Source organism: Sphaerisporangium rufum (assembly GCF_016863395.1).
GTDB lineage: Bacteria > Actinomycetota > Actinomycetes > Streptosporangiales > Streptosporangiaceae > Sphaerisporangium > Sphaerisporangium rufum.
This window is the reverse complement of sequence record NZ_BOOU01000048.1, coordinates 55,090-112,760: the sequence shown is the minus strand read 5'-3', so window position 1 is coordinate 112,760 and position 57,671 is coordinate 55,090. Positions and strand designations below refer to the sequence as shown.

Annotated in this window: 49 protein-coding genes (2 of these 49 only partly in view); 27 read left to right on the top strand and 22 right to left on the bottom strand. The window is 73.3% G+C overall.

Features of this window, described 5'->3' with window-relative positions; all coding sequences use genetic code 11:
* Positions 1–634: the start of a helix-turn-helix domain-containing protein gene (locus Sru01_RS17255; protein WP_203986212.1), read on the bottom strand. Its footprint begins 839 nt before the window's first position; 634 of the gene's 1,473 nt are visible here — the first part of the coding sequence; it begins with the start codon at positions 632–634; its stop codon lies off the left edge, out of view.
* 245 nt (positions 635–879) lie between these two features.
* Between Sru01_RS17255 and Sru01_RS17250 the strand changes: the two genes are divergently transcribed.
* From Sru01_RS17250 to Sru01_RS17240, 3 genes are all read left to right on the top strand, one after another.
* Positions 880–1,179: a hypothetical protein gene (locus tag Sru01_RS17250; protein ID WP_203986209.1), complete on the top strand. Its 300-nt coding sequence runs from the start codon at positions 880–882 to the stop codon at positions 1,177–1,179.
* 242 nt (positions 1,180–1,421) lie between these two features.
* A complete protein-coding gene (locus Sru01_RS17245) occupies positions 1,422–3,191 on the top strand; it encodes a glycoside hydrolase family 43 protein (protein WP_203986207.1) in 1,770 nt (589 codons plus the stop codon).
* A gap of 52 nt (positions 3,192–3,243) precedes the next feature.
* Positions 3,244–4,308 (top strand): hypothetical protein, encoded by a 1,065-nt coding sequence (locus tag Sru01_RS17240; RefSeq protein ID WP_203986197.1) that lies wholly within the window; start codon positions 3,244–3,246, stop codon positions 4,306–4,308.
* A gap of 13 nt (positions 4,309–4,321) precedes the next feature.
* On the opposite strand, the gene Sru01_RS17235 is transcribed toward Sru01_RS17240, so the two are convergent.
* A complete protein-coding gene (locus Sru01_RS17235; RefSeq protein ID WP_203986194.1) occupies positions 4,322–5,602 on the bottom strand; it encodes a phenylacetate--CoA ligase family protein in 1,281 nt (426 codons plus the stop codon).
* On the bottom strand, positions 5,587–6,840 hold the full coding sequence (locus Sru01_RS17230) for a hypothetical protein (RefSeq protein WP_203986191.1): 1,254 nt from the start codon (positions 6,838–6,840) through the stop codon (positions 5,587–5,589). Before Sru01_RS17230 ends, Sru01_RS17235 begins: the two co-directional genes overlap by 16 nt.
* Positions 6,841–6,920: 80 nt before the next feature.
* Between Sru01_RS17230 and Sru01_RS17225 the strand changes: the two genes are divergently transcribed.
* Positions 6,921–7,970: a GNAT family N-acetyltransferase gene (locus Sru01_RS17225; protein ID WP_203986188.1), complete on the top strand. Its 1,050-nt coding sequence runs from the start codon at positions 6,921–6,923 to the stop codon at positions 7,968–7,970.
* Here the strand turns inward: Sru01_RS17225 and Sru01_RS17220 are convergent.
* Genes Sru01_RS17220 through Sru01_RS17210 form a run of 3 tightly spaced genes read right to left on the bottom strand, consistent with a single transcriptional unit; the run spans position 7,956 to position 11,427 of the window.
* Positions 7,956–9,254 (bottom strand): phenylacetate--CoA ligase family protein, encoded by a 1,299-nt coding sequence (locus Sru01_RS17220; protein ID WP_203986186.1) that lies wholly within the window; start codon positions 9,252–9,254, stop codon positions 7,956–7,958. The genes Sru01_RS17225 and Sru01_RS17220 overlap by 15 nt on opposite strands.
* Complete coding sequence (locus tag Sru01_RS17215) at positions 9,251–10,462, bottom strand: ATP-grasp domain-containing protein (protein WP_203986183.1); 1,212 nt, start codon at positions 10,460–10,462, stop codon at positions 9,251–9,253. Before Sru01_RS17215 ends, Sru01_RS17220 begins: the two co-directional genes overlap by 4 nt.
* Positions 10,459–11,427 carry a glycosyltransferase family 2 protein gene (locus Sru01_RS17210; RefSeq protein WP_203986180.1) on the bottom strand — a complete coding sequence of 323 codons (969 nt, stop codon included), beginning with the start codon at positions 11,425–11,427 and terminating at the stop codon, positions 10,459–10,461. The genes Sru01_RS17215 and Sru01_RS17210 overlap by 4 nt, the downstream gene beginning before the upstream one ends.
* Before the next feature lie 136 nt (positions 11,428–11,563).
* On the opposite strand from Sru01_RS17210, the gene Sru01_RS17205 reads away from it, so the two are divergent.
* From Sru01_RS17205 to Sru01_RS17190, 4 genes are all read left to right on the top strand, one after another.
* On the top strand, positions 11,564–13,357 hold the full coding sequence (locus tag Sru01_RS17205; RefSeq protein WP_203986177.1) for a carbamoyltransferase family protein: 1,794 nt from the start codon (positions 11,564–11,566) through the stop codon (positions 13,355–13,357).
* Positions 13,354–14,013 carry a hypothetical protein gene (locus Sru01_RS17200; protein ID WP_203986174.1) on the top strand — a complete coding sequence of 220 codons (660 nt, stop codon included), beginning with the start codon at positions 13,354–13,356 and terminating at the stop codon, positions 14,011–14,013. Before Sru01_RS17205 ends, Sru01_RS17200 begins: the two co-directional genes overlap by 4 nt.
* Positions 14,010–15,149: a UDP-galactopyranose mutase gene (gene glf, locus Sru01_RS17195; RefSeq protein WP_203986170.1), complete on the top strand. Its 1,140-nt coding sequence runs from the start codon at positions 14,010–14,012 to the stop codon at positions 15,147–15,149. The genes Sru01_RS17200 and glf overlap by 4 nt, the downstream gene beginning before the upstream one ends.
* Before the next feature lie 134 nt (positions 15,150–15,283).
* On the top strand, positions 15,284–16,555 hold the full coding sequence (locus Sru01_RS17190; RefSeq protein ID WP_203986153.1) for a hypothetical protein: 1,272 nt from the start codon (positions 15,284–15,286) through the stop codon (positions 16,553–16,555).
* 179 nt (positions 16,556–16,734) lie between these two features.
* Here the strand turns inward: Sru01_RS17190 and Sru01_RS17185 are convergent, their stop codons facing one another.
* The 3 genes from Sru01_RS17185 to Sru01_RS17175 all read right to left on the bottom strand — a co-directional run bounded on the left by Sru01_RS17185 (position 16,735) and on the right by Sru01_RS17175 (position 20,743).
* Entirely contained in the window at positions 16,735–18,252 is a 1,518-nt protein-coding gene (locus Sru01_RS17185) for a beta-propeller fold lactonase family protein (RefSeq protein ID WP_203986125.1), read from the bottom strand.
* A gap of 361 nt (positions 18,253–18,613) precedes the next feature.
* A complete protein-coding gene (locus Sru01_RS17180; RefSeq protein WP_203986122.1) occupies positions 18,614–19,210 on the bottom strand; it encodes a hypothetical protein in 597 nt (198 codons plus the stop codon).
* A gap of 114 nt (positions 19,211–19,324) precedes the next feature.
* Positions 19,325–20,743: an ATP-binding protein gene (locus Sru01_RS17175; protein WP_203986119.1), complete on the bottom strand. Its 1,419-nt coding sequence runs from the start codon at positions 20,741–20,743 to the stop codon at positions 19,325–19,327.
* A gap of 244 nt (positions 20,744–20,987) precedes the next feature.
* On the opposite strand from Sru01_RS17175, the gene Sru01_RS17170 reads away from it, so the two are divergent.
* Positions 20,988–21,545, top strand: a complete 558-nt coding sequence (locus Sru01_RS17170) for a Pycsar system effector family protein (protein ID WP_203986116.1) — start codon at positions 20,988–20,990, stop codon at positions 21,543–21,545.
* Positions 21,546–21,877: 332 nt separating this feature from the next.
* On the opposite strand, the gene Sru01_RS17165 is transcribed toward Sru01_RS17170, so the two are convergent.
* Positions 21,878–23,068 (bottom strand): glycosyltransferase family 4 protein, encoded by a 1,191-nt coding sequence (locus Sru01_RS17165; protein ID WP_239137501.1) that lies wholly within the window; start codon positions 23,066–23,068, stop codon positions 21,878–21,880.
* A gap of 161 nt (positions 23,069–23,229) precedes the next feature.
* Between Sru01_RS17165 and Sru01_RS36245 the strand changes: the two genes are divergently transcribed.
* The 3 genes from Sru01_RS36245 (at position 23,230) to Sru01_RS17150 (ending at position 28,794) form a co-directional block, all read left to right on the top strand.
* A complete protein-coding gene (locus Sru01_RS36245; protein WP_275412180.1) occupies positions 23,230–24,051 on the top strand; it encodes a PIG-L deacetylase family protein in 822 nt (273 codons plus the stop codon).
* A 70-nt stretch (positions 24,052–24,121) separates the two neighbouring features.
* On the top strand, positions 24,122–25,183 hold the full coding sequence (locus Sru01_RS17155; protein WP_203986110.1) for a lysylphosphatidylglycerol synthase domain-containing protein: 1,062 nt from the start codon (positions 24,122–24,124) through the stop codon (positions 25,181–25,183).
* 245 nt (positions 25,184–25,428) lie between these two features.
* The gene (locus Sru01_RS17150) at positions 25,429–28,794 is read left to right on the top strand and encodes an ATP-binding protein (protein WP_203986095.1); all 3,366 of its coding nucleotides are present in this window, start codon (positions 25,429–25,431) and stop codon (positions 28,792–28,794) included.
* A 14-nt stretch (positions 28,795–28,808) separates the two neighbouring features.
* Here Sru01_RS17150 and Sru01_RS17145 read toward each other — a convergent pair whose 3' ends face one another.
* Positions 28,809–29,348, bottom strand: a complete 540-nt coding sequence (locus tag Sru01_RS17145; RefSeq protein ID WP_203986091.1) for a hypothetical protein — start codon at positions 29,346–29,348, stop codon at positions 28,809–28,811.
* Positions 29,349–29,670: 322 nt separating this feature from the next.
* Here Sru01_RS17145 and Sru01_RS17140 point away from each other — a divergent pair, with 322 nt between their 5' ends.
* On the top strand, positions 29,671–30,336 hold the full coding sequence (locus Sru01_RS17140) for a lytic polysaccharide monooxygenase auxiliary activity family 9 protein (RefSeq protein ID WP_203986088.1): 666 nt from the start codon (positions 29,671–29,673) through the stop codon (positions 30,334–30,336).
* 202 nt (positions 30,337–30,538) lie between these two features.
* A complete protein-coding gene (locus Sru01_RS17135; RefSeq protein WP_203986085.1) occupies positions 30,539–31,474 on the top strand; it encodes a D-alanyl-D-alanine carboxypeptidase family protein in 936 nt (311 codons plus the stop codon).
* A 184-nt stretch (positions 31,475–31,658) separates the two neighbouring features.
* On the opposite strand, the gene Sru01_RS17130 is transcribed toward Sru01_RS17135, so the two are convergent.
* The 3 genes from Sru01_RS17130 to Sru01_RS17120 all read right to left on the bottom strand — a co-directional run bounded on the left by Sru01_RS17130 (position 31,659) and on the right by Sru01_RS17120 (position 34,086).
* Entirely contained in the window at positions 31,659–32,186 is a 528-nt protein-coding gene (locus tag Sru01_RS17130; protein ID WP_239137500.1) for a PIN domain-containing protein, read from the bottom strand.
* Positions 32,187–32,203: 17 nt separating this feature from the next.
* The gene (locus Sru01_RS17125; RefSeq protein WP_203986081.1) at positions 32,204–33,325 is read right to left on the bottom strand and encodes an XRE family transcriptional regulator; all 1,122 of its coding nucleotides are present in this window, start codon (positions 33,323–33,325) and stop codon (positions 32,204–32,206) included.
* A gap of 137 nt (positions 33,326–33,462) precedes the next feature.
* Positions 33,463–34,086 carry a maleylpyruvate isomerase family mycothiol-dependent enzyme gene (locus tag Sru01_RS17120; RefSeq protein WP_203986077.1) on the bottom strand — a complete coding sequence of 208 codons (624 nt, stop codon included), beginning with the start codon at positions 34,084–34,086 and terminating at the stop codon, positions 33,463–33,465.
* A 133-nt stretch (positions 34,087–34,219) separates the two neighbouring features.
* On the opposite strand from Sru01_RS17120, the gene Sru01_RS17115 reads away from it, so the two are divergent.
* Both Sru01_RS17115 and Sru01_RS17110 read left to right on the top strand, forming a co-directional pair.
* Positions 34,220–35,221 (top strand): sigma-70 family RNA polymerase sigma factor, encoded by a 1,002-nt coding sequence (locus tag Sru01_RS17115; protein ID WP_203986074.1) that lies wholly within the window; start codon positions 34,220–34,222, stop codon positions 35,219–35,221.
* 58 nt (positions 35,222–35,279) lie between these two features.
* Positions 35,280–35,654: a VOC family protein gene (locus tag Sru01_RS17110; RefSeq protein WP_203986071.1), complete on the top strand. Its 375-nt coding sequence runs from the start codon at positions 35,280–35,282 to the stop codon at positions 35,652–35,654.
* A gap of 202 nt (positions 35,655–35,856) precedes the next feature.
* Here Sru01_RS17110 and Sru01_RS17105 read toward each other — a convergent pair whose 3' ends face one another.
* Together Sru01_RS17105 and Sru01_RS17100 are read right to left on the bottom strand one after the other, a co-directional pair.
* Positions 35,857–36,687, bottom strand: a complete 831-nt coding sequence (locus tag Sru01_RS17105; RefSeq protein WP_203986059.1) for a TrmH family RNA methyltransferase — start codon at positions 36,685–36,687, stop codon at positions 35,857–35,859.
* The gene (locus Sru01_RS17100; RefSeq protein WP_203986056.1) at positions 36,680–37,636 is read right to left on the bottom strand and encodes a DUF4184 family protein; all 957 of its coding nucleotides are present in this window, start codon (positions 37,634–37,636) and stop codon (positions 36,680–36,682) included. The genes Sru01_RS17105 and Sru01_RS17100 overlap by 8 nt, the downstream gene beginning before the upstream one ends.
* A 350-nt stretch (positions 37,637–37,986) precedes the next feature.
* Here Sru01_RS17100 and Sru01_RS17095 point away from each other — a divergent pair, with 350 nt between their 5' ends.
* The 11 genes from Sru01_RS17095 (at position 37,987) to Sru01_RS17045 (ending at position 52,691) form a co-directional block, all read left to right on the top strand.
* Positions 37,987–38,628: a cation diffusion facilitator family transporter gene (locus Sru01_RS17095; RefSeq protein ID WP_203986053.1), complete on the top strand. Its 642-nt coding sequence runs from the start codon at positions 37,987–37,989 to the stop codon at positions 38,626–38,628.
* A 255-nt stretch (positions 38,629–38,883) separates the two neighbouring features.
* Positions 38,884–40,674, top strand: a complete 1,791-nt coding sequence (locus Sru01_RS17090) for a substrate-binding and VWA domain-containing protein (RefSeq protein ID WP_203986035.1) — start codon at positions 38,884–38,886, stop codon at positions 40,672–40,674.
* A gap of 295 nt (positions 40,675–40,969) precedes the next feature.
* Positions 40,970–42,673, top strand: coding sequence for an RNA polymerase sigma factor (locus Sru01_RS17085; protein ID WP_203986032.1), 1,704 nt, complete (start codon positions 40,970–40,972; stop codon positions 42,671–42,673).
* Positions 42,674–42,939: 266 nt separating this feature from the next.
* Positions 42,940–43,308, top strand: a complete 369-nt coding sequence (locus Sru01_RS17080) for a hypothetical protein (protein ID WP_203986029.1) — start codon at positions 42,940–42,942, stop codon at positions 43,306–43,308.
* Between the two features lie 2 nt (positions 43,309–43,310).
* Complete coding sequence (locus Sru01_RS17075; protein ID WP_239137499.1) at positions 43,311–44,423, top strand: GNAT family N-acetyltransferase; 1,113 nt, start codon at positions 43,311–43,313, stop codon at positions 44,421–44,423.
* A 153-nt stretch (positions 44,424–44,576) separates the two neighbouring features.
* Positions 44,577–45,425, top strand: a complete 849-nt coding sequence (locus Sru01_RS17070) for a glycosyltransferase family 2 protein (RefSeq protein WP_203986024.1) — start codon at positions 44,577–44,579, stop codon at positions 45,423–45,425.
* A 5-nt stretch (positions 45,426–45,430) separates the two neighbouring features.
* Positions 45,431–46,426: a glycosyltransferase family 2 protein gene (locus Sru01_RS17065; RefSeq protein ID WP_203986021.1), complete on the top strand. Its 996-nt coding sequence runs from the start codon at positions 45,431–45,433 to the stop codon at positions 46,424–46,426.
* A 5-nt stretch (positions 46,427–46,431) separates the two neighbouring features.
* Entirely contained in the window at positions 46,432–47,232 is an 801-nt protein-coding gene (locus Sru01_RS17060) for a polysaccharide deacetylase family protein (protein WP_203986018.1), read from the top strand.
* Between the two features lie 43 nt (positions 47,233–47,275).
* Positions 47,276–48,667 carry a lipopolysaccharide biosynthesis protein gene (locus tag Sru01_RS17055; protein WP_203986015.1) on the top strand — a complete coding sequence of 464 codons (1,392 nt, stop codon included), beginning with the start codon at positions 47,276–47,278 and terminating at the stop codon, positions 48,665–48,667.
* Entirely contained in the window at positions 48,664–51,360 is a 2,697-nt protein-coding gene (locus Sru01_RS17050) for a hypothetical protein (RefSeq protein ID WP_203986001.1), read from the top strand. Before Sru01_RS17055 ends, Sru01_RS17050 begins: the two co-directional genes overlap by 4 nt.
* Positions 51,361–51,641: 281 nt before the next feature.
* Positions 51,642–52,691: a phosphotransferase gene (locus tag Sru01_RS17045; protein ID WP_203985998.1), complete on the top strand. Its 1,050-nt coding sequence runs from the start codon at positions 51,642–51,644 to the stop codon at positions 52,689–52,691.
* Here the strand turns inward: Sru01_RS17045 and Sru01_RS17040 are convergent.
* The 6 genes in view from Sru01_RS17040 to Sru01_RS17015 are tightly spaced (at most 25 nt apart) and all read right to left on the bottom strand, a layout consistent with a single transcriptional unit that may run on beyond the window.
* A complete protein-coding gene (locus Sru01_RS17040) occupies positions 52,679–53,740 on the bottom strand; it encodes a glycosyltransferase (RefSeq protein WP_203985978.1) in 1,062 nt (353 codons plus the stop codon). The genes Sru01_RS17045 and Sru01_RS17040 overlap by 13 nt on opposite strands.
* A complete protein-coding gene (locus Sru01_RS17035; protein ID WP_203985976.1) occupies positions 53,737–54,624 on the bottom strand; it encodes a PIG-L deacetylase family protein in 888 nt (295 codons plus the stop codon). The genes Sru01_RS17040 and Sru01_RS17035 overlap by 4 nt, the downstream gene beginning before the upstream one ends.
* Positions 54,625–54,634: 10 nt before the next feature.
* Positions 54,635–55,375, bottom strand: a complete 741-nt coding sequence (locus Sru01_RS17030) for a glycosyltransferase (RefSeq protein WP_203985973.1) — start codon at positions 55,373–55,375, stop codon at positions 54,635–54,637.
* A gap of 25 nt (positions 55,376–55,400) precedes the next feature.
* Positions 55,401–56,264: a phosphotransferase enzyme family protein gene (locus Sru01_RS17025; RefSeq protein ID WP_203985970.1), complete on the bottom strand. Its 864-nt coding sequence runs from the start codon at positions 56,262–56,264 to the stop codon at positions 55,401–55,403.
* Positions 56,261–57,154 carry a glycosyltransferase family 8 protein gene (locus Sru01_RS17020; protein WP_203985968.1) on the bottom strand — a complete coding sequence of 298 codons (894 nt, stop codon included), beginning with the start codon at positions 57,152–57,154 and terminating at the stop codon, positions 56,261–56,263. Before Sru01_RS17020 ends, Sru01_RS17025 begins: the two co-directional genes overlap by 4 nt.
* A gap of 1 nt (position 57,155) precedes the next feature.
* On the bottom strand, positions 57,156–57,671 hold the 3' portion of the coding sequence (locus Sru01_RS17015; protein ID WP_203985965.1) for a nucleoside/nucleotide kinase family protein. The gene runs 75 nt beyond the window's last position; the window shows 516 of its 591 coding nt (coding positions 76–591); the start codon falls outside the window, past its right edge; its stop codon occupies positions 57,156–57,158.

Here is a 57,671-nt window from a genome sequence, read left to right as displayed (position 1 = left end):
TCTTGATGTACTCGCGCCGGTAGCGCAGCACCTGCTCGTCCAGCCGGTCGAGCTGGTCCTCGGTGACGGTGCCCGCGGCCAGCGTACGGTCGACGCCCTGGCGGGTGCGCTCCACCTCGGCGAGCACCCGGCCGTTCAGCGGCGCCGTGGCGCCGAGCAGCGCGTGGTGGAAGAAGGCCCGGCGCTCGGCCTCCTCGCCGGACCCGCCGGCCGGGCGGGGGCCCGGGGCGGGGTCGGCGTCGGTGACCGGCTGGGCGGCGACCACCACGACGGCCGGGCCGTCACCGTCGCCGGTGTAGTCGGCGGCCAGGCCGAGCCGGACGGCGTTGGCGGCGTACAGCCGGGCGATCTGGTCGATGGTCTGCGGCCGGGGCCGGGCCCGGTTGTTCTCCCAGGCGTTGAGCAGGTCGATGCTGGCACGCGGGAGGCCGAGCGCGTGCGTCTCGCACAGCCGCTCCAGCTCCTCCACCGCCTGCCGGGCGGACCAGCCACGGGCCAGGCGGTGCGCCTTGAGCAGGCTGACGCCGCAGCAGCCGTGGATGGCCTGCGCGGTCTGCCAGAGGCTCCACTGCCGGGACGCGGCCTGCTCGCGCCAGCGCCGCGCGCATGCCGGGGAATGCTCGCCACGGGCCATAGTCGCCCCCCCGCCACTGGGTGTGTCCGGCCTTTACGGATGTTTCCCAGATGTTAACCAGCCGGCACCTACCGACCGCCAGTGTTATGAGACTGAGGCCGGGACATCCGCGTGCTTTCCACGTAAACCCCAGACCGTTTCAGCGGTATTCCACTTATCCGTGGATTTGCTCCGATTGTCGAGCCGACCCGTGCGGGGTGAGTCTGTTCCCCACCCGGTCACCGATGTCCCCGCTGGAGACCACGATGAAGACGGCACCATCCGACGTCCCGACGGCCGAGGCCGTCGACCATCTGGAGCGTCTCGCCGCCCAGCTCGAAGCGCACGCCTTCCAGGTCCGCCTGACCGCGCGCACCGGCCTTTATCCCCGGCTGCGCGTGATCAACCCGATGGCGCCGTCCATCACCGAGGACGTGCTGGCCTCCCACGAGAGGGACGGCGAGTGGTGGTTCTGGCTCTCCTGGGCGGGCCGCATCGGCCACGCCTCCGACATCGTCACCGCGGCCGAGCGCATCGCCAGCGTCCTGCACGTCATCCGCCGCTGACCCTCGGCCACCGGCCGCCCGCGGTCCGCGTCCATTTCCGGACGCGGGCCGCGGGCGTTTCCGGACACTGGCCGCCGTTTCCGGTCCGACCGGCCCGGTTTCGGGCCGGCCCGCGCGCCGTCCGGCTCCGGTACTCGCCGGCCGCTGATCCGGCACCGGCTGTTTACAACGTTGTATGCAACGTTGTACAAAGGCACGAGGCGAGGACGGGACCGGGCCGCGCGCGGCCGGAGCGGAGGAACATGCCCATCAGCAAGCCGCGGCGGACGATCGCGGTGCTCGCCGGGGCGGCCTGCCTGCTCGCCGCCTCCCCCGCCACCACGCCGCCGGACGCGGGCGGCACGCCGGGCCGGGCGCCCGGCACCTACACCAACCCGGTGAGCCGGTCGTTCGCCGACACCTACGCCGACCCCGCCGTCATCCGCGGCGACGACGGCTGGTGGTACGCCTACGGCACCAGCGATCCGCTGCGCGAGGGCGAGAAGAAACCGCACCTGCTGCCGGTCTCCCGCTCGCGCAACCTCACCGATTGGACCTACGTCGGGGACGCCTTCACCGCCGCGACCCTGCCGAAGTGGGCCGACACCGCCGCGGACGCCGCCCTGTGGGCGCCGGACATCCGCAAGGTGGGCGGCGAGTACCGCCTGTACTACGTGGTCACCCAGACCACCGTGACCCCCGAGCGCAACGACAGCGCGATCGGCGTGGCCACCGCGCCGAGCCCGGCCGGACCGTGGACCGACTCCGGCGCGCCGGTGGTCGGCCCGCGGCGCGGCGGCGGCCCGGACGACTTCAAGTGGACGTTCGACCCGGCGCACGCGGTGGACACCGACGGCACGCAGTACCTGGTCTACGGCTCCTACTACGGCGGCATCCACATCACCCGGCTGGACGCCACCGGCCGGCGCGCGGTCGGCGAGCCCAAGATGATCGCCGTCGACAACCGCTTCGAGGGCGGCTACCTGGTCCGCCGCGGCGGCTACTGGTACCTGTTCGCCTCCTCGGCCGACTGCTGCGCCGGGCCGACGACCGGGTACAGCGTCTACGCCGGCCGCTCGCGCGACATCACCGGCCCGTACGTCGACCGGGAGGGTGTGCGGCTGGACGCCTCGCGGGCCGGCGGCACCATCGTCATCGCGCCGAACGGCAACCGCTGGGTGGGCACCGGGCACAACGCCGTCGTCACCGACCAGGCCGGGCAGGACTGGCTGCTCTACCACGCCATCGACCGCGCCGACCCCTACCTGGACGAGCCCTTCGGCATCAACGAGCGGCCGATGCTCATCGACCGGCTGACCTGGACCGGCGGCTGGCCCTCGGTCCGCGGCGGAGCCTGGGCGTCCGACGGGCCGCAGCCCGCCCCGGGCCGCCGGGCCCCGGCGACGGTGGCCGCGCCACCCCGGATCGGGCCGGTGGACCGGTCGCGCAGCGACGAATTCGACGGCTCCGCGCTGCGTCCTGGCTGGACCTGGGTCCGCGAGAAGCAGGGCACGCTGACCGGCGGGGCACTGCGCTGGCCGACGCAGGACGCCGAGCTGAACAAGGAGACCAACACCGCCTCGGTGCTGCTGCGCGAGGTGCCGGACGGCGACTGGACCGCCGAGACGAAGCTGGACATCGACCTCGGCACCGACGACGTGCGCAACTTCCAGCAGGCCGGGCTGATCGCCTACGCCGGCGACGACCTCTACACCAAGCTCGTGCACGCCGCCATCTGGAACACCCGGCAGACCGAGTTCGGCAAGGAGATGCCCTACGCCGGCCGGATCGCCTACGGCGGCACCATCGTCGGCCCGCCCGCCGCGACGACCTGGCTGCGCCTGGTTCACCGGGTGGACCGGCGCGCGGGCGAGCACGAGCTGCGCGCCGCCACCAGCCGCGACGGCCGCACCTGGACCTACGGCGGGGTGTGGACGCTGCCGCTGGACGCCGACCTGAAGGTGGGGCTCATCTCGCTGGGCGGCGCCGGGGCCACCGCCGAGTTCGACTACTTCCGCCTGCACCGCCGCTGACCCCGCCCGGCCACGCCTCCCCCGCCGTATGATCATGGCGGGGGAGGCGGGCATGGCCGGGGAACCGACGGGGTTGTCCATCCGGTGGCACGATCCGCGGGACGCGCGCCCGCCGGCCGGGTGGGAGGAGTTCGTCGCGGCCCGCCGGCTGCCGGACCTGTGGCGGTGGGCGCCGCTGCGGGCGGCCGCCACGGTGTCGCGGCCGGCGGTGCTGGCGGCGACGGTGCGGGACGGCGGCGACCGCGCTGACGGAGGCGGCACGGTGCGCGGCCTGGTCACCGCGCGCTTCCCCGGGCCGCGGGCGGCCGGCCGGGGGACGATCCCGCTGGCCGGCGTGGTGGACGTGGACCACCTGCTGTCCCCGTCCCTGCCCGGGCTGGTGACCGACGAGCCGGCCGCGCACCAGGAGGCGGTGGCGGCGCTGCGGCTCGCCGTGCGGGCGCGGTGGGGGTGGCGGGCCGGCGGCCTGATGTTCCGCCAGGTGGCGGCGGGCGAGCTGCCCGCGGTGACCCGGTGGCCGGCCGTGGTGCGCGAGGGCGGCCCCATCGCCGTCTTCCGCAACACCCACGCCGACTTCGACTCCTACGTCCGTACCCTGGGCCGGACCCGCCGGCAGTGGCTGCTGCGGCGCATGCGCGAGATCGACGCCGACGAGGGCATCACCGTAACCCGGTGCGCACCGGGCGCGGCCGGGCGCGACATCGCCCCGGAGGAGCTGTGCGCGCTGGTCAACCGCACGGTGCACAAGCACCACCACACCCGGCTGCTGCGCAAGCGGCTCACCCGTCCCGAGGTGGCCGGCGCGCTGCTGGCCGGCCCGGAGGCGCGGGTCACCGCCTACCGGGACCGGGCCGGCCGGCTGCTGGCGGCCGGCATGATCACCGGACCGGGCCCGATGCCGGTGTACAACGCCTGGGGCGCGCTGGGGCCGGAGGAGGGCGGCCGCGACGGGCTGTGGTTCTACGACAACATGCTCAAGGTGCGGTGGTGCATCGAAAACGGGTTCGACGGTTTCCTCAGCGGGATGGGCACCATCCCGGCCAAGCGGTCGCTGCGCTACGAGATGCGCCGCCAGTGGGCGGTACTGCTCCCGCTGCCCCCCTGCCGCCGGGGGTGACCGGCGGGCCGGCTCACCGCCGCCGGACCAGCCTGATCTTGCCGTTGCGCTCCGGCGCGATGGCCTCGGCGGCCCGGACGGTGACGTCGAACCCGGCCGCGGCCGGCAGCACGGCCCGGCGCACCGTCTCCGGCAGCCCGGGACCGGCGTCCGGCGCGGGCACCACCACGATCTCCACCGCGCCGGGCCGTAGCTGGACGATCTGCAGGGCGCGGATGCCGGGCACCGACAGCGCGGGGTAGGCCAGGAAGTCGGCGTGGACCAGGCTCCCGTCCCGGGCCCGCACCCGGTCGTCCGGGCGGCCCTGGACCCGGCGGACGATCGGCGTCCGCAGCACGCCGCAGCCGCAGTCGTCCGGGGTCACCACCACCCGGTCGCCGAGCCGGTAGCGGAGCAGCGGCATCGCCTCGGCCCGCAGCCGGGTCACCAGGATCTCCCCCTCGCCGTCGGCCACCGAGACGGTGCCGTCGTCGTGCTCCACCTCCACCACCACCTCGGCCGAGCGCAGGTGCAGCGCGCCCCGCGGGCAGGACCGCGCGATGGTGTAGGCCTCCACCGAGGCGTACATCTCGTGGCCGGTGGCGCCGAAGTAGCGCAGGACGTGCGCGCGGGCGTCCGGGGTCGCGGTCTCGCCGCCGAAGACGACGGTGTGCGCGTGCGGATACCGGACGCCGCGGCGTTCCAGCTCGCCGACCAGCGCGGCGATCGCGTACGGGAATCCGGCCACGAACGTGGGACGGCCGGCCAGGAACCGGTCGGCCTGCTCGGCCACCGGCAGGCTGGTGTTCACGTGCACGTTGCGGGCCAGGCCGAACCGCTCCAGCCGGTGCCGGCGGAAGGAGCCGACCCGGAAGTACCCGATGCGGTCCAGCGGCCGCAGCCCGGACATCAGCAGGTCGTGCAGGTAGCTGGCCCGCAGGTGGCCGAGGTCGCGCTCGGAGTAGTGCAGGGTGACCGGGACGCCGGTCGACCCGCTGGTGGACGCGGCCCGGGTGGTGTCCGGGCCGAATCCGCGGGCGAGCATCTCGGCGGCGGGGACGGCGTTGAGGGCGGCCCGGTCCAGCACCGGCAACGCCGCCAGGTCCGCGGCGTCGCGCAGCGCCGCGACGGCCGCCGGATCCAGGACCCGTCGGTAGTAGGGCACCCGGGCGTGGGCGTGCCGGACCAGCGACCGCAGCAGCCGCGCCTGGATCTCCGCCATCCGGGGCGGCGCGGCCCGCTCCCTGGCGCGGATCAGCGCCAGGTTGCCCAGCACGGGCAGCACCGGGATCGTCGGCCTCACCTTGCGCGCCATGGCGTCTCCTCCTCCGGATCGCGCGGCCGGGACACGGCCAGCAGCGCGCACTTCACCACCAGGCCCGCGCACAACGCGAGCACCCCGCCGGCCGCGCCGGCCACCGGCACCAGGGCCCAGCCGGCGCCGCCGGTCACCACCAGCTGGACGACCGCGGCCCGGGCGGTGGCCCGCCGGCCCGCGGCGCCCAGGTTCTCCATCAGGTAGCCGGCCGTCGCCGCGGCGGCGAACAGCGCGATCTCCACCACCACGGCGGCCACCCCGAGCACGACGGCCCGCCCCGGCCCGGCCGCCACCGCCAGGACGGCGAGCCCGGCGGTCGCCGCGGCGCCGGCGGCGGCGGCCGGCCGCAGGATCCGGCCGGCCGCCCGGACCGCGCCGCCGCCGCCGGAGTCCTCGATCCAGCCCACCAGCCGGGGCTGCCAGATCCGCAGCAGGTACACCTGCGCGGTGGACACCACCGCCGAGGCGAGCAGCAGCGCGTAGAACAGGCTGGTCGCCACCGGGTCGCCGTGCCGGGCCAGCGCCGCGTACAGCAGCGCGACGCCCGCCGTCCCGGCGACCTCGTCCACCCCGAGCACCAGCGCCGAGCGCAGCGCCATCCGCCGGGCCACCCGCCGGGCCGGCCGCCCGGCGGCGTCCGGCGGTCGCGCCGGCCGCCCGGCGCGCAGGCCGTACAGCAGCACCGCGTCGACCGCCGCCACCACCGCGACCAGCAGCGCCAGCACCTGGTGCACGCCGGCGCCGAGCCAGGCCACCGCCGCCACGGCCGCACCGTAGGCCGCCGCGACGGCCAGGTAGGCCGCGGTGTCCGGCCGGGTCCGCCCGCGGATCCGGTAGAGGGCCACCAGCACGGTGCAGGAGCCGACGCCACAGGCCAGCGCGCAGGCCGCCGCGTACACCGCGGCCGGTCCGGGCGGGCCGGCCGCGGCGATGGCGAGCCAGCCGAGCAGGGCCAGGCCGAACGGCAGCACGGCGAGCCGGGCGAACGACGGCTCCAGGGCGGCGCCGCCGCGCCGCGGCACCAGGGTGAGCGCCGCCTTCTCCGGCCCGCTGGAGGTGAGCGCGAACAGCCAGCCCGCCACGCCGGTCGCGGTGGCGTACTCGGCGAACGTGCCGGCCCCCCACAGGTCCAGCAGCAGGACGCCGCTGCCGTACAGGCCGAGCCGGTAGGCGCCCCGCCCGGCGAACAGCGCCACCACCGCCGGCGCCCGCGGCGCGGCCCGCCCGGCGTTCATCGCGGCCCCCGGCGCGGGGTGCCGGCGCCCGCCCGGCCGACTACCGTGGTGCGCGCGAGATCGGGAGGGCGGGTGGCGAGGTGGCCGAGGAGCTGACCGTCGACTGGCAGGACGCGCGCCGGCCGCGGCCGCCGGACGGCTGGGCGGCGTTCGCCGCCGGACGGGGGCTGCCGGTGCTGTGGAGCTGGGAGCTGGTGCGCCTGGCGGCCACCGGCGCCCGCCCGGCGGTGCTGGCGGGCACGCTGCGGGACGGCGGCGGCGACGGCGGCACGGTGCGCGGCCTGGTCACCGCGCGCTTCCCCGGGCCGCGGGCCGGCGGCCGGGGGACGATCCCGCTGGCCGGCGTGGTGGACGTGGACTGCGTGCTGTCGGCGTCGCTGCCCGGCGTCGTGCTCTCGGACCCGGAGCTGTACCCGGCGGCGGTGGAGGCGGTGCGCCGGGCGGTGCTGCGGGCGCACGGCCGGCGGGCCCGCGCCCTGATGTTCCGCCAGGTGTCCGCCGAACAGCTCCCCGCGGTGACCCGCTGGCCGGCCGTGGTGCGCGAGGGCGGCCCCATCGCCGTCTTCCGCAACACCCACGCCGACTTCGAGTCCTACCTGCGCGGGCTGTCGAAGTCGCGGCGGTGGTCGCTGCGGCAGTGCCTGCGCGAGATCGACGCCGACCCCGACGTCACGGTGTCCTTCCGCGCGCGCGGCGACCGCCCGCACGAGGTGGGCCCCCGCGAGTTCTGCGCCCTGGTGGACCGGACGATGAACAAGCACCACCGCGGCCGGCTGCTGCCCAGGCGGCCGGCCCGGCCGGAGGTGGCCGCCGCGCAGCTCGACCACCCCGAGACCCGGCTGGCGGTGTACCGCGGCGCCGGCGGCCGGCTGCTGGCGGTGTCCATGCTGCTGGGCGCCGGCCGGCTGCCCATCTACAACGCCTGGGGGGCGCTCGGGCCGGCGGAGGGCGGACGCAAGGGGTTGTGGTTCCACGACAACATGCTCAAGGTGCGCTGGTGCATCGAGAACGGGCTGGACGGCTTCGTCAGCGGCCAGGGCACCATCCCCGCCAAGCGGTCCATGGGCTTCGAGACGCACCGCCAGTGGGCCGTGCTGGTGCCGCTGGTGCACGCCTCACGCCGGCTCTGAGCCGCGGTACGCGGACGAAAGGAAGCGGCCCTTGCCGCCGGGTCCGATCTCCACCCGGTGGCAGCGCTCGAAGCGGACGTCCATCGGGGCGCCGACCCGCCCGGTGAGCCGGCGCAGGTAGTCCGCGGCCACCGCGGCGAAGTCGTCCGGGCAGCCGGGGTCGAGCACCAGGTGGACGGTGATCCGGCCGGCGGCGTCCTGCCGGACCATGCTCTCGGCGACCCCGGGGGTGTACCCGGCGGCCCACAGGAACGTCCCGGTATAGACGCGCCGGCCGTCGGGCAGGGTGACCCGGTCGTCGGACCGGCCCTCGGTCAGCCGCATCCGCGCGGTCCGCACCCCGCACGGGCACTCGCCCGCCTCCAGGGCGGCCCGGTCGCCGACCCGGTAGCGGACCAGCGGCATGGCGCGTTCCCGGTAGTGGGTGACCACCACCGAGCCCGGCACGCCGGGCGGCAGCACGGCGCCGTCGTCGTCCACGATCTCCACCCACACGCGGTCCTGGTCGACGTGCATGGCGGCCGCCGGGCACTGCACGGCGATGGTCAGCACCTCGTAGGCGGAGTACTCGTCGTAGACCGGGACGCCGAAGCCCGCGGCCAGCGCGGCCCGGGTGTCGGCGGTGAGCAGCTCGGAGTCGGTCATGATCATGCGCAGCGTGCGGCGCAGCCGCGCCATCTGCTGCGGGGAGGCGGCCCGCAGCAGGGCCCGTAGCATGATCGGATAGCCCATGATCAGCCCGGGCCGGACGTCCAGGACCTGGCGCAGCACGTCGCCGTCGCGCTGGTCGGATCCCACGACCACCCGGGGGAACAGGCCGAGCCGCTGGAACCAGCGGCGGGGGCGCGGGAACGGCTTGATGTGCGCGATGCGCCACCACGGCCGGTATCCCGACCACAGGAACCGGCGGAACACCGTGGCCCCGTGGTACCCGTACGCCGCGACGTCGTGCCGGACCTCCAGGACCTGGCCGGTGGTCCCGCTGGTCCGGTCCACGCGGTAGCCACGCGGCGGAAGGCCGGGCAGGTGGAAGCGGTCGGCCCCGGCGGAAAGGACGGCCCGCTTGTCGATGACCGGCAGCCGGGCCAGGTCGGCGAAGGACTCCACCGGCCGCGCGTAGGCCGGGCCGGCGTAGTAGGGCACCCGGTCGCCGGCGAAGCGCACCATCTCCCGCACGCCGCGCAGCGCCCGGCGTTCGAGCAGTTCGGCCGGGCCGCGCAGCGCGGTCAGCGCGGCGGCGGCGCCGCGCAGCTCGCCCAGGGAGACGGCCAGCCCGAAGCTCATGGCGGCGGCTCCCCCGCCGGCAGGTCCGCCAGCTCCACGCGCAGCAGCCGGTCGGCCTGGTCCAGGACCGCCCGCACGCTCGCCCGGTCCGGGCCGCCGGCCACGACGTAGCCGAGCTTGGCGCCCGCCCGGCTGAGCGGCTCGACGTGGTCGCCCGGGGCGGCGGACAGCACCAGGTCGGCCACGCCGGGCAGCGCGCGGATCTCCCGGGTGCCGCCGAGCCCGGCCAGCCGGCCCTCCCGCCGGGAGCCGAGCACCCGGACGGCCGCGTGCGCGCCGGGTCGCGGTGCCAGCCGCGGACGCTCGCCGATCGCCATCCGGATCTGCGCCTCCACCACGTCGATCCCGGTGACCAGGCCGAGCAGCTCGGGCACCCCGTTGCCGCCGAGCCGGGTGCCGACCTCGATGAGCACGACGTCCCCGTCCGGGGTGACCAGCACGTCGGCGTTCAGGCAGCCGTGGCGGTAGTCCAGCGCCGCGCAGACCAGGTCCAGCATCCGCCGCACCTCGGCGGCCAGCCCCGGCTCGCCGCCGGGCATGGCGTGCCCGGCGGTGACGAAGTGGGGGGGCGGGGTGAGCACCCGCTCGGCCAGTCCCATCAGCGCCACCCGGCCGCCGTCGACCACCGCCTCGGCGGTGTAGTGGTCGCCGGCCAGGTACTCCTCGACGATGACCCGCCCGGCGGCCGACCAGCGCAGCGCGGCCTCGACGGCCGCCGCCACCTCCGCCGCCGCGGCGCAGCCGCTGATCCCCCGGCCGCCGGAGGAGTCGACCGGCTTGACGATCAGCGGCGGGCGCAGCCCGGGCACCGCCGGGGCCACCTCGTCCGGCGGACCGTGGGCGTGCCGCGGGCCGGGCAGGCCGAGCCCGTCGCACAGGTCCCGGAAGAATCCCTTGTCCACCGACGCGCGGACGGCGTCATCGGACAGCCCGCACGGCAGGCCGAGCCGGCGCGCCACGGCGAGCTGCGACGGCAGGTTGACGTCGCTGGCGGGCGACAGCACCCCGACGATGTCGGACCGCCCGGACAGCGCCGCGAGCAGGCCGGGGACGTCGCGCGTGCTGACGTGCAGGAACTCCGAGGCGTGCCGCAGGGCGGGCGCATCGGCGCGCATGTCGGCGCAGGCGGCGCGCAGGCCGAGCCGGGCCGCGGCGCGCAGCGTGCTGATGGCGCCGTCGGCGCCGCCGAGCACCAGCAGCGTGCTCATCCGCATCCTCCCGCCGCGCTCGCCGCGCCGTCCAGGGACGGCGGGTCCAGCGAGTCGCCCGGCCGCACCGGCACGTTGGCGGCCCGGATGAGGAACTGGGGCGGGCGTGGCTGGCCCCGCGCGACGACCATCAGATACCGGCCCATGACGGCGAGCGCGGCCAGGCCGGCGGCGGTCGCGGCGGCGAGCAGCGCGGCGCCGGCCGCCGGCGCCCCGGCCAGGAAGCAGGCGCCCGCCGCCAGCGCGGCGGGCGCGCCCAGCAGGCTGAGGGCGCAGGCCACGGCCAGCGGGCGGTAGGAGAAACCGACGAACAGTTCCATCGCGTGCCGGGCCAGGCCGCGCACGGTGACCTTCGACGATCCGCGCAGCCGCGGCCGGTGCGCGGTCGGCACGGTGGTCCACGCGCTGGTCAGCCGGGGCACGGTGGCCAGGAAGTAGGGGGTGCCGAGCCCGAGGTCGACCACCCGGCGGGCCAGCCCGGCGCGGACCAGGCGGAAGGTGGTGGCGTTCGGCGGGATCTCGATGCCGAGCAGCCGGCGGGCCGCCCAGCCGTGCGCCGCCGATGCGGCCCGGCGCACCCAGGGGTCCTTGCGGTCCACCCGCACGCCGAAGACCGCGTCGTATCCGTCCCGGGCGCGGGCGATGAGCAGCCGCGCCTCGGCGGGCGGGAATTGCAGGTCGGCGTCCAGATGCAGGATCCAGGGATGCCGGGCGTAACGGTATCCAGCGGAGAAGGCGGCTTCCACCCCGAAGTTCCGGGTAAGCGATAAATAGGACACCTCGGAATTCCGGCGGGCCAGGTCTTTTATCCGCGGCAGGGTGTCATCCGTGCTCCCGTCATCGATGAACAGCACTTCAAGACCGTCCTGACCGCCGAGTTCGGTGACGATCTCGCGGTATACGGCGTCGATGTTCTCGGCCTCGTTGAGGCATGGGACGACGACGGTAAGGGCGAAGGGTTCCACCCTGCACACCTCCTGCACGAACCTCCGCCACGATAACCAGAGAAATCCAGGACAGGATAGATCTTGAATTTATGACAGGAAGTATGTCTAATTGCTGCGCAATGTCACGTCCCCACTGAGCGCACCAGGGGATCTCATGTACGTGCTGGGCATCAGCCAGGTCCACGACTCCGCCGCGGCCCTGCTCCACGGGGACACGATCGTGGCGTTCGCCGAGGAGGAGCGGTTCACCCGCGTCAAGCACGACGGCTCCTTCCCCGCCCAGGCCGCCCGGTACTGCCTGGACGCGGCCGGCATCACCCTCGCCGACGTCGACCACGTCGCCTACTACTGGCAGGCCCACCGCGAGATCCGGCACGCGCTGCGGCACTTCGTCCGGCACCTGCCCGCGACCCTGGCCGTGTTCCGCAACGACGGCGGCGACTACGAGCGGGCCAGCGGGCTGCGCGACACCCTGCGCGACGGCCGGCCGCAGGCGCACCCGGACGACTACCACGTCGGCGGGGCCCTGCTGCTCCACCTGAGACGCGCGCTGACCATGAAACGGCTGCTCACCGAGGCCCTCGGCCACACCGGGCCGGCGCGGTTCGAGGTGCACCTGATGGACCACCACCGCGCGCACGCCGCCAGCGCCTACTACCTCTCCCCCTTCGACCGGGCGGCGATCATCACCTGGGACGGCATCGGCAGCGACGGCACCGCCACCTACCTGGCCACCGGCGAGGGCGAGCGCATCCGCGACGTGCGCCGGGTCAAGTTCCCGCACTCGCTCGGCGCGATGTACGCCGGGGTCACCGGCTACCTCGGCTTCAACCCCACCCGGGACGAGGGCAAGGTGATGGGCCTGGCCGCCTACGGGACCCCCCGGTACGCCGACGCGTTCGCCGACCTGGTACGGCTCGGCCCGGACGGCGGCTACGAGCTGGACCTGAGCTGGTTCCGCCACCACGCCACCGGCAAGCACCAGATGTCGCGCCGGTTCCTGGACCGGTTCGGCCCGCCCCGGCTCAAGGAACGGGCGCCGGTCGCCCAGCACTACGCCGACATCGCCTACGCCCTGCAGCACACCCTGGAACGGACCGGCCTGCACGTCGCGCGGTGGCTGCAGGCCGAGACCGGTCACACCCGGCTGGCCACCGCGGGCGGGGTGGCGCTGAACAGCGTCATGAACGGCCGGATCCTGCTGGAGACGCCGTTCGAGGACTTCTTCGCCCAGCCCGCCGCGGCCGACGACGGCTCGGCCCTCGGCGCCGCGCTGCTGCTCGGCGTGGGCGGGCTGGGGCTGCCGCGCCCGCGCGGCGAGTACATCTTCCTCGGCCCGTCCTTCGGCGAGGCGGAGATGGAGCGGGCGCTCGCCGAGGCCGGCGTCGACTACCGGCGGACCGGCGACATCGCCGCCACCACCGCCGCCGCGCTGACCGAGGGCCGGATCGTCGGCTGGTTCCAGGGCCGGATGGAGTGCGGGCCTCGCGCGCTCGGCAACCGGTGCATTCTGGCCGACCCGCGCCGCGCCGATTCCAAGGACCGCCTCAACGAGAAGGTCAAGCACCGCGAGCCGTTCCGCCCGTTCGCCCCGTCCTGCCTGGCGGAGCGGTCCGGCGAGTACTTCGCCAGCGACCATCCCTCACCGGTGATGCTGCTGGTCTTCGACGTGCTCGACCACCAGCGCGAGCGGGTGCCGGCCATCACCCACGCCGACGGCACCGCGCGGGTGCAGACCGTGTCCGAACGCGACAACCCGCTCTACCACGCCCTCATCTCCCGCTTCGCCGAACTGACCGGCGTGCCCATGGTGGTGAACACCTCGTTCAACGACAACGAGGAACCGATCGTCCGCACGCCCGAGGAGGCGGTCCGGTGCTACCTGAAGACGGACATGGACGCGCTGGCGCTCGGCCCGTTCTGGACGGAGAAGGCGGACCGGGGGTGATCCCCGCCGGCCGCCGGCCGGCCCGGTCGCGCGCCTGGTGGTGGACGGTGCCCGCCGTGCTCGGGCTGGTGCTGACCGTCCTCATCATGGTCGTGCTGCCGCCGGACCGCAGCATCGAGAGCCTGCCCGAGGTGCTGTTCAAGCTCAGCCCGCTGCTGCTCGCCGTGGCGGCGGTCGCCGGCTTCCCGCGCCGTCCCGGGCTCGGCGCCGGGCTGCTGGTGCTGGTGTTCGTCGGCTACCTGGGCGCGGTGGACACCCTGGACATCATGCACGTGCTGGACTACTCCCGGGCCGCCGACAAGGACGCCGCCTTCCCCGCCCTGTACCGGTTCACCCTGTTCGCCACCTCCTTCACCGTGCTGGCCGTGCTGTTCGCCTACCGCCTCGGCGGGGCGAGCACCGCCCGGGTGCTCAAGGCGGGCGTGGCCGGCGTGCTGGTCGTGGTGTCCGGCCTGAACGATCTGACGTTCTGGGCGATGTACGACTGGACCGGCGGCCGGCCGCGGGTGCTGGACTGGGCCTCGCACATCGCGGTGTTCGTCGGCGGCCCGCCCACGGCGCCGGTCGCGATCGCCTTCTGCGCCGTCCACCTCGCCCTGGCCGCCGCGGTGCTCGCCCTGCCCGTGCAGCGGTGGCTCGATCGCGTGGCCCGGTGAACGCCGATCTGGTCGTCGTCGGCTCGGGCCTGTTCGGGCTGACGGTGGCCGAGCGGTGCGCGCGCGACCTCGGGCTGCGCGTGCTGGTGCTGGAGCGGCGCGACCACATCGGCGGGAACGCCTACAGCGCGCCGGACCCGGAGACCGGCATCGAGGTCCACGTCTACGGGACGCACCTGTTCCACACCTCCAACGCGCTGGTGTGGGAGTACGCCGGCCGGTTCACCTCGTTCACCCCCTACGAGCACCGGGTCTACACGATCTTCAAGGGCCAGGTGTACCCGATGCCGATCAACCTGGCGACCATCTGCGCCTTCTACGGCCGGGCCCTGTCCCCCGGCCAGGCACGCGATCTGGTCGCCCGGCACGCCGTCCCGGTGGCCGAGCCGCGCAACCTGGAGGAGAAGGCGGTCTCGCTGATCGGCCGGCCGCTGTACGAGGCGCTGATCCAGGGGTACACCGCCAAGCAGTGGCAGACCGACCCCAGGGATCTGCCCGCCGAGATCATCACCCGGCTGCCGGTGCGCTACACCTTCGACGGGCGCTACTTCGACGACACCTACCAGGGCCTGCCGTCCGACGGGTACACCGCCTGGCTGGAGCGCATGGCCGACCACCCGCGCATCGAGGTCCGTGCCGGCACCGACTTCTTCGACGTGCGCGACCGGATCGCCGGCGCCGTCCCGATCGTCTACACCGGCCCGCTGGACCGCTACTTCGGCCACGCCGAGGGCGAGCTGTCCTGGCGCACCCTGGACTTCACCGTGGAGGTGGCGCCGACGCCGGACTACCAGGGCACCGCGGTGATGAACTACGCCGACGCCGACGTGCCGTGGACCCGGGTGCACGAGTTCCGCCACCTGCACCCCGAGCGGCACTGGTATCCGCGAGACAGCACCGTCGTGATGCGCGAGTACTCCCGGCCGGCCGCCCGGGACGACGAGCCGTACTACCCGGTCAACGCGCCGGCCGACCGGGCCCGGCTGCTGCGCTACCGGGAGCTGGCCCGCCGGGAGCCGGGGGTGTTCTTCGGCGGCCGGCTCGGCACCTACGCCTACCTCGACATGCACATGGCCATCGGCGCGGCGCTCAGCATGTACCGCAACCGGCTGCGCCCGCTGTTCGGCCGCCGCTGACCACACCGCCCGCCACACCGCCCACCGGGCCGCCGATCGGGCCGCCGATCGGGCCGCCGATCGGGTCGCTCGCCGGGCCGCCACCCGGCCGGATCGGTGGCGGCCGGGCGGCCTGGGTGCCAGCATGCTCTGCCATGTGGAGAAAGCGCCGGCCGGCGGCGGTGCTCGCCGGCCTGTCCCTGCTGGTGGCGCTGCCGGCGGCGGCCTGCGGCGGGCCGATGTCGCCGGCCGGCCGCCGGCCGGCGGCATCGGCGGCGTCCCCCGGGTCCGCCGGGTCGCCCGGGTCCGCCGGGTCGCCCGCGCCCGGTGCCGCGACGCCGGCCACCGCGCCGGGGACGGCCCCGGTGACGGCGTCGCCCGAGTGGCGCGCGACGGCGGAGGCGCCGCTGGAAGGCCGGGCGGCGTTGCTGGACGTAGCCGCCAGCGGCCCGCGGGACGCCTGGGCGGTCGGCTACCAGGCGAGCGCCGAGGACCGGGAAGGGCTGCCGGCCCTGCAGCACTGGGACGGCACCCGGTGGACCGAGGTCAAGGTGCCCGGCATGTCCGCCGACCACCTGACCGGGGTCAGCACGACCGGCCGGCGTGACGTGTGGATCGTCGGGACCTCCGAGACCGCCTACGCCGGGCACTACGACGGCACCCGCTGGACCTCCTACCGGCCGTTCGGCGTGGCGGAGTACCACCAGATGACCGATGTGGCGGCGGCGGGCCGGCGGGCGTGGTTGGCCGCGCGTAACCAGGAGCAGGGCATCCTGCTGGAGTGGACCGGCTCGGGGTTCCGCCGCGCGCTCGGCGTGGACGGCCACTTCGCCGCGGTCACCGCCCGGGCCGGCCACGTGTGGGCGGCCGGCGCCGACGCCCCGCCGTACTCGGGCGCCCGGAGCCGTCCCATGCTGTGGCACGGCACCGCGGTGGGCGGCCCGCGGATCGTCTCCTGGCAGCGCGCCCGGCTGCCGGACATCCCCGGCGGCACGTTGAGCCGGGTGTGGATGACCGGCCCGTCCGACGTGTGGGCGGTCGGGGAGGTGTCCACCGACCCGAACACCGCCGCGCCGGAGACGCTGGTGCTGCACTGGGACGGCGGATCCTGGCGCCGGGTGGCGGTCCCGGTCCCCCGCGGGCGACTGGACGCGGTGACCGCCTTCGGCCCCGGCGACGTCTGGATCAGTGGCACCGACGCCGCCCACCCCGGGCGTCCGCTGGTCCTGCGGTTCGACGGCCGCGGCTGGACCGCCGCCTACGGCCCGCTGTTCCGCGAGGAGCAGGCCGGCCAGCAGTACCCGGGGTCCGACAAGGTGCGCCACACCGGCATCGCCCGGGTCCCGGGCGCCCCCGCCCGGCTCTGGCTGGTCGGCTCGGTCGGCGAGGGCGATGACGAGGACGACTTCATCCTGCGCCGCGGCTGACCGCGGGCCGCCGGGGCGGCGCGGGCCGGCGCACGGCGCCGCCACGGCCGCCGCAGGACATCGCCCAGGGCGGCGGCCGCGCGGCACACCCTGCTCCGGCGGCCGCGGGACACGCCCGGGACGATGACCGGGGGACGCCCAGGGCGGCGGCCGGCCGCCGGCGGCCCCGGGCCCCCCGGTCAGCGGCGCGCGGGACGGCCCGGCCGGTGCGCCCGCAGGTCGCGGTCGCCGCGGCGCCCGCCGCCGCGGGCGCCGTCACCGAACACCCCGGCGCGGACCTGCACGTCCCGCACCGCGAGCAGCACCCCGTCGTCGTACCCCGCCTTGGCGGTGGCCGCCGCGCGGGCCCGGTCGCCGTGCTCGCGCGGGCCGCGGGCCGCGGCGTCCGCGGCCGGGCAGCCCGGCGGGAAGGCGCGGCGCGGGCACCGGCCGTCCGGGCCGACCTGGCGCACCAGCACCGGCGAGTCGCTCGCGGCGAACCGGTCGGAGCCGACGAAGGCCGCGGCGAAGGTGTGGGTGCCGGCCGACAGGCCGGTCACCGGCAGCTCGGCCCGGCCCCAGGCGTCGACCGGCGCGGTGCCCAGCACGGTGCCGTCCGCGGTGAAGATCACCGTACCCGCGGGGCTCTCGATGCCGCTCAGCGGCCGGACCACGGCGATCAGCACGGCGGGCACCCGCCCGTGGCGCCGGCGGTCGCAGGAGTACCGAAGCCTGGTCATCGTGGGCACGAGCCCGAGCCGCTGCCCGACCTGCACGCCGATCGGGAAGCTGCCCACCCGTGGCCGGGCGAGCACCGCGTTGGTGGCCGTGTTGAGCACCGACACCAGGTTCTGGCCGTAGTTGGTGACGTACAGGCGCGTTCCGTCCGGCCGGACCGCCGTCCAGATGGGCGCGTTCAGCGGGATCGGCGCGAGCGTGGTGTTGGTGACCGCGTCGATCTGCGCCACCTGGAAGCCCTGCAGGTTCGGCACGTACACGCGCCGGCCGTCCGGGGAGACCGAAAGTCCGGCCGGCGCCGAGCCGTCCGGCCCGACGCGGACGGTGGCGACCGGGGTGCCGGCGGGGATGTCGAAGACCGAGACGGTGGCGTCGCTCCAGTTGGCGACGTACAGGCGGGATCCGTTCGGCGACAGCGCCACCGTCCACGGGACGTTCCCGGCCGACAGGGTGCCGCTCACCGTCTCGGTCGCGGTGTTGATGACCGTGACGTGGTTCACGCCCTCCTGGCCGACGTACAGGCGGGCGCCGTCCGGAGTGATGGCGAGCCCCCACGGCAGGGCGCCGACGGCCACCGAACCGGCCACCGCGCCGGTCGCCGGGTCGATCGCGTAGACCCGGTCGCTGTCCCGGCCGGCCACGTACACCCGGTTCCCGTCCGGGCGCACCACGACGCCGTGCGGGGCGGAGCCCGCCGGCAGCGCGATGGTGCCCACGACGGTGTGCGCGACCGTCTCGATCACCGACACGGTGGCGGACCCGGAGTTGGTCACGTAGGCGCGGGTGCCGTCCGGGCTGAAGGCCACCCCCCACGGCCCGTCGCCCACCGCCACCGTCCGGATGACGGTGTTCGTCGCGGTGTCGATCACCGACACGGTGTCGGAGCCGAAGTTGGCCACGTAGGCGAACTCGACCGTCTGCCGCACCCGGGCCGCCGCGGACGCGGGCGGTGCCGCCGGGACGGCGGCGACGAAGGCCACGACGGAAACCAGGACGGAGACCAGGAGCGCGCCCGAGGCGGAGCCGAGGGCGCAAGACCTGACCGAGGAGATGACGGAGAGCGGGGCCGGCACCCGCCGTCCCGGCGGGCCGCCGGGACGCCGCGGCCGACGATCCTCAGCCCTGCCACTCGCGCAACGCCGCATCATGGGGACCTCCCTGGACGATCACTGGATCCCGTTCTACGGCCCCCCGCTCACCCGCCCGGCGCGCGGCACGCGGCCCGGCGGCCACCTCGGCGACAGTTTTGGGGCTTCATCGGGGATCCGGCGGATCGGATCACCATTGGGGGGAATGGCGTTGACCAAGGCGGGTGACACCCCTGCCGTCCGATGACGGGGGTCATGTCCCGTACGTGGAGAGTCCGGCGGTCCGCCGGCCGGATCGCGCGACGCGTCCGGTGCGGCGGCGGTAGTAGGCGACGGTGACCGCGGTGAGCAGCGGCGCCCAAGCCAGCAACGGCAGGTAGCACACCACGGCCAGCCAGAACTCCGGGCCCGACTCGGGGAAGGGCGGGCCGTCCGCCGGGCCGAACGTCGGCTCGAACCGCACCTGGAACACGTAGGCGTTCAACGGCATCCACGCGTACAACCCGTAGATCGCGGTGGCGCCCAGGGCGGCGGGCACCACGGCGGCCGCGGTCGGGATCCGCCGCCCGCCGAGCAGCGGCACCCAGCCGGGCACCACCTCACCCCACGGGCGGACCAGCCCCAAAGTGAGCAGGGCGAACCCTTCGGACACCACGCTGAGCGCCACCATGTACAGGACCGCTTCGAGATCCTGCTGCTGGGTGTGGTACCAGCCGTCCGGGCCGGCGAGCAGCACGCCGAGCCGCCACAGGCTCGAGGGCAGCACGCACAGCGGCACCGCGTGCGCCGCCAGCACCGCCCAGCGCGGCGGAGGCGGCGACCCGGCGGCGGGACGCGACGTTCTCGGCATGGCACACCTTCCTGGAGGAACGGACGACCCCCCACCCTGCGCCCTCCGGCGCCGCCCCTCCTCCCCCGGCGGAGCGGTTCCGCTCCCCCAGCCGGGTGACCGCGCCGCCCCGCCTCACCCACCCCGCGCCGTCAGCAGCTCCGCCGGGCCCCAACTCGCGGCGAGGGGAAGTCCCGCTTCGACGCCGGCCCGGGAGACCGCGACCACCGGCGTGTCGGGCACCCACCCGGGGACGGCGGCCGCCCCCCGGACGAGTTCGTCGTAGTCATGCCGGTCGAAGGGACGCGCGTCGAGCCACTTGATGGAGCCGACGAACTGGATCCGGCCCGCCACCGGCACCCGATCGGCCGCCACCAGATCGATCTCAGGATTGTTCTGCCGGTTCCACCAGCCGCCGACGTGCTCGGCGTCCGGCCAGGCATCGTCCGGCAGCAATCGCTCCAGTCGTTCCCGGACGACCGGTTCCACGGCTCTGCCGCGCCAGGCGCTCCACGATCGCTCGATACGCCGCAGGGCCACGTCAGGACGGCCGCGCTCGCTCTCGGCCACGGCTCGCTGGAGGAACGCGAGCCAGAACCGAAGGTAGGGGTCGGCGACGCGATACCGCTTGTTCTTGTTGTCCGGCAGGGTGGACAGCGGGAGATCGACGCTGACGACCCGCTTGGCCACGAGGTTGGCAAGGATGGGGGCGAGGGTGCCCGAGTGCAACGGTGCGGCTCCGCCGACCCGGCCGGCGATCGTGCTGAATGTCCGTTCGCCAGATCCGACGGCCTCCAGCACCGCTCGAGTGTGGGTCGCTTCCGGGAACTCGCCGAGCAGCGACAGTTCTCCGGCCATCAACAACGGCGAGAGCGGATTACCAAGCCCGGCCCGCAGGAAATCGACCCGGCTCATGCCGGGCGCCCAGGATTGCACGATTTCGGGAAGACCGCCGGTGATGAGCAGCGCGTCGATCGCCTCCGCCGCACCCAGGCCGGTCATCTGAGCGACATCGGGGAGTTCCAGCGGCCGGACCGTCATCCGAGAGGCCCGGCCGAAGAACGGACGGTCGTAGGCCTGCAAGGACTCCATGATCGACAAATCGCTGCCCACCAAGATCAACAGCACTGGGCGAGAGGACAGGTGCCTGTCCCACACCGTCTGAAGCGCTCCCTCGAATCCTCGGTCCTGTTCGATCAGCCAGGGCACTTCGTCGAGAACGACGACACAAGGCGTGCGGTCGCCCGCCGCGACCGCGACCGAACGCAGGGCATGATTCCAGTCACCGGGATCGGTCGCCGTGACCAGTTCACGTTGAGGCATCTCTGAGCAGGTGAGAGCTTCGGCCAGCTCGCGGCGTTCCGCCGCGGGCGGGCGGTTCTTGGTGGCCTGGAAGTAGATGTAGGGCACGCCTGCACGATCACAGAACTCCTGGACGAGCCGCGATTTACCGACCCGGCGGCGCCCCGTCATGATCAGAGCACGACCGCGCGTCGTCCCGGTACCGCGCGTGACGGCGTCCAGCTGCCCGTGGAGCAGTTCGAGGTCGGCCATGCGACCGGCGAATCTCATCCCTGGCCCCCATAGTATGATCGCGTCTTACTAAGAAAAATTCTTAGTAAGACGCGATCATACTATGCTGGTGATCCTTACAGCGCTGCGTTCGTAACCACTCCCGGCCGATCACCCGCTCCAATGCGTCGTTCTTCCTGTACGGGCGGGAGGCGGGCGTGGCATGCTCCCCGCGGGAGCGCGGGGGTGACAGGGCCCCGCGCGGCGGTGTCCCCCGGGAGGGTGCGTGTTCCGTCGTTCAGGTAGAGCACCGGCCGAGCCGGCGGCGGCCCGCCGCGAGGCGGCGGCGCTCGCGCACGCCGTCCGGCTGCTCGCCGAGACCCGCGAAGAGGTCGGCCGGGCGGACGCCAAGGCGCAGGTGCTGCTCGGCGTGGCCGGGGTCGGGCTCGGCGCGGTCGCCGGCGGGCTGATCGCGCAAAGCTGGTCCCCGTTCGCGCTGGCCGACCAGGTCGAGTGGCTGTGGTGGGCGGGGCTCGCCGCCGCGCTGGCCTCGCTGGGCTGCCTGTCCGGCGCCGTCTACCCCCGGCGGGGACGGCCGGGTGGCGGCGCCGCCTCGGCGATCGGCTACTACGGGGACGCGCTGCGGTTCGGCTCGCCGCAGGCGCTGGCCGCCGCGCTCGCCGCTCCGGCCGGGTCCGAGCTGCACCGCGCCTGCGACCAGTTGCTCCGGGTGAGCCACATCGTCGCCCGCAAGTTCCGGCTGATCCGGTGGGGATTCTGGCTGCTGGTGGCGGGGGTCGTCGCCGGCGTGGGCGCCGTCGTACTGGACCGGCTGGCGGGCTGAGCCGGCGCTCGGGCGTCCGCCGGTGAGGGGAGCGCTAGGGGTTCAGCCACCAGAACAAGATCGGAGAAACTGGCACGGTGAGCGTCTGCGGAGCCCGAAGAGTGGGTAAACATCAGGCCAAGAAGGTGACCATGGTCACCCGGCCCGCGGGAGGCGGCGCTGCCCCCGAGGACGAGACCTGACCGCCGACGAGTGACGAGGGAAGTGTGCGCGCGTACCGAAGGAGAAGGCCATGAAACGGATCCTCACCACGCAGCGGCCCCGCCCGCCGCGCCGCCCCAGCCCGCTGGACCTGCGCACCCCTACCGGCCGGGTCCTTCCGTTCTAGTCCTTCAGCCCTTCCGATCCCGCGCCACCCGGACGGCCGGGGCCACCCTGGCCGCGGCCAGCCGGTAGGCCCGGTCGAACCCGTCCAGCACCGCCGGCCAGGCGCACCGGGCCGGCTCGGTGTCCCGGTTGTGCCGGGCGACCCGCTCGCGCAGCGCGCGGTCGGTCGCCAGCCGCGCCACGGCCGCGACCAGCTCGTCGAACGTGCGGCCGAGCAGCCCTTCCTCGCCGGGCCGGACGAAGTCGGCGACGCCGCTCTGCGTGCGCGCCACCACCGGCACCCCGGCCGCGCGCGCCTCCAGCGCCGCGATGCCGAACGACTCGCGAGGCGCCGGCGCCACGAACACGTCGGCCGAGTCCAGCACCTCGCGGATCCGCTCCCGCGAGTAGCGCCCCGGCAGCGACACCCATCCCTCCATCCGGTTGGCGCGCAGGAACCGCTCCATCGCGCCGCGCGCCGGGCCGTCGCCCACCAGCGTGGCGCGCATGCCGATGTGCCGCGGCACCCGCCGACGCGCCGCGAGCAGCAGCCGCAGCAAGCGGACCGGCTGCTTGCGCGGGGCCAGCCGGCCCACCGCCACGATGTGCACCTGCTCGCCCGGCCCCGCTGCCCCGCCCGGCCCCTCCGTCCCGCCCGGTCCCTCCGGCCGCGCCGCCGGCGGCGCACCGGCCACCGGACGCCACGCCGAGACGTCCAGCCCGTTCGACACCACGTCGACCGGCACCCGCTCGCGGGTCACCGCCCGGACCGGCACGGCCGCGGCGTGGCTGACCGCGGTGGCCACCACCCGCCAGCGCGACCACCCGGTCACCGCGTCCAGCACCCGGTACAGCAGGCGCGTCACCGGATCCCACATGCTGTGCACGGTCACCACCACCGGCAGCCCGGCGCGCACCGCGGCACGCACCCCCATCCACGCGAACGGCGAGACCGCCCCGGTGTGCACGTGCACCACGTCCGGGCGCCGCGCGGCCATCAGCCGCAGCAGGTGCCGCCCGCCCCTGGGATGGACCGGCAGGTCGAAGGGCAGCCGCGCGACGATGCGGTGCACCCCGGCGACCCGCCCGCCGGGGGTGGCGGTGGCCACCTCCACCTGGTGGCCGGCCGCGGACTGTGACCGCACCAGATCGGCCACCTGGACCTCGATGCCGCCCAGCCGGGGAAGGTAACAGTCACTGACGTGGAGGATGCGCACCCCGCCAGACTGGCAGAGCCGGTGACCCCGCATCAAACGGGCCCGGGCGGCCGGTCCGGCCGCCCCGCGAGGCGTTCTTGAACCGTTCGGGACGGCTTCTGGGAACGCCTGCATCGGAGGCGCCCGGGACCGGTGCGTCCGGGCCGTGGAATCATGGCGTGGTGGCACGTACCGCGGTGTTCTTCCACGCCCACCCCGACGACGAGGCTCTGCTGACGGCGGGCACCATGGCGATGCTGGCGGCCCAGGGCCACCGGGTCGTGCTGGTCGTGGCGACCGCCGGCGAGCGCGGCCTGGCCGATCTACCGCACGGCGACGAGCTCGCCGAGGCCCGCACCGCCGAGCTGTACGCCTCGGCGGCCGTGCTGGGCGTCGCCCGGGTCGTCATGCTCGGCTACGGCGACTCCGGGCTCGGTGAGGCCGGCACGGCGGGCGACGACCGGCCGGCGGACGCCTTCATCGACGCCGATGTCGAGGAGGCGGCCCAGCGGGTGGCCGCGGTGCTGAAGGAGGAGGCCGCCGACCTGCTGACCAGCTACGACCCGGCCGGCGGGTACGGCCACCCCGACCATGTGCAGGTCCACCGGGTGGGCCGCCGGGCGGCCGAGATCGCGGGCACGCCGATCCTGCTGGAGGCCACGGTCAACCGCGATCCGCTGCTGCGCGCGCTGCGGCTGGCCCGGCGGTTCTACCGGTTTCCGCCCGAGTTCGACGTGCGGTCGTTCGAGCGGGCCTACACCGCCGGCGAGGACATCACCCACCGGGTCGACGTCCGCCGGTTCGCCCGGGCCAAGCGGGCCAGCATGGCGGCGCACGCCACCCAGGCCACCGGCGGCGACGGCGACCGCACCCTGGCCGCGTTCCTGAAGATTCCCCGGCCGCTGTACCGCCAGGTCTTCGGCACCGAGTGGTACGTCCACCGCGACCTGCCCCCCGGCACCCGCCTGCGCCACCCCTTCGACCACCTCCCCGACGAAGCCTGACCCCAATCCCCCGCGCACCCGAACCCCCCAATCGGTAGAGTTCGGACGCCGCAGTTCTAAGGGGGTGGGGATGCGGGGGAAGTGGGCGCAGGTGTGCCTGTCGGTGGCGTCGCTGGCTCTGGCGGTGCTGCTGGTGGTGTTCCTGCCGCAGATCCTGCGCGCCCTCACCGGCGCCGAGGTCGGCTGGGCGGAGATCGGCGCCCGGTTCCGGGCGCTCAGCCCGGGGATGATCCTGCTGATGACCGGGCTGTGGCTGGCCAGCCTGCTGGCGTACACGTTCGTGATGACGGGGGCGCTGCCCGGCCTCGGCCGCCTGCAGGCGCTCACCCTGAACGCGGCGGGCAGCGCGGTGAGCAACCTGCTGCCCTTCGGCGGCGCCGCCGGCGTCGCGCTCACCTTCGGGATGACCAAGGGCTGGGGCTTCGCCACCCGGCCCGTCGTGGTGTACACACTGGTCACCGGCATCTGGAACACGCTCTTCCGGTTCATCCTGCCCGCGGTGGGCCTGATCGCGCTGCTGCTCGCCGGCCGCATTCCCGACGACCGGGTGACCGGGGCGGCCTGGGCCGGGGCGGTGTCCATCCTGGTGCTGGTCGCCGTGGTGGCGGCCGCGCTGTACTGGGAGCGGGCGGCCGATCTGCTCGGCCGCGGCCTGGACCGGCTGCTCGGCCTGCTGCCGCGCCGGATCCGCCGGCCCGAGCACTGGGCGTCGGAGGCGATCCACCGGCTGCGCGCCGACACCGCCGAGATCGTGCACCGGCGGTGGGCGGGCCTGTCCCTCGGCATGATCGCCTTCCTGGTCCTGCAGTGCCTGATCATGGCGGCCTGCGCGGTGGCCACCGGCTGCTATCCGGGGCCGGCCGAGATCGTGGCCGTCTTCGCCGTCAGCCGGGTGCTGACCAGTGCCCTGGTCACCCCGAGCGGTGCCGGGATCATGGAGGGCGGGACGGCCGCGATGCTCATCGCGTTCGGCCAGCCGGCGGGGCCGGCGCTGGCGGCGGCGATCCTGTTCGGCTTCTGGACCTACACCATCGAGATCCCCTGGGGCGGCCTGGCCCTCGGCGCGTGGTCCCTGCTGCGCCGCCGCCCGTCCGGTGAACGCACCTCCCCGGAGGCGGCCTCCCGCTCCTGACCCGCCGGCGCGGACGGTCCCCGCCCGGCGACCTGGCACGTTTCCCGCCGGGGCCGGAGGGCCGGTACCCTCGTGACACCCCTGGTCGAGTCGTGACGCCCGGTACGCGTAGCAGGAAGGCGGGCCTTGGCGAAATCCTGTCGCGGTCGGCGGGCCCGTTCTTGCGAAGGAGCAGCCACCGTGAGGCGAGACAGAGAACCGATCAGGGACGGCGTCCGCCCGTCGCCTCCCCTGCCGGGGTCCTGATGGTGACCTTCCGGGTGCTCGGCCCGGTCGAGGCGTGTGACGGCGACGCCGACCTCGACCTCGGCGGGTTACGGCAGCGCGCGGTGCTCGCCCGGCTGCTCGCCGCCCGCGGGCAGGTCGTCCCGGTCGACACCCTGCTGCACGATCTGTGGACCGACGACGGCGCCCGGGGCGCGCAGTCCGGCCTGCAGGTGTACATCTCCCGGCTGCGCCGGGTGCTGGAGCCGGGGCGGCCGCGCGGCGGCCCGGGGCGGCTGCTGGTCACCGTCGCCTCCGGGTACGCCCTGCGCACCGCGCCCGGCCAGGTGGACGCGCCGCACTTCGAGGCCCTGGTCCGCGCGGCGGGCCGGTACCTGGAGAACGACGACCCCGGCGCGGCGCGCACCGACCTGGACACCGCCCTCGCGCTGTGGCGCGGCACCCCGTACGCGGAGTTCGCCGAGCAGCAGTGGGCCGAGGCCGAGGTGAGCCGGCTGGCCGAGCTGCGGCTGGTGGCCCGGGAGCGGCACGCCGACACCGGGCTGCGCCTCGGGCTGCACGCCGAGACGGTGCCCGACCTGGAGGTGCTCACCGGGGAGCATCCGCTGCGCGAGGAGGGCTGGCGGCTGCTGGCCCTCGGCCTGTACCGCTGCGGCCGGCAGGGCGACGCGCTGGCCGCCCTGCGCCGGGCGCGCACCATGCTGGCCGACGAGCTCGGCATCGACCCCGGCCCGGCGCTGCGCAGGCTGGAGTCGGACATCCTCTCCCAGGACCCGGGCCTGCAGCCGTCCCCGCCGCGCCGGCCGCGGGCCGCGGAGGTGACCGCGACCTGGCCGCCGCGCCCGGAGGGCCGGCCGGGCGACCCGCCGCCGCTGCCGCCGGAGCCGTTCGTCGGCCGGGACGCCGAGCTGGCCCGGCTGACCGGCGCGGCGCCGCGGGCGCTGGCCGGGCGGTTCACCGCGGCGGTGGTCGGCGGCGACCCGGGCGCGGGCAAGACGATGCTGGTCCGCCGGCTCTGCGAGGACCTGGCGACCCAGGGCTGGACCACCGCGGCCGGGGGCTGCCCGGACAGCAGCGCCACCCCGCCCGGCTGGGCCTGGGTCGAGATGCTGCGCACGCTGACCGCCGAGCGGGGGGCCGGCGAGTACGGCCCGCTGCTGGCGCCGCTGCTGGACGACACCGCCCCGGTGCCGGACGACGACCAGGGGTCGGGCGGGTTCCGGCTGCACCGGGCGGTGGGCGGCTACCTGTCCGGCGTCGCCCGGCGGGCCCCCGTCCTGCTGGTGCTGGAGGATCTGCACTGGGCCGACGACCAGACCCTCGCCCTGCTGCGCGCGCTGCCCAGCCTGCTGGCGACCAGCCGGGTGCTGCTGGTGGTGACCTGCCGGGACGGCGAGCTGAACGACGAGCAGTCCGAGGTGCTGGCGGCGCTGGCCCGCCTCGGCCCGGTCCGGGTCGGCCTGGCCGGGCTGGACGACGGCGCGGTCGCCGAGCTGGTCCGGGCGACCTGCGTCCGGGAGGTCGACGAGGACGCGGTGAGCACGATCGTCGAGCGCACCGGGGGCAACCCGTTCTTCGTCCGGGAGACCGTCCGGCTGCTGGAGGCGGAGGCCACCGGTGGGCGGGCCAGCGCCGCCGAGGTGCTGTCGGAGGTGCCGTCCGGCGTGCGCGACGTGCTGCGCCGCCGCATCGCCCGGCTCCCCGCCACCGCGCAGCAGATCCTGCTGCAGGCCGCGGTGATCGGCCGGGACGTGGACATCGACGTGCTCGTCGACGTCTCGGGCGACGAGGACGCGGTGGTGGACGCGGTGGAGGCCGGCCTGCTCGCCGGGCTGGTCACCGAGCCGGGTCCGGGCCGGTTGCGCTTCGACCACGACCTGGTCCGCGACACGCTGTACTCCGACGCCTCCCGGCTGCGCCGCTCCCGGCTGCACGCCGCGGTCGCCTCGGTCATCGAGAGCCGCTCGCCGTCCGACGTCGCCGCGCTCGCCCACCACTACGACGCGGCCGGCACCGCGGAGACCGCCGCCAAGGCGGTCCGGTACGCCGGGCTGGCCGCCGAGCAGGCCGAGCGGCGCTTCGCGCACCGCGAGGCGGCGACTTTGTGGGAGCGGGCCATCGCGGCGTTCGACCGCGCCCATCCGGTGGGCGGCCCGCCCAAGGAGCGGCTCGGCCTGCAGCTCCGGCTGATCAAGGCGCTGGCGCTGTGCGGTGACATGACCGCGGCGCGGGCCCGCCGCCGGGAGGCGATGGACGCGGCGCTGCCGCTCGGCGACCTGGAGCTGACCGCGCGGCTGGCCGCCTCGCTGGCCGTGCCGCACAAGGGCATGGCCCGCGAGCTCACCCGCACCGCGTGGGACGTGGTGGACGTCACCGAGCGGGCGCTGGTCGAGCTGCCCGCCGGGGAGCGGTCGCTGCGGGCCAGCCTGCTGGCCACGCTGGCTCTGGAGCTGGAGGGGTCGGCCACCGAGCGGGGGTATGAGGCGTCGCTGGAGGCCGAGCGGCTGGCCCGGCAGAGCGGCGACCCGGCGCTGCTCGCGGTCGCGCTCAGCGGCCGGCTGCGCCAGTCGTACGTCGTCACGGTGGTGGACGAGCGGGAGGCGATCGGCCGCGAGCTGCTGGAGGTGGGCGCCGCCTCGGGGCAGATCGCGGTGCAGGCGCTGGCGCATCTGGTGCTGATGGAGTGCGCCGCGGCCCGCGGCGACTTCGCCGAGGCCGACGCCCGGGTCGGCGCCGCCGAGCAGCTCGCCCGGCGCTACGACCTGCCGGCCCCCTCGGCGGTGGGCGCCTGGTACGCCGGGCAGCGGCTGATGATCGCCGGTGACTACGCCGCGGCCGAGCGGGCCTACCGCGACGCCGCCCGGGTCACCGCGCGGGCCGGCATGCTGGAGGGCCGCCAGGACCTGCCGCTGATCACCACCTTCTGCCTGCGCCTGGTGGCGGGCCGGGCGGCCGAGATGGTGGAGCCCTTGGAGGAGGCGCACCGGCGCGGCGCCAAGTGGACGCTGGACGCCTACGCGGTCGCGCTCGCCTCCGCCGGGCACGTGAAGGACGCCCGCGCGGTGGCCGCCGCGCGCCCGCCGGTCCGGCCGGACTTCCTGTACGAGCTGGCCATGACCTGGCGGGCGCTGGCCGGCATGCTGCTGGACGACCGCGGCCGGATGCAGGACGCCTACTCCACGCTCGGCCCGTTCGCCGACCGGATCGCCGGCGCCGGCACCGGGGTGGTGGCGCTGTGGCCCGTCGCGCAGACGCTCGGTGACCTGGCCGCCCGGCTCGGCCAGCCGGGCGACGCCCGGGCCCACTACGAGCGGGCGCTGGCGGTGGCCGAGCGGGTCGGGGTGCCGCGCTGGGTCGAGGCGGCCCGCGGCGCGCTGGCGGGCTGAACGGCGCACCGCGGTCAGCAGGCCACCGTGAAGGCCTCGCCGGCGGTGGTGCCCTTGCCGGCGACGGCGAGCTCGACCCGGTAACGTCCCGGGCCGGTGGTGACGGCCGGGCGCCACTCGACGGCGCGAGCCGTGCCGGTGAAGCCGCCCCGGCCGGAGGCCAGTACGGTCCGCCAGGCGCGCGCGCCCGGGTCCCAGCGCCGCAGCCGCCACCGGTAGCCGGCGGTGCCGCCGGCCGCGCCCGGGTCGATCACGCCCTGCGCGCGGTAGGCGGGCGGGCAGGCGCCGGGCGGGGTGGCGAGGGCGGCGGTGACCATGCCGGCCTCGGGCACCTGGTCGCTCTCGGCGGGCAGCGCGCGGGTCGACAGCAGCACGGTGCGCGGGCCGGCGTCGCCGGCGGCCGGCAGGCTCGCCGTGCCGCCCGCGCCGGCCACCCCGGCGTACGCCCCGGCGAAGGCGAGGGTGCCCACCACCAGCTTGACGACGGTGGCCAGCCAGGCGCCCACGATCGGCCCCAGCGCGCCCGCCGGTTCCCGGCCACGTCCCGCTCCCATGCCTCCCCCTCTCGGCTCACCCTCAGGTTTACGCCGCCGGGGTTGCTCGCCACTTGCCGTCGACTTGCAGCCGCCGCGCCCCCACGCCGGGGGCCCGCGGGGGGGGTGAAAGGTTCAGCAACCATCATCCGGCGCGGCGGCTGGCGGCCGACGAAGGTCCAGGTCAGCGCGTAGAGGTCGCGATGTGCCCCCGGGCTGACCGTCCCGGTGGAGGGCTTCTGACTCGGCGGGTCGGTTACGCTCGCGGCGGCGATCCACCGGCCCGGACCCCGGCGGTTTGTCAGCGCCAACGCCCCGGATCCCCTGGAAACGGAGAACCCCCATGCGCCCATCCCCCTCCCTTCGCCGCTGGGCCGCCCGCGTCGCGGTCCTGTTCGCCGCCGCGGTGACGTGCCTGGCCACCGGCGTCGTCGCCGCCAACGCGCACGGCACCGTCGTCGGCCCGTCCTCCCGCAACTACAGCTGCCTGCAGCGCTGGCAGTCGAACTTCTGGGACGGCACGATGGCGACGAAGGACCCGATGTGCTGGCAGGCCTGGCAGGACAACTCCAGCGCCATGTGGAACTACATGAGCCTGTACCGCAACGGCCTGGGCGGCGACTTCCAGAACAAGATCCCCAATGGCCAGCTGTGCAGCGGCGGCCGGGCCGACAACGGCTACTACAAGTCGCTGGACACCGTCGGGGACTGGAAGGCGACCGACATCCGCAACAGCTTCACCGTCACAATGAACGACGAGGCCCGGCACGGCGCCGACTACCTGATGGTGTACGTGACCAAGCCGGGATTCGACCCCACCCGGCAGGCCCTCACCTGGGGCGACCTGCAGCTGCTCACCAAGACCGGCCGGTACAGCCCGGCGCAGAGCTACACGATGAACCTGAGCACCTCCGGCCGCAGCGGCCGCGCCATGATCTTCACGATCTGGCAGGCCTCGCACACCGACCAGGCGTTCTTCTTCTGCAGTGACGTGAACTTCGTCGGCTGACCCCACCAAGCGCGTGGCCCCGCCGGTCTCATCCGGCTCCGGCGGGGCCCGCTCCCTTCCGGTGTACGGCGGAACCCCGCCGGCCGCCGGGCCCCCTCGACGCCGAACGCCATGAGCAGCTCATCCGGCTCGGGGGGATTCTGTACTTCATGTGGCGCCTGTTATCCCATATCCGCAATGGCGGGCATGGGACGATGTCCGCATGCGAAAGATCACGGTGACCCTGCCGGCCGCGGTGCTGGCCCTCACCGGCCTGGTGGCGCCCGCGCACGCGGTGCCGGTTCACGCGGTGCCCGTCCACGCGGTGCCCGTCCACGCGGTGCGGGCTCACCCGGCGCAGACGCACGCGGCACCGGCACACGCGGCACCGGCACACGCGGTACCGGCGCCGAAGGTGACCGCCACCGAGGCCTACCTGGTCGACGCCACCGGCGGCACCGTGCTCTACGCCCGCCGCGAGACCCGCCGGGCGCCGGTGGCCAGCCTCACCAAGATCATGACCGCCTACGTCGTGCGCCGGTCCGCCGGCCTGGACGACGTGGTGACCATCTCCGCCGCCGACGTGCGGCACGCGGCCTCCGGCGGCGCGATGCGCGCGGGCCTGCGGGCCGGCGAGCGCCTGACCGTGCGCGACCTGCTGCACGCCCTGCTGCTGCCGTCCGGCGCCGACGCGGCCGCGGCGCTCGCCCGCCGGTACGGCCCCGGGGTGAAGCGGTTCGTCGCCCGGATGAACACCACCGCCGCCGCCCTGGGCATGCGCGACACCCGGTACACCAACCCCGACGGCATGCCGTCCCCGGGCGGCGGGGGCCGCTCCACCGCCCGCGACCAGGTCGCCCTCGCACAGCAGGCGCTGCGCGACCCGGCACTCGCCCAGATCGTCCGCACCGAGCGGTACGCGATGACCCGCACGGCCGCGCACCGCGCGCACGTCTGGCGCAACAGCAACCGGCTGGTGCCCGGCGAGGCCGTCGGCCTGAAGACCGGCTACACCCGGGCCGCCGGCTTCTGCCTGCTGTTCGCCGCGGTGCACGCCGGGCGCACCTACATCGGCGCGCTGCTCGGCGAGCGCACCGACGCCGCCCGCTACCGCACCGCCCGCACCCTCCTCACCCTCCCCGCCCTCACCACCCCCTGACGTGCCCTTCCGGAGGCGGCAGCCGTAGTCGAGAGTTCGAACTCGCTCGAACCCGGCAGCGACCTGTCGGACCGCCCAAACCCTGAGCCCGGGCGTCGCCGGGCACGATCGTCCCCACAACTGCGAGCCCAAAGGGAAAATCATTCATGCCCGAGTCGTCGCCTACGACTCCAAGATGGCCGTCTCATTCATATTCGATAAGCCCTTGCTCCTGCGCCCATCGCCTGAAACCACCGGGACCGAAGGGAAGGAAATACTTGCCAGAAATAAGATCGTCGGCAAGCGCCTCCACCATGGGCAGAGTCAGTTGCCCTTCTCGGATCGCACTGCAGAGCAGCGGGAGAGTGGCCGTGACCCGGATGCCTTCCTCTTCGGCGATAGCCCGGGGAACGCTGTCATCAACCACGATCTCGAAATCTCGGGTCTTTCCAAGAGCGAGCACGCCGCATTCACCGCGGTTCCGTCCATTGGCGACCAATCGCTGCTCGTAGGTCGCAAACGCCATCAGGAAGCTCATGTCATTGCTGCGGTCAACGCCGATCCAGCCGGCATCGAGGACCTGGTGCAGGGCAGGGTGATCGTGCACCTGGTTCCTGAGCTCGTGTTCGACGCTCTCCGGGACGATGACGGAACGGTCACCGGCAAGGAACTTCAGAACGCCCAGCCATCCATTCACAGCGAAGTGCCGCAGCGGACCGGTGTCGAAGACCAATGCGTCTGACGATGGCGTCACGATACGAACTTCCAGATCTCGTCTACCCTACGCTTACGACGCGGGGGTAGGTCGCATTCGGTAAAGGTGCCGCGGAGCAGTTCCAGCGCGCGTTCCTGACTGATCCGTTCGTCGCGAAAAGCGCGCAGGATCGCCTTCTGGTACGAAACGGGCAGACTCGTTCCTTCAAGGTCGACCGACACGATCAATCCGAATTCCACGATATCAGCGCGAGTGGTAGTGACACCGCGGATCAGCGCCGCGCCTTCCCCATCCACGAGATCCAGCTCTTCCAGCCTTCTGGCGAGCGTCGCCATGTCGACCCGAAATCTGCTGGCAAGCAGCACAGCCACTTCACGGAGTTCACGCGCCCCATACTCGGTCCATGCCGCCCGCAGGCCACCCTCGGGCAGCAGCAACACCCGCGCAAACCGGTCCAGGCGGGTCTCAATGTCGCCGCCCTGCCGGTCAGCGACTCTCCAGTCGACGGTGTACTCGTCAGCGATCAGGTAGTGACCCAACTCATGAGCCGCCGCGAGGCGGCGGCGTCCCACCTTGTTGTGGCTGTTCACCAGACTCACCCCACCACGACGGAGCAAGATCGTCCCAGCATCGGCCGTATCCACTCCCAGATCCACGGAGAAGATCAAGAGACCGATCGCGGCAGCCTTCCCGACCAGGTCGCGCACGGGCTCCGCATCGGCGAGGCCGAGCATGGCCCGCGCGGTGACGGCGAGAGCGTCGGCGTCCGATGAAGTTCTGGGAGGAGGAGATGGCGCAACTCCATTTCCAGGCAGCGCGAGTTCCTCAGGGGCCAGTTCGGCAACGAACTCGACGTCGGCAGCGATACCCGCCAACAGCCTGTCGATCTTCGAGTCGACCGTGTCCAGACCCTGACCAGAGCGATGAGAGACCAGTGCTGGAATCGGCTCCGAGAAGAACGAGGACATGGTCACGCCCAAAGACGCCGCGATGTCCGACAGCTCAAGGGCGCTGACCTTGCGGATGCCACTTTCGATCTTGTTCACCGCTGTTCGCTCAAGGCCCACGAGCCGGGCGAGCTCGCCCTGCTTCAAGCCGGCCCGCTCACGCGCCTCTCGGACTCTGACACCAAGCGTCTTATCATCGACCTCAGCCATGTGTACGATTTTCGCACACATGGAGGCCAGAGGCACGCACATGCTGGTGTTCGGTGCAGTCTCCTAGCGGGGCGACGCGGTGCGGTGGTGGGGCACCACACCGGCGTCGAAGCGTCCGACCCGTATCGGGTCGGAGGTCATCGGGTGAAGCGGGGGGCGGGGTCGCCTTTCAGGCGGTCCGGGGGGAGGCGGCGGCCGCAGATGGCGAGCAGGAGATCCTGGGCGAGGCCGTGCAGCGGGGTTCCGGTGCCGTAGGACCAGTCCAGGTCGGTGGCCCGCAGCTCGACGCCGGTGAGGTCGGTGCCGAAGAAGGCGACGTTCCTCGGCCGCAGCCCGGCCAGCACCATAACGACCCGCTCGGGCGGGACCAGGCGGTCGAGCCCCAGGCCGACGGTGATGTCGAGGCCGTGGATGACGTCATGCGACAGCGCGCCCGCCGGGCCGCCGCCGGGCGGCGTCCAGGGGTGTTCGGCGTTGTCGCGCAGCGCGGCGATCAGCCGCTCGGCCGGCAGGCGGGCGGCGTCGCGGCGCGCGGCCCGGTCGGCCATCCGGTTGAAGTTCCCCCGCGCCTTCACCAGATCCAGCAGCGTGCGCCGGACGGAGGTCCGGTAGGGCATCGTGGTGTGCGCGATGACCTCCCGCACCCGCCAGCCCTCGCACAAGGTAGGGGCGTCCCACTGCTCCGGCCGCAGCGTGGCGAGCAGTTCGGCCTGCTCGCGGCGTTCGGCCGCCACGGCCTCCCGAATCCGGGCGTCGGTCATGTCCTGGGCTCCTGTCCGTTCGCATCGCGGCTCACAGGTCCGCGCGGTGCCTGTCGAAACGAGTACTGCGGCCGGCCCGGAAAGTCATCGGTCTCATTAAGAAGGTGTCGGTGGCGGCGCATAAGGTCGGGGGATGACCGACGTGCTGACCGGGGCGGATGCCCGGCTGGAGCCGTTCCGGGGTGAGCTGACCGGGTTCTGCTACCGGATGCTCGGCTCCGGCTTCGAGGCCGAGGACGCGGTGCAGGAGACGCTGCTGCGCGCCTGGCGGTCCTTCGACCGCTTCGACGAGCGGCGGGGCCCGCTGCGCGCCTGGCTCTACCGCATCGCCACCAACATCTGCCTGGACATGCTGCGCAGCGCGCAGCGCCGGGCGGTGGCCGTCGATCTCGGCCCGGCGGCGGTTGCCGGGCCGGACATCGGCCGGCCGGCGGCGGAGGGCACCTGGGTCCAGCCGGTGCCGGACGCGCTGGTGCTGCCGGTGGCCGGTGACCCGGCGGAGCTGGCCGTCCAGCGGGAGACGGTCCGGCTGGCGTTCGTCGCCGCGCTGCAGCACCTGCCGCCCCGGCAGCGGGCGGTGCTGATCCTGCGGGACGTGCTGCGGTGGACCGCGGCCGAGGTGGCCGCCCTGCTGGACACCACCGTCGCGTCGGTGAACAGCGCGTCGCAGCGGGCGCGGGCGACGATGGAGTCGATCGGCGGCATGCCCGGCGAGCCGTTGCGGCCGGCCGACCCCGCCCAGCGCGAGCTGCTCGGCCGGTACTGCGATGCCTTCGAGCGGCACGACGTGGCCGCACTCGTCGCGCTGCTGCACGAGGACGCCATGATGACGATGCCGCCGTTCACCTGGTGGATCCGCGGCCGGGATCGCATCCGGCAGGTGCTGTCGGCCCCGGACTCGTCCTGCGCGGGCGCCCGGCTGGTCCCGGTGGCGGCCAACGGCTCGCCGGCGTTCTGGCAGACCAGGCCCGGCCCGGACGGCGGCCACGTCCCCTTCGCGCTCGTGCTGCTCGACGTGTCCGGCGGGCTGGTGCACGGCATCACCAACTACCTGGACGCCGACCGGCTGATCTCCCTCTTCGGCATGCCGGACGTCTCCGCCCGGCGGGCGGACCCGGTTCCGGCGGACCGATGAGTTCCTCGCCGCCGGCGCGTATCACGAGGAAAGGCACGGCGAACTCGAAGGAGCGGACATGGCCACCATCCAACCGATCATCGTCACTTCGGACGTGGACCGGCTGCAGGCGTTCTACCAGCGGATGTTCGGCGCGGTGGCGGAGAGCCGCTTCCCCGAGGAGGGCCCGGTCTTCTTCGTGATGCTGCGGGTGGGCGACTCCGAGCTCGGCCTGGTGAACAACGACGCCGACCTGTCGGCACCGCAACGGTTCGTGCTGAGCGTGCGGGTCGACGACGTCGACGCCCTGCTGGACCAGGTCGAGGCGGCCGGCGGCAACGTCCTCGGCCCGCCGAACGACATGCCGTGGGGCGAGCGGGTCGCCCACATCCACGACCCGGACGGGAACAAGCTCAACCTCACCCAGACGATCGGTGCGAGCGCCGGCCGGTGACCCGGGCCCGACCGGGCGGTACACCGGAACCGGCAGGCCGGTCGGAGCCCGCCGGTGTCCCGAAGCCGGATGGTGTCCCGGCCAGAGGGCGCCCGGGGGCCAGAGGGCCCGGGGCCGGACGGGCGGCGTCCGATAGGCAGGCCGGGGCCGGACAGGCCGGAGTCGGAGAGGCAGGCCGGCGCGGTTGGCGCGCGGGGTGTCGTCAGCGCGCTTGCGCCGGGTGGGCGCGCATCAGGCCGTGGCAGGCGATGGCGGCGGCGGCGACCACGTTGAGGGAGTCGACGCCGGCGGCCATCGCCGCCGGGCTCATCGGGACGCACACCGGCTCGTCGGCCATCCGCAGCCAGCGGGAGGACAGCCCGTCGCCCTCCGCGCCGAGCAGCAGCGCGACCCGGTCGCCCATCTCCGCCCGGTCGATCGGGGTGGCGGCCTGGTCCGGCGTCAGCGCCAGGGTGCGGAACCCGGCGACGCGGATCGCGGCCACCCCGCCGTGCCAGTCGGCCATCCGGGCGTACGGGACGGCGAACACCGCGCCCATGGAGACCTTCACCGACCGGCGGTAGAGCGGGTCGGCGCACCGCGGCGAGAGGATCACCGCGTCCACGCCGAGCGCGGCGGCGCACCGGAAGATCGCCCCCACGTTGCCGTGGTCGACCAGGTCCTCCAGCACCAGCACCCGGCGGGCCGGGCCGGCCAGCAGGGCTTCCACCGGCGGCGTGGCGAGCCGGGCCATGGACGCCAGCGCGCCCCGGTGCACGGCGAACCCCGCGACGCCGGCCATCACCTCGTCGTCGACCAGGTAGACGCGGGCCTCGCCGATGACACCGGCCAGCCCCGGCAGCCACCGGCGGGTGGTCAGCACCGACCGGACCGGATGGCCGGCGGCCACCGCACGGTGGATGACCTTCTCGCCCTCGGCGATGAACAGGCCGCGCTCGGCCTCCAGGCTCTTGCGCAGCTCCACCTCGCGCAGCCGCACGTAGTCGGCCAGCCGGGGATCGGCGGGGTCGTCCACCGGGATGATCTCAGGCACGCTTCCAGCGTATGGCCCGCCGCAGCCACCAGGCGCCGGCGTACAGGGTGAGCACCGCGCAGCAGCCGATCACCAGGCCGGCCCCACCCCGGGCGAGCAGCCCGCCCCAGCCGGACGCGGGACCGGGCGGGTGCACCAGCGGCCACAGCGGCGCCGCCACCAGTCCGGCCACCACCGCGGCCACCGGCACCGCCCGCCGGACCGAGGACCCGGACGGCGCGGCCCCCGACGCCGCGGACCCGGACGAAGCCGACCCCGACGGGCCGGCCCTGGACGGCACAGGTGCGGACGGGCCGGATCCCGACGGGCCGGTCCCGGACGGCGCAGGGGCGGACGGAGCGGCCGCGGGCGGTGCGCCGGCCCGCCGGGGCGGTGGGCAGGGAGGTTCGGACGCCGCCGGCCGTCCGGCCGGGAGCGACCCGCTGCCCGGGGTGCGCAGCCAGGTGGCCAGCCACCAGGCGACCGCGGCCAGCCCGGCCGCCGAGGAGGCGTACTGCAGCACCTGGTAACCGGTCACCCCGCCCGCGATCGGGGCCGACAGTAGCGGGACGCTCCAGAAGGCGGTGCCCCAGTCGTGAGTGAAGGAGTCCCACAGCACGTGGGTCGCCGCCCCGGCGGCGGCGCCGAGCAGCACCGTGGGGAACCGGCGCCAGCCGGGGCCGGGCAGCGCGGCGACCCGGCGGGCGAGCCGCTCGGGCAGCAGCGCGGTGAGCGGCTGGCGGAAGACGAACTGGAAGAGCGCCAGCAGCACGACGGTCGCGGCCACGTCCTTGGTGACCACGCCCCGCGGCGAGTGCCAGCCGGCGTAGTCGTCCAGGTAGGGCAGGAACATCGGCAGGTCGGGGACCATGGCCCCCACGGCGAGCGCCCACGGGTCGAGCACCCGCCGGGCCCGGGCCGGGAGGATGAGCGGGATCACCGCGGCGACGTGGCTCGGGGTGAAGGGCACGTGCGGTCCTTGTCGGGTCGGCGTCGGGTCGGCGTCAGGTGGGCGTCGGGTCCGCGTGAGGTCGGCGCGGCCGGCGCGGCCGGCACCGGGCCGGTCCGGTCGCCCCGGCCGACCCCGTCGACCCGGAACGGCCTGGTCCGGTCCGGCCGGCCGGCCGGTCCGCGAAGGTTTCGGTCCTGCGGGCCGGTCCGGCCGCCCCCGGAAGGCCCGGTGCCGGCCCGCCGGGGCGGCGTCGGGCCGGTCCCGCCGCCGCGCCGGTGCACGGCTTTACCCGAACCCGGATGCGCCACACCGGGTTACGGGTACGCTACTCAGCGCCACCGGAGGCGGAGAGCGGGTGATCGGGGGCGATGGTGCCGGACCAGCATACGGAGGCGTGCCCGGCCGCCGCACCCGCGTCCTGGCTGCGCGACGCGCGGCTCGCCCGCATGCTGTCGCTGGTGACGCTGGCCTGGCTGGCCGCCGAGAGTTCTCTCGGGCTGCTGGCCGGGGTGTCGGCGCACTCGGTGGCGCTGATCGGCTGGGGCTGGTCGTCGCTGGCCGAGGCGCTGGCCAGTTTGATCGTCGTCTGGCGCTTCACCGGCAGCCGGCTGCGATCGGCGAGCGCCGAGCGGCGGGCCAGGCTCGCCGTCGCGGTGAGCTTCTGGCTGCTGGCCCCCTATCTGGTGCTGCACGTCGGCTATGACCTGCGGGCCGGCGAGCGGGCGGTCCCCACGGTGCTCGGCGTGGCGGTCACCGTGATCAGCCTGGTCAGCATGCCGCTGCTCGGGCTGGCCAAGCGCCGACTGGGCGCCCGGCTCGGCTCGGCGGCCACCGCAGGCGAGGGCACGCAGAACCTGCTGTGCGCGGGGATGGCCGCCGGGGTGCTGGCCGGGCTGACCGCGACCACGATCGGCTGGTGGTGGCTCGATCCGGCGGTGGCGCTGGTGCTGGCGGCGGTGGCGGTGCGCGAGGGGTCGCGCGCCTGGCGGGGCCACGGCTGCGGCCACTGACCGGTGCCGGGCGGGCCGGACGGGATGGTCGCCCAGTCCATGACCGCCGGACCCGGCAATTCCAAGATCGATCGACCGGCGGTCCAGGGAATCGCCGCCGGAACGGCGCCTCCACTGCCATTACCGCAGCAAAAGATCGGTTTTGACGGCATAAGCGGTGACGCTATGGTTCCGTAGGCATTACCCGGGATCTACCTATATGGTGCCGGGAAGCGCGCCAACAGTTCCCAAAAGGTCGATCTTTAAGAGGACATCGTGGGCGGACGTCATCGCACTGACGACCCTGACGGCGGCTACACCCCTTACCACGAGCCGGCCGGCCGTCGCCGCGCGGGACGCGGCAAGGTCCTGGTGCCGCTCGCGGGCGCCGTGGCGCTCGCCGTACTGCTCGGCGTGGCGGCCTACGTGATCGTGAGCCGCGACGAGCCGTGCGGGAACGGCCGGACCGCGCTGAAGGTGGTGGCCGCCCCGGAGATCCGCCCCGCCATCAGCAAGATCGCGGCCGGGCTCGGCGGGCCCGGTTCCGGGGCCTCTTGCGTCACGGTGACGGTCAAGGAGGGCGAGCCGGCCGATGTCACCAACGCGATCGCCGGCACCGGCGCGACCAGCGGCGGGTTCGACGGCGACGTGTGGATCCCCGACTCCAGCCTGTGGGTCGCCAAGCTGCGCGGGGCGGCCGGCGACGGCGCCCCGCAGCCGGCCGGCAACGTGGCCAGCTCCCCGGTCGTGCTCGCCGCGCCCAAGCAGGTGGTGGAGAAGCTGCGCGGCGCGTTCGGCGAGCCGAGCTGGAGCGGCATGATGACCGCCGCCAACGCCGCCGCGCCGGACGGGCTCGGCAAGAGCATCCGGGTGCTGGCACTGGATCCGACGCTGAACGCGGCCGGGCTCAGCGCCCTGCTGGCCGGGGCCGGGGTGCTGCGCGCCGCCGGCTCCGGCGACGAGCAGCTGGTCGGCACGCTGCGGCAGCTGTCGGAGAGCGCGGTGAGCAGCCCGGCCGACATGTTCGCCACGATGGCCAAGCAGTCCTCTCGCGCGCCGATCGGCGTGGCGTCCGAGCAGAGCATCTGGTCCTACAACGCCAAGGGCCGGCCCGGCCAGGTGGTCGCGATGTACCCGGCGGAGGGCACCATCAGCCTGGACTATCCGGTGGTCGTCACCGCCAGGGACCAGGCCACCCGGGACGCCGCCAAGGGGTTCGTGAGCGCGCTGTCCGGCGCGGCGGCCAAGAAGACCGTCCGCCAGTACGGCTTCCGCACCCCCGACGGCAAGGGCGGGAACGCGATCAGCAAGGCCAACGGCCTGGAGCCGGCGGCGCCGGAGGCGATGAAGATCCCGGACGCGGCCACCGTCGCCAAGATGTCGCAGGCCTGGTCCCGGCTCAAGCTCGGCGTGCGGCTGCTCGCCCTGCTCGACATCTCCGGCACCATGGCGCTGCCCGCGGTGGGCGCCCCCGGCGACCGGATGCGGCTGATCGCCCAGACCGCCATCGAGGGGCTCAAGCTGTTCCCGGACAAGACCGAGATCGGCACCTGGGCGTTCTCCACCAACCTGAACGGCAAGGGCGTCGACTACCGCGAGGGCGTGCCGATCGGGCCGCTCGGCGGCAAGGTGGGCGGGGTGACCCGCCGGGAGGCCCTGCTGCGGACGCTGGACAAGATCCGGGCCAAGCCCACCGGGGACACCGGCCTGAACGACACGCTGGCCGCCGCCTACGACAAGATGAAGGCCGAGTACGCGGCGGACAAGATCAACACGCTGCTGGTGTTCACCGACGGCGTCGGCAACGACGACCCGGAAGGCGGCATCACCAACGCGCAGATCCTGCGCAAGCTGCGCGACGAGTACGACGAGAACCAGCCGATCAGCATCATCATCGTGGCGCTGGGCGCCGACGACGCGGCCGGACGCCGGCAGATGCGGGCGATCGCCAAGGCCACCCAGGGCGAGGCGTTCTTCGCCAACAACGCGCTGGAGATCCGCAAGATCTTCCTGGAGAGCATCTCCCGGCGGCTGTGCGCGCCGAACTGCAACGCCGCCGCCCAGTGACGGCCGCGCCGCCCCCGGTCCGGTCTCCCGGGCCGGGGAAACGGTTTCACCACACCGGTCAAGTCACAGCCGTTTCTTTGATCACATGAGACACTGTTTCCCCAGGTCATAACCTTTTAATATCGGTCAAATCCCAGTGAACCCGCGCGCTGATCCGGGCGTCCTACGCGTGTGGGCCTGGCGCGGGCAGGGAAATTCTCGCGAGAACGCTCGACCGAATTGTCAGGTTCCCGTCCTGCGGGGAGGAAGATTGCTGTCCGGATGGCCGAGCGCCGGCCGTGCCGACGATCAACGATTGGCGGACGCCCTGCGCCGGGCGGACGACCGCGCCGTGGACCTGCTGTACGACGCGTACGCCGACCGTCTCAACGACTACGCATGCTCGCTGCTCCACGACACCGACGCCGCCGCCGACGCCGTGCACGACGCGATGGTGCTGGCCCACGGCCGCGCGGAGGTGCTGCGCGAGCCCGCCCGGCTGCGCGCCTGGCTGTACGCGCTGACGCGTTCCCGGTGCGCGCCGTCCCGCGGCGCCGGGGACCGGCCGCCGGAGGAGTACGACGACGACGCCGACGATCCTGAGCTGACCGCCGTGATCCGCGAGGCGCTGGCGGAGCTGGCCGACCGGGACCGCGAGGCGCTGCTGCTGGCGGTTCGCCACGGCCTCACCCCCGCCGACCTCGGCGCGGTGCTCGGCCTGTCGTCCCGCCAGGCCGGCGGCCGGGTCGCCCGGGCCCGCGACCACCTGGAGATCGCGGCCGCGGCGGTGGTCCTCGCCCGGACCGGCCGGGCGCACTGCCCCGACCTGTCGGCGCTGCTCGACTCGATCGAGGGGCCGCTCCCCCAGCCGCTGCGCCGGCGGCTGGTACGGCACATCTCCGGCTGCCGCGAGTGCGCCGACGGGCGCCGCCGCCGGGTGTCGGCCGACGGGCTGCTGGCCGGGGTGCCGGTCGCGTTCCCGCCGCTGTCCTTACGCCGGCGGGTCGCCACCACCTGCGGCGCCGCCGGGCAAGCGGCCGAACGCGCCGCCATCGCCGCGTCCGGCGTCTTCGACCGGGACGGCTTCCCGGTCCCCGCCCGCCGCGCCCGCGCCGCCGCGGCGCGGGCCGGCGCCGGCGCCCGGGCCTCATCTCCAGCCGCGTCCCCCGCCGCGTCCCGTGCCTCGTCCCGGGGCCGGGCCGGCGCGCCGGCCGGGGCGCCCGCGACCACGGTGACCTTCGTCGGCGCGCACGCCGGCGACCGGCGCCCGGGCCGGCACGGTGCCGGGGCGGGCCGCCGGGCGGCGCGCCGGGCCACCCCCGTCCTCGCCGCGGCCGCCTGCGTCCTGGTGGCCACCGGCACCATGCTGGTCGCCACCGGCCAGGACCTCGGCTCGCACGGCCCCCAGGCCCTGCGGTTCCCGAGCCGCACCCCCGGCGAGCTGCAGATCCGGTACGGGCCCGCACCGACCGGCGACACCGGCCCCACCAGCGCGGTCACCGCGAGCACCCCGGCACCGGCCCGCACCTCGCCGACCGGCGCCCCGGCGGCCGCCGCGCCGACCGGGGGCGCCCTCGCCGCACCGTCCCGGACGCCGTCCCGCCGCCCCCCGGGCCCCACCGGCTCCGCGTCCCCGCCGGCCCGGCTGGTCGTCTCCTGCCCGCCGGACATCGGCGAGGAGGAGGACACCGCTGTGATTTTGGTCTCGGCGCGGCACGGGACGGTGTCGTGGACCGCCACCGCCACGGGTGGCCTGGCGGTCGTGCCCGCGCGCGGGGTGCTGGCGCCGGACGCCCGGGCCCGGCTGGTGGTGACGGCGCCGGACACCGGCGCCGCCGGCGGCGGCGTCGTCACCCTGCGGTCCGGCGCCACCGGCGGATCGGCCTGCCGGGTGTCGTGGCCGGCGCGGCAGCCGCCGGTGTCCGAGCCGCCGACCGACGAACCCGAAAATCCTCAAAATCCCGACAATCCTTCCCAATCCGCAACCCCTGCGCCCTCCGAACACTCAAATAACGAGTGACGGACGATGGCGTGCCGACTGCACGCTTACTGTGATCAGGGGGTAACTTTGGATATCGCACCTGTCACCGGCGTCCCATTGAGCACGGGAAGACCGGTTCTTGGTGTGGAGGGTGTGGCCGTGCGTCCAACGGTTCTTGCCCTGGCCGCTGTAAACCGGTGGCCGGGTCAGGGCGTCGGCATTGACGATCGCCTCTCGTGGTTGGTCCCATGAGAGCAGCGATCAACCACGCCTTGGACAGGCCTTGACCAGCGGAGCCGGGAGAGATGCGTAGCAAGAGGACGGTGCTCGGGTGGGTGCTGGCGCTCGCCTGTGCCGCGGGCGCGGTCATCGCGCTGGCGGACGTCCAGACCCCGGCGCGCGTGATCCTGACGCCGCTGTTCCTGCTGGTGGTGCCCGGCGCCGCCGTCGCCGGGATGTTGCGGGACCGTGACCCGCTGGCCGCCCTGACCGTGGCCGCCGCGGCGAGTCTCACGTTGAACGTGTTGCTGGCGGAGGCCATGCTCCTGTTCGGCGCATGGTCGCCACGGGCCGGGGTGGCCACCGTGGCGGTGCTCGGTGGCTTCATGTGGGTCCTTCGGACGCTGTACCGGGGAAGCAGTACGCACACCGAACAGGGGGCCGGGTCAAGGTGAAGGTGACGGTGGTCAGACCGGGCGAGCTCGGCACCGCCGAGCGGACCCGCTGGCGGGAGATCCAGCACGCCGCCCCGGCACTGGACAATCCGTTCCTGTCGGTGGAGTTCGCCCTGGCGATGGACCGGCTGCGCTCCTATGTCCGGGTCGCCGTGGTGGAGGACGCCGGCAAGATCGTCGGATTCATGCCGTTCGAACGGCACGCCTTCGGCATCGGCAAGCCGCTCGGCAGCTGGCTCACCACCTGCCACGCGTTCATCGCCGACGGCGGGGTGGAGTTGCCCGCCCGCCTGCTGCTGCGCTCCTGTGGGCTTTCGGTGTTCGACTTCGACCACATGGTCGCCGGCCAGCCCACCTGGGAGCCGCACGTGACGGCGGTGCGTCCGGTGCCGATGATGGACCTGACCTCCGGGTTCGAGTCCTATGTCGGCCACGTGCGCGACCAGTCGCCCAAGAACTACAAGACGGTCCGCTACAAGGAGCGCAAGCTCGCCCGCGAGCACGGGGAGATCCGGCTCGAGTGGTGCGCGGCCGACCCCGCGGTCATGCGCACGCTGACCGGCTGGAAGTCCGACCAGTACCGCCGCACCGGCCGGGTCGACCGGTTCGCCCAGCCCTGGATCGTCGAGCTGATCGACGAGATGCACGGCCAGGACGCGCCGGAGTTCGGCGGCGTGCTGACGATGCTGTACGCCGGGGACACCCCGGTGGCCGGTCATTTCGGACTGCGCACCCATCACACCCTGGTCGGCTGGTTCCCCGCCTACGACCCCGATTTCGCCCGGTACTCCCCCGGGATAATGCACCACCTGCACATGGCGGAGCAGGCCGCCTCGCACGGCCTGGGCCAAGTCGACATGGGCAAGGGGGGCCGGGAGTACAAGAGCTGGCTGAAGAACAGTGTGATCCACGTGTCCGAGGGGAGAGTGGCCAGGCCGTCGGCGACGGCCGCCGTCCACTGGATGGGGCGCACTCCCTTCAACAAGGCCCGCAACATCGTGATCGACCGGCCACAGCTGTACCGGCTGGCCGATCGCGTGCTCAAGGGTTTCGGCCGGATGCGCACGTCCCTCCAGCCGGCCGGCACCGAGAAGGAACCCTCGGGGGTGCGCTAGCGCGCTCCCCCGCACCGTAGATCCCCCGTACGACGAGCACAGCACACCCTCTACTGCTCTGACCGGGACGAAGAAACTTTTCTTCGTCCAGTCGCGCCGGTCCTGTTGGCAGTCGCCGCCGATGTCAGACCGCCCGGAAGGACATCCCTCGAAATGAGTCCCGAGATCATCAAGCACAACGGCACCACCCAACTGCACAATTTGCGGCCACTGGCACCGGTGGACCGTTTCACCACCGTCAGCCCGCACCTGGCCATCTCCCCGACCGTCAGCGTCGTCGTTCCGGCCATGAACGAAGCGGAGAACCTGCCGCACGTCTTCGCGACGCTGCCGCACTGGATCCACGAGGTCGTCCTGGTGGACGGCAACTCCACCGACGACACCGTCGCGGTGGCCCGCCGGCTGCGCCCGAACCTGCGGGTCGTCCAGCAGCGCGGCAAGGGCAAGGGCGACGCGCTGCGCACCGGGTTCGCCGAGTGCACCGGCGACATCATCGTGATGATCGACGCGGACGGCTCGACGGACGGCCGCGAGATCATCCACTTCGTCAGCGCGCTGGTCGCCGGGGCCGACTTCGTCAAGGGCTCCCGGTACGCCAGCGGCGGCGGCAGCGACGACCTCACGCTCAACCGCCGGCTGGGCAACAGCGTGCTGCGCGGCCTGGTGAACGTGATGTACGGCACGCAGTACACCGACCTGTGCTACGGCTACAACGCCTTCTGGGCGCGCCACCTGCCGGCCCTCGACCTCGACTGCGAAGGGTTCGAGGTGGAGACCCTGCTGAACATCCGCGCGGCGCGGGCCGGCCTGCGGGTGCACGAGGTGCCGAGCCACGAGCGGTGCCGCATCCACGGCGAGAGCAACCTGCGCGCCGTCCGGGACGGCCTGCGGGTGCTGCGCACCATCCTGCGCGAGTGGCGCCGGCCGGCGCCCGAGGTGCCGGGCACCCCGGTGTCCGGGCGGGCCACCGCCGAGACGGCCGCGGACCAGGGCGCGGCGTAGCGGTCATGAAGATCTCCGTCGTCATCTGCGTCTACACCGAGGACCGGTGGGACGACATCAGGGCGGCCGTGCACTCGGTGCGCGGCCAGCGACGCCCGCCGCACGAGATCATCCTCGTCGTCGACCACAACCCCGAGCTGCATCTGCGGCTCAAGCGGGAGTACGCCGACGCGATCGTCGTGGAGAACGCCCACGAGCGGGGACTGTCCGGCGGCAAGAACACCGGGGTGGCCGCCGCCACCGGTGACGTCGTGGCCTTCCTGGACGACGACGCGGTGGCCGAGCCCGGCTGGCTCGCGGCGTTCGCCGACGCGCTGTCCGCGCCCGTACCGCAGCAGAACGGCACCCCGGCCGTCGTGGGGGTCGGCGGGTTGACCAGACCGCTGTGGGACACCGGTGCGCGGCCGCGCTGGTTCCCCGAGGAGTTCGACTGGACGGTCGGCTGCACCTACCGCGGCATGTCCGCCGGGCGCGGGCCCATCCGCAACGTGATGGGCGGCAACGCCGCGTTCCGTCGGGAGGTGGTGGGCGCGGTCGGCGGGTTCCACTCCGGCATCGGCCGCAGCGTGCAGGGACGGCGCAGCCGCCCGCTGGGCTGCGAGGAGACGGAGTTCTGCATCCGCCTCGCGCAACGCCGGCCGGGCTCGATCATGATGTTCGAGCCCGCGGCGGTGATCGGGCACCGGGTGCCGGCGGCCCGCGCCACCTTCCGCTACTTCCGCTCCCGGTGCTACGCCGAAGGGCTGTCCAAGGCGCTGGTGGCGCGGAGCGTCGGCGCCGGCGACGGGCTGTCCAGCGAGCGGGCCCACGCGCTGCGGGCCCTGCCGAAGGGGGTGCTGCGCGGGGTGGGCGACACCCTGCGCGGCGACCCGGCGGGCCTGGCGCGGGCCGGCGCCATCGTCGCCGGCCTCGCCTGGACCACCTGGGGGTACGCCGTGGGCTCCGCGCGGCTGCGGCTGCGCGGCGGCGGCCCCCGACCATCCGACCGGCACGAACGGTGACCACGATGCACGTACCCATCCTGATGTACCACTCGGTCACGGACCGGCCGAACTCCGCCACCAAGCCGCTCGCGGTGCGTCCGTCGGTCTTCGAGTCCCAGATGGCCTACCTGCAGGACCGCGGGTTCACCCCGCTCACCGTGGCCGATCTGGTGGCCTCGCTGTACGGCACCGGCGGCGCGCCGGCGCCCACCCGGCCGGTGGTGATCACCTTCGACGACGGCTACGCCGACTTCCACAGCGAGGCGCTGCCGGTACTGGAGCGCTACGGCTTCCCGGCCACGGTCTTCCTCACCAGCGGCTGGGTCCGCGACGCCGGCGACGACGCGGCGGGCCGCCCGCTGGACCACATGCTGTCGTGGAGCCAGGCCCGGGAGGCCGCGTCCTGCGGCATGGAGATCGCCGGGCACAGCCACAGCCACCCGCAGCTCGACCAGTTGCCGGACGCCGCGTTACGCCAGGAGCTGCGCCGCAACAAGGCCCTGCTGGAGGACAAGGTCGGCCGCCCGGTCGCGACCATGGCCTACCCGTACGGCTACTCCAGCGCCCGGGTGCGCCGCGAGGTGCGGCGGGCGGGCTATTGGGCGGCGTGCGCGGTGGCGAACGCGCTGGCGAGCGACGCCGACGACGTGCTGGCACTGCCCCGGCTGACCGTGGGCCGGTCGACCAGCATGAGCAGGTTCCGCCGGGCGGTCGAGGGCCGCGGCGTACCGATGATCTACCTGAAGGAACACGTGCTGACCAAGGGGTACGCGATCGTGCGCCGCACCCGGTACGGGCTGCGCACGATGGTCGGGCGTGAATGACGAGACCGCGGGGGTGACTTCGCGCGGGGGGGATGACGCGACCATGGGAACGACGGCGGCCGGCCGGACGCAGGAACGCCCGGGCGACGGGCGGCCGCGCGGCGGGCCGGCCGCGCTGTGGCGGCGCGTCCGGCACGACCTGCGTAATCCGCTGTTCCTGAACGGCTACGCGCTGATGGCCAACACCGGCGTCACCGCGGTGCTCGGCATGGGCTACTGGCTGCTGGCCGCCCGGCTGTACAGCGCCGAGGACTTCGGCCGCAGCCAGGCGCTGATCACCGCCATGCGGCTGTTCGCCGGGCTGATCGCGCTCGGGCTGACCGGAGCGCTCGCCCGGTTCATCCCCGTCGCCGGCCGGCGCACCGGCGCGCTCATCGCCCGCGGCTACCTGCTCGCCACGCTGACCGCGGTGGTCGCGGCGGTGGGCTTCCTGCTGACGCTGCCGTTCTGGGGGGAGAACTACGCCACCCTGGCCGGCGCCGGGCCGGGGGTGTTCTTCCTGGCCTCCGTCGCGGTCTGGTCGGTGTTCACCCTGCAGGACGTCGCGCTGGCCGGGCTGCGCAAGGCCGTGTGGGTGCCGGTCAACAGCTTCGCGTTCGGCGTGGTGAAGATGGTGCTGCTGGTCGCGGTGGCCGGTGCGCTGCCCGACGACGGCATCTTCGTGTCGTGGATCGTCCCGACGGCCGTCGCGCTGGTACCGATCAACCTGTTCATCTTCGGCGTGCTGGTGCCCCGGCACGCCCGGCAGGCGCCGCCCGGCTCCCGGCCGCCCCGCCCGCGCGAGATCGGCCGCTTCCTGGCGGGTGACTACCCGGGCGCCTTCTCGATCCTGGCCATCGTCTACTTCCTGCCGGTTTACGTGGCCTCGCGGGTGAGCGGCGAGCTGTTCGGCTACTTCGCCATCGCCCAGACGCTGGGCGCGATGATCGAGCTGCTGGCGATCAACATGGCCACGTCGCTGACCGTGGAGGGGTCGGCCGACCGGACCCGGCTGGCCGCCAACTGCCGGCAGGCCTTACGGCGGGCCTTCCTGATCATCGGTCCGGTGTCCGGGGTGACGATCCTGGCCGCGCCGCTGATCCTGTCGGTGTTCGGGCCGGGCTTCGCCGAGCACGGCACGTTCCTGCTGCGGCTGATGGCGCTGGCCGTGCTCCCCCGGGTGCTCATCGAGATCTACCTGAGCGCGCTGCGCGCCCAGAGCCGGGCCCGCACGCTCGCCGCGGTGCAGATCGGCCTGGCGGTGCTGGTGCTGTCCTCGTCGGTGCTGCTGCTGCCGGTGACCGGCATCGCCGCCGTGGGGTACGGTCTGCTGTTCAGCGAGGCGCTGGTCGCGTTGTTGATCTTCGGCGGGCTGCGCAGAGTTCTCAACAACCCGGAAACGCCACAATCGCCCACCGCGCCGGAGTCATCCGAGACAGCATCATGGTCTACGTGAGGCAGCGCGCGGACGACGAGGTGCAAGAGGAGGCGGCGGCGGCGATCGCCGACGACGACATGGACGTGCATGACCTGGACACCGACCAGGCCACGGACCAGGCCACCGACCATGACACCGGGCCGGTCGAGCCGGAGACGGCGGATTTCGCCGCGGTGCGGGAGGAGCGCCGCACGGCGCCGGCGCCCCCGGCCGGCGAGCCCGCCGTCCACGACGACCCCGCACCCGGCGAGCCGGAACCAGACGCGGAGCCGGCCGGCGACCCGGAGACCGCCGTCATACCCGCCGTCCACGAACCAGACGAACCAGAACCCGAGGCAGAACCGGACGGCGACCCGCAGACCGCCGTCATACCCGCCGTCCACGACGACCCCGCACCAGACGAACCAGAACCAGATGCGGAGCCGGCCGGCGACCCGCAGACCGCCGTCATACCCGCCGTCCACGACGACCCCGCACCGGCCGGACCGGAGCGGGCGGCCGAGCCGCCGGCCGGCCGGACCGGTGAGCCGGAGATCACTCCCGCACCGGCCGGGCCGGCCGCCACCGAGGCGGCCGCGGCCGGGCGGCTGGCGGCGAGCGTGGCCGCCTGGCTGCCGCCGCTGCTGACCCTTGAGGGCCTGGTCATGTACGTACTCGCGCTGCGGGTGCCGTACGGGCCGATGCGCGGCGTCGACCTGGACCGCATCGGCGGCCTCGGGTTGATCTCCGCGCTGCCGGTGACGGCGTTCGCCGCGATCGCGATGATCATCGTGTCGTTCTTCGTCACGCTGACCCAGAACACCGACCGGCGCGGCGTGCTGCTGTTCCAACTCACCGCGGTCACCTTCGTACTGCACGGCGCCGCGGCGCTGGTGGAGACCGAGCCGCGTTTTCACACCGCGTGGATCCACGCGGGCTTCGCCGAGTACATCGGACGCGCCGGCGAGGCGCTGCCCGGGCTGGACGCCCGCTTCGCCTGGCCGGGGTTCTTCGCGCTGTTCGGGTTCGTGCTGCGCGCCGCCGGCGTGCAGGACACCGCGGCCATCCTGCAGTGGACGCCGTTCGTGTCCAACCTGCTCTATCTGCTGCCGTTCGTGCTGATCCTGCGCCAGCTGGTGGCGACCACCCGGGCCCGGTGGTTCGCCGCGCTGCTGTTCATCCTCACCCAGTGGATCGGGCAGGACTACTTCTCGCCGCAGGGCTTCACCTACGCCCTGTACCTGGTGTTCGTCGCGTTCCTGCTGCGCTGGTTCGGCCGGGTGCAGCCCCGGACGGCGCCGCCGCCCGCCCGGGGGCGGCTCCGGCGGCTGCTGGCCCGGCTGGACGCCCTCACCCCCGGCGAGCTGCCGTCCCGGCCGACGACGGTGACCGATCGGGTGGTGCTGCTCACCCTGCTGGTCGCGCTGTTCGGCGCCACCATCGCCACCCACCAGATCACCCCGTTCATGATGCTCGGCGCGCTGACGGGACTCATCGTGCTGCGGCGCACCACGCTGTCGCTGGCGCTGCCGGTGTTCCTCGGGCTGCTGGTGATCGCCTGGGTGAACTACCAGGCCACCCCGTTCTGGAGCGGCCGGATCGACGAGCTGTTCGGCGGGATCGGCAAGATCTTCGCCAACCTGCAGGAGAACACCGGCGACCGACTGGTGGGCACCGACCCCTCGCACGCCCTGGTGCTCAAGGTACGGCTCGGGATCACCGGGGTGATCCTGCTGTTCGCCGGGGTCGGGTTGCTGCGCCGGCTGCGGCGCGGCGTCGGCGACCGGGTGGCGGTGCTGCTGCTCTGCGTGCCCACGCTGGCCCTGGCGCTGCAGAGCTACGGCGGCGAGATCGGGTTGCGGGTCTACATGTTCGCGCTGCCCGCGGCGTGCATTCTGGGCGCCTACGCGTTCTTCCCGAACCTGCCCGCGCACTCGACCGGCGGCCGGGAGGGCGAGACCGTCCCGTTCCGGATCCGGCCGCGCCGGTTCGGCCCGCACCTCACCCGGCGGGTGTCGGCGGTGCTGGCCGCGGTCGTCGCGCTGGCGCTGTCGGTGGCGTTCATCCTCGCCCGGTACGGCAACGAGAAGTTCGAGCGGGTCACCACCGGCGAGGTCGCGGCGATGCGCTACGTGTACGAGCACGACCGGCCGAGCGCCCGGGTGCTGTACCTGGTGCCGCGGCTGGGCGACGAGGTGACCCCCACCATCCCGTGGCGCGAGCGCGACATCGACCGGGTGGATTACGACCAGGCGCTGGTGACCGCCGATCCGCGGAACCTGGCCGGGGTGCTCACTGCGCTGCGCGGCAAGCCCCGCAACACCTTCGTCATCATGACGCGGGGCCAGGCGGCCTACCTGGAGCTGAACGAGGGATTCCCCGCCGACTGGGGGCCGCGGTTCCGCGCGTCGCTGGACCGCTCGACCGCCCTCAAACGTGTGTACGCCAACGCCGACGCCGCGCTGTACACGCTGCGCTCCTACCCGCGGGGGTCGGAGATCCCGCCGCCGACCGCCAGCGCCTCGGTGGGCGATCCGTCGACCCCGTGGACGCCGGTCGGCCTGGCGGCGCTGGCGATCGCGGCGGCGGCGCTGTTCGGTGCGGAACTGTCCCGGCTGCGCGGCCGGGCGGGCGGGCCGCGGGTCCGGCGCCGGCTGGTGGTGGCCGGGTCGGTGGCGACGGTGGTGGCGCTGGCGGTCATCGTCGAGCGCTTCCTCACCCTCACCGGCTGACCGGGCGGCGCAACGTCATCGGCGACGTGATCTTCCTGCCCCCAGCTGATCGTGGCGGTCGCCTGGCGGCGTGTCCACGCCACGGACGGCAGCCTGAACGATCTGCTGCGCGCCGTTGGGCTGGACGGGCTCACCCGCGGCGGGCTCGGCGAGTGCGCCTTCCCGCTGCCCGCGGTCTGCGTGGTCACGACGATCCAACCGAGGAAGTGCCGTCTCTACTGCACAGTTGTTTCCCGCCGTTCAGCGAGACGTGCAGGGGACGGTGGCATAGCCTCCTGAGGGTGACTGATGAGACCTCTGCCGTGCAGCAAGCAGCTCGGGGCCGGATCACCAAGAGCGAGCTCGCGAGGATCACGGAACGGTTCGGGCTCGGCGAGATCCGTCACGTGGCCTTCATCGCCGAGGGGATGATGAATCCCAACTGGCGACTGGAGACAGGACGCGGTGTCTTCGCGCTCAAGCAGATCGTCGATGTGACGTTGTCGAAGGCACGCAGAAGCCTCCAGGTCCTGGGCGTTCTCGGCGCTGAAGGGCTGCCGGTCTGTGTTCCGCGTTTGGTCGACACGGACCCGGTCGTAGAAATTGACGAACGCGGCTATTGCCTCCTGGAGTGGGCGAATGGCGCGCACCGGCAAGGTACCTCTTTGAATCTGAGCGAGACACGAGATCTGGGGGAGCTGGTCGGCCGTATCCATCTGGTGCTTGCTTCGCCGGCCACCGGCTTGGACCGGCCCACGGTCGCTCCTAGAGCGAAGGTCACAACACCGAAGGCCGCCCTTGAAGATGCCGAACGATTCCTTGATGTGATCAAGTCTCTGGACGAGGCCGGGCCGTTCGACGTCGATACTCGTCATCGCCTGGAGCGCAGGAAGGTTCTGATCAACACTCGCGCGGAACGCCGGCCGATGGATGAGGTCCCCATCGGGCCTGCAGGTTGGACGCATGGGGATCTTCAGCCGTTCAACCTGCTCTGGCATGACGGTGAGATCACCGCGGTACTGGACTGGGACCGTCTGGCGGTTCGTCCGTACGCCGAGGAGGTGGTTCGGACGGCCCAGGTGCAGTTCACCAATGACGAGGGATGCCTTGACTTACGGCGGATCTCGGCCTTTGTCGCGGGGTACCGGTCGATCGTCACGATCACGGACGAGGCGCTGGCGGATGCGGTCCGGCGGTTGTGGTGGAAACGAATGACGGACTTCTGGCAGCTTCAGTGGCACTATGACAAGGGCGATCATGGTCCTGATGCTCTGTGGGCGTCGGGTGAACGGCTGCTGGACTGGTGGAGCGAACGCCTCGACGAAGTCGTGGATGCTTTTCAGGCCGGCTGACCCGCGATGACTCCCATCGCGATCAGCTCGGAGATGCAGGGCCTTGTCATCGGTATCGCCACTTCACGCGCCCGCTGAGCGGCCACCGTCAACGCACATCCGGTCAGGTTGCGGATGAGGGCAACCCACGCCTCAAGATCATCAGGTGCGGCCAGCAGGTCGGCGTTCCCGATCGCCTCGGGGATGCCGCCCCGCGTCGATCCCAGCGACGGGAGTCCGTGGAGCCCGGCTTCAACGACGACGCGCGGGAAGGCGTCTTCGACCGTGGATGGAACAAGCAGTATTTGATGTCCGGTGTACAGGGAGGCCATATCGTAGGTTCGCGGCACCCAAGTGACATTGCGAAGCTGGGCGAATTCGGCAGAGGTGTCCCACCAGCCCTCCACCAAGGTGAATCGCCGTTCGGGCATGATTTCGACGAGACGGCGCACCAGCGCGGATCCCTTGGCAGGGACGGGATTGACCATGAGAAGGTCGCCGGTGACCGCAGGTCCGGCCTGGGCGGCTGGGGCGAACGGCGGATAGAACAGCACTGCTGCCTGGGATCGGGGAACGCGTGAGCACACGAATCGAGAGGTCGCAAGCGCGATCTGAGGTTTACCATCCAAGACGTGGAACCCGGTTTTGGACACCGAGTGGAGCCAGCCCGCAACCGTTGTGAACGGGCGGGCTGTGGCCGCCAGTTCGGCTGATCCCTCCTGCGAGGTCACGACCAGGTCCGGATTCACCTCACGGAGAACGCGGCGTAATTCGGCGAGCAAGTGGACTTGCGGGACCACCCGTATGTCGACACCGTTCCAGGTGTAGTGGAATTTCTGCTGTTTCTCGAGCACGTCGACGGCGATCCCGGCGCCGTTCAAATGCCGCACCATTGATGAGAGTTCGGAGGCCTGACTCCAAGGGGGCTCGTGGGACGCCAGATAGATGGTCGTCCAGCCGGCTGCGGTGAACTGCTCGGCGAGCAACTGCTGGGAGACCTCCGCGCCGCCGATCAGGAACGGCGGCGGGATACGACGCCACACGAACACAACAGTGCCGTGACCGGTCATGACGTCACGCTCCGGTAGAAACGTTCGGCGTACAGGGCCGAAGGCTTCTGGGCGCGCAGGCCCGAACCGGTGGTCCAGGCGTACCGGATCGGCCGGTACATCGCGTGCAGTGGCTGGAGTTGGGAGGAGTGCAGGTAAAGCAGGGTGAGCTTGTCCAGCACTACGTCGCTGATGTCCGTGAGCTCGCCGGAAAGGACGCTGGCAGTGCGTTCGTAGAACAGGTGCAGGTCATCGACCGACAGGGCGTAGGTCTGCCAGAACGCCACGTCCTCCCAGAACCATCGGCAGCCCAGCCGCTTGGCGGCTTCATGAACGAGAAGGTGGTCGGGGTGACGGGTCACGGCGGCCGGGGCGAGGATCTCGGCGTCGCCCCGGCCGGCCAGAATCTCTTCGAGGTCGGCGGTCACCCGATCGAGATCGCCACGGCTGTAGGGACCGTACGGTGGCACGGCGTCGGTGTGGCCGAGAAGATGATGGCACGCGCGCAGTGGTCGGAGCGCTTGACGGGACTCCTGCGCCCGCAACTGGGAGATGAGGGTCCGGTCGAAGCGTCGGGCCCGTACCGTCCGGTCGGCGCTGTTGGTGTTGGTGAACACGGTCACGACGGTGAGCGGTCGGGGTCGGGCAAGAAAGGACCCACTCGCCGATAGGGCGAGATCGTCGTGGTGAGGTTCGATGGCTACGACCGGGCGACCTTGGGGCCGGCGTTCCTCGATCAGGTAGGTGTACTGGAGGTAAGGAGCGGTGACCTTGATGATCGATGACTCCCCCTTGTCACGGCGGGCCGCCAGAGCTTCTTGGTGGGCGAGGTGAGCCTGCACGAGATCCTGGGGAAAGGTATAGATGCCGACATCGTCGGGCTGCGGGAGGGTTCTCCTATTCACGGGGGCTCCCTCAGCGGACGGTGTGCTCGTACCAGTTCCGCCAGAACCGGCGGGAGGACAGGAACAGGTGCGCGGTCAGCGGATTAGCCCAAAGAATCATTCGCCAGCTCGGCCACTGCTCGAAGCGGCGATGGGAGGGCCGGACCCACAAGCCGGTCAGGTGCCTGACCGGAGCACCGATCCGCTTACCGTGGCGGGTGAGCCGGGCGAAGAACTCTACGTCTTCACTCATGAACAGGTCGGGACGGTAGCCGTTTATTTCAGTGAAGGCGGCCCGGGTGCAGAACTGGGTGACTCCTTGGGCTCCACCGTTGAACCGCCGGTAGAGTGCCCACGCCGCAACGAGCAGTCGGATGCCGATCTTGGTCGGCTCGTACCGGGGTGGGATCGCTCCTCCTACGCACTGCACCGTGTCGAGGACTCTGACGATCTTCGAAATGCCCTCGGCGGGAAAGAGCACGTCCGCGTCGATGAACAATAGGTAAGCACCGCGTGCTATGGCTGCTCCGGTGTTACGGGCCCGCCCGATGCCAGCGACGGGCTCGTAGATGACGTGAGAGCCGAGCTCCCGCGCGAGGTGCGCGGTCTTGTCGGTACTGCGGTTGTCCACGACGATCACCTCGCCGCGCAGTCCGCTGTGGTGCTCCCAGCGTCTGAGGGAGTCCAGGACACTCGGTAGGTAGCGCGGCAGGTACTTCTCCTCGTTAAAGGCCGGGATGATGACCGAAAGGGTCGGCTCGGACTGCTCCATTCGAGACTCCTGCCAGATAGAGGTGTCAGGTAGGGGCGCCGTGGGCGAGGACCAGCTTGAGACGGTCCTCCCACAGCTCGATATCGCGTCGCTCCTGAACAGCGGACCACCACCAGCCCCGGACCGCTTGGAAGACGATCAGGCCGCTCAGAAGCTCATCACACACATGCCGGTGGTAGCCCTCGACGATCGGAGCCCGCTCAGCCGGGGTGAGGGCACCAGTGGTGACGGCGGTCTGCGCGAGGTCGTATTCGGGCAGGTTATGACCGACCTGCTCGAAGTCGATGAGATGAGGGTCGGGGGCAAGCAGCACGTTGTTCAAGTGAAGGTCGCCATGGCACCAGACCGCTGATCGCCCGTGGGACAGGCCGATCACCGAGCGGAACGCTCGCGCGGTGGCATCGTGGATTTCTGCGGGAAGACGCCGCTGAAGGTCGAGCACCTGAGTGGCGAGAGGAGACTCGAAGTTCGGCTCCTGGGAGAAGCGGTGGAAGCAGGCCAGCAGCCGGCCGAGTTCCTTCAATGCCTGGGCCTGGGCGAGAACACCTTCCACGACGGCGTCGCCCAGGGTCGAGGTACCGAGGTCAGTGAGGGCCAAGGCGGTGACGTCGACGCCTGGCACCGCTCCAGCACCTAGGACGGTCGGCACACCGAATTGCTCCATGACCGCCAATCGCGTAAGCACCTGGTGTTCTCGGGTGGCCTTCCAGCGGTTAGAGCCGGCGTACAGCTTGATGATCGCGGTGGGCGGTCCGGGGCCGTCGAGGAGCGTGACCCGGTAAACCGCCGCCCTGGGGCTCTTGGCCAGTCGGTCGGCCCGGCAGAAGCCCCGGGCGAGCAGGGTGCGGCAGGCTATTTCGGCGGCCGGCCATCCGGGTGAGGCGGTCATGGCCGGCTCCTGGACGGCTGCGCGTCGATGCCGAGGTCACCGAGCCGCCGCAACTCCCGGCTGGTACGCGCCAACGCCGTCCGGTACAGGCGCACGTGTTCGGTGGATGGAGTCGTGGTCAGCCACGGTTTGGCGCTCCCGACGAAGTGCAGGAGGGCCGGGTCGGTAGGGTGAGGGTCGCGGGTGGTGTGTCGGCGCGTCCAGTCGCTGCGGGCCAGAAATCGGCTCAGCTCGTAGGTGTTGTAGCGACCTGGCACCGGCTGGACATGCGGGTGGTCGAGCAGCCACAGGTTGAGGGCGTCCTGGTCGTTGTGGTAGAGGTACCGGCGTCCCGTCGCTAAGGCGACCTCAACACCGGCACGGATCGTGTCCAGAAGATCGGCGGACGTCCACCACATGCCGGAGTTGTAGTAAGGACGGCCCGCAAGGTCGGGGCGATCCTGAGCGAGACCGGGCAGGGCCGTACGCTGGCCGATGGTGGAGTTGAATTCGTCCGCGACCAGGCCGAGCCGGTCCGTGCCCAGGTCTGCGAGCGGGCCCGTGATGTCGTCGACGGGCAGAGTGTCGGCATCGACGTAGATGAGGTAGGGCCGGTCCAGGAATCGTCGGGTGAACTTGAACCGCAGGTAGGCGGTCTCGGTGATGTAGTCGTCGTCGACCTTCAGAGCCCGCCTGGACGGGCGCGCCCACCGCAGCCCGAAGGATCCGAATCCGATCCTGTCCACGAACGCGGCCATGGTGGCGGCGTGCTGACGGGTGAGATCGAGCGTCAGCACCCGTACCGCGGCAGAGCGCCGCTCGGCGGCGGAGATGGTCTCGGCGAGCGAACCCAGGGTGACCAGGGACGGCAGCAGGTACTGCTCGTCAACGCACAGGCCGAAGGCGTACACATCAACGCCTTCTGGCATGAGTGGTCTGAACCAGGGAAATGGCGGCAAGGGCCGCGTCGACAACCGCGCCGGGAGCGGCCGTGGCGTCCAGGCGGACGCACCGACCGATGGGGTCCTCGAAGTGGGCGTTGAAGTGCCGGGCGAAGGCCGGCACGTAATAGATCGCCGGGAGGTCCGGACGAAGTGTGGCACGGTCGGCCAGGACGGCCGCGTCGCCGATCAGCAGCAACGTCAGGTCGGGCACGGTGGCCGCACCGGCGGCGATCTGCTGGGCGACCATGGCACGGGCCGTCACGGTCGCGTTCAGGTCCTGAAGGCGGCCGACGGCTCGGACGTGGGCGAGCAGGGTGTTGATCGTGCGGTCGAGAATCACCCCGCCGTCGCGGGCGGCCGCCCGCAGAGCCTGCCGGTGTCGCTGTGCTTCCACCGGGAAATGCGCGGCCAGGGAGGCGAGTTGCTCTGCTTCGGAAGTGGCGATCGGCCGTCCCAGCGAGGAGGGATCCGGGGCAACGTGGAA

Coding starts and splice junctions, on each gene's coding strand:
- Sru01_RS17250 (WP_203986209.1), top strand. CDS start 880: ATGAAGACGGCACCATCCGACGTCCCGACGGCCGAGGCCGTCGACCAT.
- Sru01_RS17245 (WP_203986207.1), top strand. CDS start 1,422: ATGCCCATCAGCAAGCCGCGGCGGACGATCGCGGTGCTCGCCGGGGCG.
- Sru01_RS17240 (WP_203986197.1), top strand. CDS start 3,244: ATGGCCGGGGAACCGACGGGGTTGTCCATCCGGTGGCACGATCCGCGG.
- Sru01_RS17235 (WP_203986194.1), bottom strand. CDS start 5,602: ATGGCGCGCAAGGTGAGGCCGACGATCCCGGTGCTGCCCGTGCTGGGC.
- Sru01_RS17230 (WP_203986191.1), bottom strand. CDS start 6,840: ATGAACGCCGGGCGGGCCGCGCCGCGGGCGCCGGCGGTGGTGGCGCTG.
- Sru01_RS17220 (WP_203986186.1), bottom strand. CDS start 9,254: ATGAGCTTCGGGCTGGCCGTCTCCCTGGGCGAGCTGCGCGGCGCCGCC.
- Sru01_RS17215 (WP_203986183.1), bottom strand. CDS start 10,462: ATGAGCACGCTGCTGGTGCTCGGCGGCGCCGACGGCGCCATCAGCACG.
- Sru01_RS17205 (WP_203986177.1), top strand. CDS start 11,564: ATGTACGTGCTGGGCATCAGCCAGGTCCACGACTCCGCCGCGGCCCTG.
- Sru01_RS17190 (WP_203986153.1), top strand. CDS start 15,284: ATGTGGAGAAAGCGCCGGCCGGCGGCGGTGCTCGCCGGCCTGTCCCTG.
- Sru01_RS17180 (WP_203986122.1), bottom strand. CDS start 19,210: ATGCCGAGAACGTCGCGTCCCGCCGCCGGGTCGCCGCCTCCGCCGCGC.
- Sru01_RS17175 (WP_203986119.1), bottom strand. CDS start 20,743: ATGGCCGACCTCGAACTGCTCCACGGGCAGCTGGACGCCGTCACGCGC.
- Sru01_RS17155 (WP_203986110.1), top strand. CDS start 24,122: ATGCGGGGGAAGTGGGCGCAGGTGTGCCTGTCGGTGGCGTCGCTGGCT.
- Sru01_RS17150 (WP_203986095.1), top strand. CDS start 25,429: ATGGTGACCTTCCGGGTGCTCGGCCCGGTCGAGGCGTGTGACGGCGAC.
- Sru01_RS17145 (WP_203986091.1), bottom strand. CDS start 29,348: ATGGGAGCGGGACGTGGCCGGGAACCGGCGGGCGCGCTGGGGCCGATC.
- Sru01_RS17140 (WP_203986088.1), top strand. CDS start 29,671: ATGCGCCCATCCCCCTCCCTTCGCCGCTGGGCCGCCCGCGTCGCGGTC.
- Sru01_RS17135 (WP_203986085.1), top strand. CDS start 30,539: ATGCGAAAGATCACGGTGACCCTGCCGGCCGCGGTGCTGGCCCTCACC.
- Sru01_RS17125 (WP_203986081.1), bottom strand. CDS start 33,325: ATGGCTGAGGTCGATGATAAGACGCTTGGTGTCAGAGTCCGAGAGGCG.
- Sru01_RS17120 (WP_203986077.1), bottom strand. CDS start 34,086: ATGACCGACGCCCGGATTCGGGAGGCCGTGGCGGCCGAACGCCGCGAG.
- Sru01_RS17115 (WP_203986074.1), top strand. CDS start 34,220: ATGACCGACGTGCTGACCGGGGCGGATGCCCGGCTGGAGCCGTTCCGG.
- Sru01_RS17110 (WP_203986071.1), top strand. CDS start 35,280: ATGGCCACCATCCAACCGATCATCGTCACTTCGGACGTGGACCGGCTG.
- Sru01_RS17095 (WP_203986053.1), top strand. CDS start 37,987: ATGGTGCCGGACCAGCATACGGAGGCGTGCCCGGCCGCCGCACCCGCG.
- Sru01_RS17080 (WP_203986029.1), top strand. CDS start 42,940: ATGCGTAGCAAGAGGACGGTGCTCGGGTGGGTGCTGGCGCTCGCCTGT.
- Sru01_RS17070 (WP_203986024.1), top strand. CDS start 44,577: ATGAGTCCCGAGATCATCAAGCACAACGGCACCACCCAACTGCACAAT.
- Sru01_RS17065 (WP_203986021.1), top strand. CDS start 45,431: ATGAAGATCTCCGTCGTCATCTGCGTCTACACCGAGGACCGGTGGGAC.
- Sru01_RS17060 (WP_203986018.1), top strand. CDS start 46,432: ATGCACGTACCCATCCTGATGTACCACTCGGTCACGGACCGGCCGAAC.
- Sru01_RS17055 (WP_203986015.1), top strand. CDS start 47,276: ATGGGAACGACGGCGGCCGGCCGGACGCAGGAACGCCCGGGCGACGGG.
- Sru01_RS17040 (WP_203985978.1), bottom strand. CDS start 53,740: ATGACCGGTCACGGCACTGTTGTGTTCGTGTGGCGTCGTATCCCGCCG.
- Sru01_RS17030 (WP_203985973.1), bottom strand. CDS start 55,375: ATGGAGCAGTCCGAGCCGACCCTTTCGGTCATCATCCCGGCCTTTAAC.
- Sru01_RS17025 (WP_203985970.1), bottom strand. CDS start 56,264: ATGACCGCCTCACCCGGATGGCCGGCCGCCGAAATAGCCTGCCGCACC.